This window comes from Marinobacter sp. SS8-8 (assembly GCF_030540945.1).
Classification (GTDB): domain Bacteria; phylum Pseudomonadota; class Gammaproteobacteria; order Pseudomonadales; family Oleiphilaceae; genus Marinobacter.
In genome coordinates this window covers 230,687-285,275 of record NZ_JASSVN010000002.1, presented here as the reverse complement: position 1 = coordinate 285,275, position 54,589 = coordinate 230,687, and the positions used below count along the sequence as shown (strand labels likewise).

The 54,589-nt window shown below is 57.6% G+C and carries 58 protein-coding genes and 4 pseudogenes (2 of these 62 cut by a window edge); 37 read left to right on the top strand and 25 right to left on the bottom strand.

Annotated features, from left to right (window positions below):
- The 4 genes in view from QPL96_RS03345 to QPL96_RS03330 are tightly spaced (at most 31 nt apart) and all read left to right on the top strand, a layout consistent with a single transcriptional unit that may run on beyond the window.
- On the top strand, positions 1–447 hold the 3' portion of the coding sequence (locus QPL96_RS03345; protein WP_303285553.1) for an SDR family oxidoreductase. Its footprint begins 375 nt before the window's first position; only the last 447 of its 822 coding nucleotides appear in the window; its start codon lies off the left edge, out of view; its stop codon occupies positions 445–447.
- A 31-nt stretch (positions 448–478) separates the two neighbouring features.
- Positions 479–1,543 (top strand): phosphotransferase family protein, encoded by a 1,065-nt coding sequence (locus tag QPL96_RS03340; protein ID WP_303285551.1) that lies wholly within the window; start codon positions 479–481, stop codon positions 1,541–1,543.
- Positions 1,543–2,232, top strand: coding sequence for a histidine phosphatase family protein (locus tag QPL96_RS03335; RefSeq protein WP_303285550.1), 690 nt, complete (start codon positions 1,543–1,545; stop codon positions 2,230–2,232). The genes QPL96_RS03340 and QPL96_RS03335 overlap by 1 nt, the downstream gene beginning before the upstream one ends.
- 17 nt (positions 2,233–2,249) lie before the next feature.
- Complete coding sequence (locus QPL96_RS03330; RefSeq protein ID WP_303285548.1) at positions 2,250–3,020, top strand: SDR family oxidoreductase; 771 nt, start codon at positions 2,250–2,252, stop codon at positions 3,018–3,020.
- Between the two features lie 198 nt (positions 3,021–3,218).
- Here the strand turns inward: QPL96_RS03330 and dacB are convergent, their stop codons facing one another.
- Positions 3,219–4,676, bottom strand: coding sequence for a D-alanyl-D-alanine carboxypeptidase/D-alanyl-D-alanine-endopeptidase (gene dacB / locus QPL96_RS03325; protein ID WP_303285680.1), 1,458 nt, complete (start codon positions 4,674–4,676; stop codon positions 3,219–3,221).
- 374 nt (positions 4,677–5,050) lie between these two features.
- Between dacB and QPL96_RS03320 the strand changes: the two genes are divergently transcribed.
- The 3 genes from QPL96_RS03320 (at position 5,051) to QPL96_RS03310 (ending at position 7,625) form a co-directional block, all read left to right on the top strand.
- Positions 5,051–5,821 carry a glutathione S-transferase N-terminal domain-containing protein gene (locus QPL96_RS03320; protein WP_303285546.1) on the top strand — a complete coding sequence of 257 codons (771 nt, stop codon included), beginning with the start codon at positions 5,051–5,053 and terminating at the stop codon, positions 5,819–5,821.
- Positions 5,822–6,015: 194 nt separating this feature from the next.
- Positions 6,016–6,951: an aldo/keto reductase gene (locus QPL96_RS03315; RefSeq protein ID WP_303285545.1), complete on the top strand. Its 936-nt coding sequence runs from the start codon at positions 6,016–6,018 to the stop codon at positions 6,949–6,951.
- A complete protein-coding gene (locus QPL96_RS03310; protein ID WP_303285544.1) occupies positions 6,948–7,625 on the top strand; it encodes a DUF6064 family protein in 678 nt (225 codons plus the stop codon). The genes QPL96_RS03315 and QPL96_RS03310 overlap by 4 nt, the downstream gene beginning before the upstream one ends.
- Here QPL96_RS03310 and dkgB read toward each other — a convergent pair.
- Entirely contained in the window at positions 7,594–8,403 is an 810-nt protein-coding gene (gene dkgB, locus QPL96_RS03305; protein WP_303285543.1) for a 2,5-didehydrogluconate reductase DkgB, read from the bottom strand. The two genes, QPL96_RS03310 and dkgB, sit on opposite strands and share 32 nt — an antisense overlap.
- 119 nt (positions 8,404–8,522) lie before the next feature.
- Between dkgB and QPL96_RS03300 the strand changes: the two genes are divergently transcribed.
- Positions 8,523–8,936 carry a GFA family protein gene (locus tag QPL96_RS03300; RefSeq protein WP_339751224.1) on the top strand — a complete coding sequence of 138 codons (414 nt, stop codon included), beginning with the start codon at positions 8,523–8,525 and terminating at the stop codon, positions 8,934–8,936.
- Here QPL96_RS03300 and QPL96_RS03295 read toward each other — a convergent pair.
- Positions 8,930–10,051: a PQQ-dependent sugar dehydrogenase gene (locus tag QPL96_RS03295; RefSeq protein WP_303285541.1), complete on the bottom strand. Its 1,122-nt coding sequence runs from the start codon at positions 10,049–10,051 to the stop codon at positions 8,930–8,932. The two genes, QPL96_RS03300 and QPL96_RS03295, sit on opposite strands and share 7 nt — an antisense overlap.
- Positions 10,052–10,425: 374 nt before the next feature.
- A complete protein-coding gene (locus tag QPL96_RS03290; protein WP_303285540.1) occupies positions 10,426–10,662 on the bottom strand; it encodes a hypothetical protein in 237 nt (78 codons plus the stop codon).
- Between the two features lie 747 nt (positions 10,663–11,409).
- Between QPL96_RS03290 and QPL96_RS19440 the strand changes: the two are divergent.
- A pseudogene (locus tag QPL96_RS19440) lies at positions 11,410–12,438 on the top strand (diguanylate cyclase); the annotation flags it as partial.
- A gap of 36 nt (positions 12,439–12,474) precedes the next feature.
- Positions 12,475–13,260, top strand: a complete 786-nt coding sequence (locus QPL96_RS03280; protein WP_303285679.1) for a bifunctional diguanylate cyclase/phosphodiesterase — start codon at positions 12,475–12,477, stop codon at positions 13,258–13,260.
- A gap of 178 nt (positions 13,261–13,438) precedes the next feature.
- Here the strand turns inward: QPL96_RS03280 and QPL96_RS03275 are convergent, their stop codons facing one another.
- On the bottom strand, positions 13,439–13,615 hold the full coding sequence (locus tag QPL96_RS03275; RefSeq protein WP_303285539.1) for a DUF2897 family protein: 177 nt from the start codon (positions 13,613–13,615) through the stop codon (positions 13,439–13,441).
- An 85-nt stretch (positions 13,616–13,700) separates the two neighbouring features.
- On the opposite strand from QPL96_RS03275, the gene QPL96_RS03270 reads away from it, so the two are divergent.
- On the top strand, positions 13,701–14,369 hold the full coding sequence (locus tag QPL96_RS03270; RefSeq protein WP_303285538.1) for a DNA-3-methyladenine glycosylase I: 669 nt from the start codon (positions 13,701–13,703) through the stop codon (positions 14,367–14,369).
- Positions 14,370–14,384: 15 nt separating this feature from the next.
- On the opposite strand, the gene QPL96_RS03265 is transcribed toward QPL96_RS03270, so the two are convergent.
- Positions 14,385–15,224, bottom strand: a complete 840-nt coding sequence (locus QPL96_RS03265; RefSeq protein WP_303285537.1) for a zinc-dependent peptidase — start codon at positions 15,222–15,224, stop codon at positions 14,385–14,387.
- A gap of 200 nt (positions 15,225–15,424) precedes the next feature.
- Here QPL96_RS03265 and QPL96_RS03260 point away from each other — a divergent pair, with 200 nt between their 5' ends.
- Together QPL96_RS03260 and QPL96_RS03255 are read left to right on the top strand one after the other, a co-directional pair.
- Positions 15,425–16,486, top strand: coding sequence for a GGDEF domain-containing protein (locus QPL96_RS03260; protein WP_303285536.1), 1,062 nt, complete (start codon positions 15,425–15,427; stop codon positions 16,484–16,486).
- A 92-nt stretch (positions 16,487–16,578) separates the two neighbouring features.
- Entirely contained in the window at positions 16,579–16,989 is a 411-nt protein-coding gene (locus tag QPL96_RS03255) for a MaoC family dehydratase (protein ID WP_368388897.1), read from the top strand.
- Positions 16,990–17,002: 13 nt separating this feature from the next.
- Here the strand turns inward: QPL96_RS03255 and QPL96_RS03250 are convergent, their stop codons facing one another.
- The 3 genes from QPL96_RS03250 to QPL96_RS03240 form a co-directional block, all read right to left on the bottom strand.
- A complete protein-coding gene (locus QPL96_RS03250; RefSeq protein WP_303285534.1) occupies positions 17,003–17,857 on the bottom strand; it encodes a PA4780 family RIO1-like protein kinase in 855 nt (284 codons plus the stop codon).
- A 16-nt stretch (positions 17,858–17,873) separates the two neighbouring features.
- Positions 17,874–19,256: a sodium-dependent transporter gene (locus tag QPL96_RS03245; protein ID WP_303285533.1), complete on the bottom strand. Its 1,383-nt coding sequence runs from the start codon at positions 19,254–19,256 to the stop codon at positions 17,874–17,876.
- A gap of 235 nt (positions 19,257–19,491) precedes the next feature.
- Positions 19,492–19,698, bottom strand: a complete 207-nt coding sequence (locus tag QPL96_RS03240; RefSeq protein ID WP_008176018.1) for a cold-shock protein — start codon at positions 19,696–19,698, stop codon at positions 19,492–19,494.
- Positions 19,699–20,054: 356 nt separating this feature from the next.
- Here QPL96_RS03240 and QPL96_RS03235 point away from each other — a divergent pair, with 356 nt between their 5' ends.
- On the top strand, positions 20,055–20,900 hold the full coding sequence (locus tag QPL96_RS03235; protein ID WP_303285677.1) for a crotonase/enoyl-CoA hydratase family protein: 846 nt from the start codon (positions 20,055–20,057) through the stop codon (positions 20,898–20,900).
- Positions 20,901–21,521: a CPBP family intramembrane glutamic endopeptidase gene (locus tag QPL96_RS03230; protein ID WP_303285532.1), complete on the top strand. Its 621-nt coding sequence runs from the start codon at positions 20,901–20,903 to the stop codon at positions 21,519–21,521.
- Here the strand turns inward: QPL96_RS03230 and QPL96_RS03225 are convergent.
- From QPL96_RS03225 to QPL96_RS03210, 4 genes and pseudogenes are all read right to left on the bottom strand, one after another.
- Positions 21,512–21,640, bottom strand: a complete 129-nt coding sequence (locus tag QPL96_RS03225) for a hypothetical protein (RefSeq protein WP_303285530.1) — start codon at positions 21,638–21,640, stop codon at positions 21,512–21,514. The two genes, QPL96_RS03230 and QPL96_RS03225, sit on opposite strands and share 10 nt — an antisense overlap.
- A gap of 17 nt (positions 21,641–21,657) precedes the next feature.
- The gene (locus tag QPL96_RS03220) at positions 21,658–21,876 is read right to left on the bottom strand and encodes a hypothetical protein (protein ID WP_303285529.1); all 219 of its coding nucleotides are present in this window, start codon (positions 21,874–21,876) and stop codon (positions 21,658–21,660) included.
- A 50-nt stretch (positions 21,877–21,926) separates the two neighbouring features.
- On the bottom strand, positions 21,927–22,166 hold the full coding sequence (locus QPL96_RS03215) for a hypothetical protein (protein ID WP_303285528.1): 240 nt from the start codon (positions 22,164–22,166) through the stop codon (positions 21,927–21,929).
- A 26-nt stretch (positions 22,167–22,192) separates the two neighbouring features.
- Positions 22,193–22,594: pseudogene (locus QPL96_RS03210) on the bottom strand (DJ-1/PfpI family protein); the annotation flags it as partial.
- Positions 22,595–22,789: 195 nt separating this feature from the next.
- Between QPL96_RS03210 and arfB the strand changes: the two are divergent.
- Entirely contained in the window at positions 22,790–23,203 is a 414-nt protein-coding gene (gene arfB, locus QPL96_RS03205; RefSeq protein WP_117619868.1) for an alternative ribosome rescue aminoacyl-tRNA hydrolase ArfB, read from the top strand.
- Here the strand turns inward: arfB and QPL96_RS03200 are convergent.
- Positions 23,194–24,270, bottom strand: coding sequence for an alpha/beta hydrolase (locus QPL96_RS03200; RefSeq protein ID WP_303285527.1), 1,077 nt, complete (start codon positions 24,268–24,270; stop codon positions 23,194–23,196). The two genes, arfB and QPL96_RS03200, sit on opposite strands and share 10 nt — an antisense overlap.
- A 273-nt stretch (positions 24,271–24,543) precedes the next feature.
- On the opposite strand from QPL96_RS03200, the gene QPL96_RS03195 reads away from it, so the two are divergent.
- The 5 genes from QPL96_RS03195 to QPL96_RS03175 all read left to right on the top strand — a co-directional run bounded on the left by QPL96_RS03195 (position 24,544) and on the right by QPL96_RS03175 (position 27,790).
- On the top strand, positions 24,544–24,660 hold the full coding sequence (locus QPL96_RS03195) for a DUF2007 domain-containing protein (protein ID WP_303285526.1): 117 nt from the start codon (positions 24,544–24,546) through the stop codon (positions 24,658–24,660).
- A 66-nt stretch (positions 24,661–24,726) separates the two neighbouring features.
- Entirely contained in the window at positions 24,727–25,419 is a 693-nt protein-coding gene (locus tag QPL96_RS03190) for an SDR family oxidoreductase (RefSeq protein ID WP_303285525.1), read from the top strand.
- 6 nt (positions 25,420–25,425) lie between these two features.
- The gene (gene thpR, locus QPL96_RS03185) at positions 25,426–25,968 is read left to right on the top strand and encodes an RNA 2',3'-cyclic phosphodiesterase (RefSeq protein WP_303285524.1); all 543 of its coding nucleotides are present in this window, start codon (positions 25,426–25,428) and stop codon (positions 25,966–25,968) included.
- 71 nt (positions 25,969–26,039) lie between these two features.
- On the top strand, positions 26,040–27,608 hold the full coding sequence (locus QPL96_RS03180; RefSeq protein WP_303285523.1) for a bifunctional GNAT family N-acetyltransferase/carbon-nitrogen hydrolase family protein: 1,569 nt from the start codon (positions 26,040–26,042) through the stop codon (positions 27,606–27,608).
- Positions 27,609–27,664: 56 nt separating this feature from the next.
- The gene (locus tag QPL96_RS03175) at positions 27,665–27,790 is read left to right on the top strand and encodes a hypothetical protein (RefSeq protein ID WP_303285522.1); all 126 of its coding nucleotides are present in this window, start codon (positions 27,665–27,667) and stop codon (positions 27,788–27,790) included.
- A gap of 27 nt (positions 27,791–27,817) precedes the next feature.
- On the opposite strand, the gene rluF is transcribed toward QPL96_RS03175, so the two are convergent.
- Complete coding sequence (gene rluF / locus QPL96_RS03170; protein ID WP_303285521.1) at positions 27,818–28,738, bottom strand: 23S rRNA pseudouridine(2604) synthase RluF; 921 nt, start codon at positions 28,736–28,738, stop codon at positions 27,818–27,820.
- Positions 28,739–28,874: 136 nt separating this feature from the next.
- On the opposite strand from rluF, the gene QPL96_RS03165 reads away from it, so the two are divergent.
- Genes QPL96_RS03165 through QPL96_RS03155 form a run of 3 tightly spaced genes read left to right on the top strand, consistent with a single transcriptional unit; the run spans position 28,875 to position 30,948 of the window.
- Positions 28,875–29,270 carry a hypothetical protein gene (locus QPL96_RS03165; RefSeq protein ID WP_303285519.1) on the top strand — a complete coding sequence of 132 codons (396 nt, stop codon included), beginning with the start codon at positions 28,875–28,877 and terminating at the stop codon, positions 29,268–29,270.
- Between the two features lie 48 nt (positions 29,271–29,318).
- Positions 29,319–30,305, top strand: a complete 987-nt coding sequence (locus tag QPL96_RS03160; RefSeq protein WP_303285517.1) for a GTP-binding protein — start codon at positions 29,319–29,321, stop codon at positions 30,303–30,305.
- Positions 30,306–30,309: 4 nt separating this feature from the next.
- Positions 30,310–30,948 (top strand): class I SAM-dependent methyltransferase, encoded by a 639-nt coding sequence (locus QPL96_RS03155; protein ID WP_303285516.1) that lies wholly within the window; start codon positions 30,310–30,312, stop codon positions 30,946–30,948.
- Here QPL96_RS03155 and QPL96_RS03150 read toward each other — a convergent pair.
- The 3 genes from QPL96_RS03150 to QPL96_RS03140 all read right to left on the bottom strand — a co-directional run bounded on the left by QPL96_RS03150 (position 30,945) and on the right by QPL96_RS03140 (position 33,896).
- Complete coding sequence (locus tag QPL96_RS03150; RefSeq protein WP_303285515.1) at positions 30,945–31,949, bottom strand: PA2778 family cysteine peptidase; 1,005 nt, start codon at positions 31,947–31,949, stop codon at positions 30,945–30,947. The genes QPL96_RS03155 and QPL96_RS03150 overlap by 4 nt on opposite strands.
- 9 nt (positions 31,950–31,958) lie before the next feature.
- The gene (locus QPL96_RS03145) at positions 31,959–32,318 is read right to left on the bottom strand and encodes a PA2779 family protein (protein ID WP_227539564.1); all 360 of its coding nucleotides are present in this window, start codon (positions 32,316–32,318) and stop codon (positions 31,959–31,961) included.
- Between the two features lie 132 nt (positions 32,319–32,450).
- Positions 32,451–33,896, bottom strand: a complete 1,446-nt coding sequence (locus QPL96_RS03140) for a phospholipase D family protein (protein ID WP_303285513.1) — start codon at positions 33,894–33,896, stop codon at positions 32,451–32,453.
- Positions 33,897–34,055: 159 nt separating this feature from the next.
- Between QPL96_RS03140 and QPL96_RS03135 the strand changes: the two genes are divergently transcribed.
- From QPL96_RS03135 to QPL96_RS03125, 3 genes are read left to right on the top strand one after another with little or no spacing between them, the layout of a single operon-like run.
- Complete coding sequence (locus tag QPL96_RS03135) at positions 34,056–35,708, top strand: serine/threonine-protein kinase (RefSeq protein WP_303285511.1); 1,653 nt, start codon at positions 34,056–34,058, stop codon at positions 35,706–35,708.
- Complete coding sequence (locus tag QPL96_RS03130) at positions 35,705–36,460, top strand: protein phosphatase 2C domain-containing protein (protein ID WP_303285509.1); 756 nt, start codon at positions 35,705–35,707, stop codon at positions 36,458–36,460. The genes QPL96_RS03135 and QPL96_RS03130 overlap by 4 nt, the downstream gene beginning before the upstream one ends.
- 10 nt (positions 36,461–36,470) lie before the next feature.
- Positions 36,471–36,821: an FHA domain-containing protein gene (locus tag QPL96_RS03125; protein ID WP_303285508.1), complete on the top strand. Its 351-nt coding sequence runs from the start codon at positions 36,471–36,473 to the stop codon at positions 36,819–36,821.
- Between the two features lie 21 nt (positions 36,822–36,842).
- Here QPL96_RS03125 and QPL96_RS03120 read toward each other — a convergent pair whose 3' ends face one another.
- From QPL96_RS03120 to QPL96_RS03105, 4 genes are all read right to left on the bottom strand, one after another.
- Complete coding sequence (locus QPL96_RS03120) at positions 36,843–37,607, bottom strand: glutamine amidotransferase (protein WP_303285507.1); 765 nt, start codon at positions 37,605–37,607, stop codon at positions 36,843–36,845.
- A gap of 16 nt (positions 37,608–37,623) precedes the next feature.
- Positions 37,624–38,349, bottom strand: coding sequence for a YebC/PmpR family DNA-binding transcriptional regulator (locus tag QPL96_RS03115; protein ID WP_303285505.1), 726 nt, complete (start codon positions 38,347–38,349; stop codon positions 37,624–37,626).
- A gap of 309 nt (positions 38,350–38,658) precedes the next feature.
- Positions 38,659–39,087, bottom strand: a complete 429-nt coding sequence (locus QPL96_RS03110; RefSeq protein ID WP_303285503.1) for an SRPBCC family protein — start codon at positions 39,085–39,087, stop codon at positions 38,659–38,661.
- 103 nt (positions 39,088–39,190) lie between these two features.
- The gene (locus QPL96_RS03105; RefSeq protein WP_303285500.1) at positions 39,191–40,066 is read right to left on the bottom strand and encodes an AraC family transcriptional regulator; all 876 of its coding nucleotides are present in this window, start codon (positions 40,064–40,066) and stop codon (positions 39,191–39,193) included.
- A gap of 162 nt (positions 40,067–40,228) precedes the next feature.
- Between QPL96_RS03105 and QPL96_RS03100 the strand changes: the two genes are divergently transcribed.
- From QPL96_RS03100 to QPL96_RS03075, 6 genes are all read left to right on the top strand, one after another.
- A complete protein-coding gene (locus QPL96_RS03100; protein WP_303285499.1) occupies positions 40,229–41,722 on the top strand; it encodes a CoA-acylating methylmalonate-semialdehyde dehydrogenase in 1,494 nt (497 codons plus the stop codon).
- A gap of 99 nt (positions 41,723–41,821) precedes the next feature.
- A complete protein-coding gene (locus tag QPL96_RS03095; RefSeq protein WP_303285498.1) occupies positions 41,822–42,988 on the top strand; it encodes an acyl-CoA dehydrogenase family protein in 1,167 nt (388 codons plus the stop codon).
- A gap of 61 nt (positions 42,989–43,049) precedes the next feature.
- Positions 43,050–43,829: an enoyl-CoA hydratase gene (locus QPL96_RS03090; protein ID WP_303285497.1), complete on the top strand. Its 780-nt coding sequence runs from the start codon at positions 43,050–43,052 to the stop codon at positions 43,827–43,829.
- 35 nt (positions 43,830–43,864) lie between these two features.
- On the top strand, positions 43,865–44,938 hold the full coding sequence (locus QPL96_RS03085; RefSeq protein WP_303285496.1) for an enoyl-CoA hydratase/isomerase family protein: 1,074 nt from the start codon (positions 43,865–43,867) through the stop codon (positions 44,936–44,938).
- 164 nt (positions 44,939–45,102) lie between these two features.
- A complete protein-coding gene (gene mmsB / locus QPL96_RS03080) occupies positions 45,103–45,990 on the top strand; it encodes a 3-hydroxyisobutyrate dehydrogenase (protein WP_303285494.1) in 888 nt (295 codons plus the stop codon).
- A 202-nt stretch (positions 45,991–46,192) separates the two neighbouring features.
- Positions 46,193–47,464: a mechanosensitive ion channel family protein gene (locus tag QPL96_RS03075; protein WP_303285493.1), complete on the top strand. Its 1,272-nt coding sequence runs from the start codon at positions 46,193–46,195 to the stop codon at positions 47,462–47,464.
- Positions 47,465–47,551: 87 nt separating this feature from the next.
- On the opposite strand, the pseudogene QPL96_RS03070 reads toward QPL96_RS03075, so the two are convergent.
- A pseudogene (locus tag QPL96_RS03070) lies at positions 47,552–47,705 on the bottom strand (prepilin-type N-terminal cleavage/methylation domain-containing protein); the annotation flags it as partial.
- Between the two features lie 431 nt (positions 47,706–48,136).
- Here QPL96_RS03070 and QPL96_RS03065 point away from each other — a divergent pair.
- Complete coding sequence (locus tag QPL96_RS03065) at positions 48,137–48,862, top strand: TorF family putative porin (protein ID WP_303285492.1); 726 nt, start codon at positions 48,137–48,139, stop codon at positions 48,860–48,862.
- Positions 48,863–49,047: 185 nt separating this feature from the next.
- Here the strand turns inward: QPL96_RS03065 and QPL96_RS03060 are convergent, their stop codons facing one another.
- On the bottom strand, positions 49,048–50,040 hold the full coding sequence (locus tag QPL96_RS03060) for an MBL fold metallo-hydrolase (RefSeq protein ID WP_303285491.1): 993 nt from the start codon (positions 50,038–50,040) through the stop codon (positions 49,048–49,050).
- 323 nt (positions 50,041–50,363) lie between these two features.
- On the opposite strand from QPL96_RS03060, the gene QPL96_RS03055 reads away from it, so the two are divergent.
- Positions 50,364–50,792 carry a DUF4399 domain-containing protein gene (locus QPL96_RS03055; protein ID WP_303285490.1) on the top strand — a complete coding sequence of 143 codons (429 nt, stop codon included), beginning with the start codon at positions 50,364–50,366 and terminating at the stop codon, positions 50,790–50,792.
- Between the two features lie 123 nt (positions 50,793–50,915).
- Here the strand turns inward: QPL96_RS03055 and QPL96_RS03050 are convergent, their stop codons facing one another.
- Entirely contained in the window at positions 50,916–52,826 is a 1,911-nt protein-coding gene (locus QPL96_RS03050; protein ID WP_303285489.1) for a 3-oxoacyl-[acyl-carrier-protein] synthase III C-terminal domain-containing protein, read from the bottom strand.
- A gap of 854 nt (positions 52,827–53,680) precedes the next feature.
- Here QPL96_RS03050 and QPL96_RS03045 point away from each other — a divergent pair.
- A pseudogene (locus QPL96_RS03045) lies at positions 53,681–53,875 on the top strand (transposase domain-containing protein); the annotation flags it as partial.
- Positions 53,876–53,984: 109 nt separating this feature from the next.
- Positions 53,985–54,589, top strand: the 5' portion of a protein-coding gene (locus tag QPL96_RS03040) for a hypothetical protein (protein WP_303285488.1). The gene runs 7 nt beyond the window's last position; only the first 605 of its 612 coding nucleotides appear in the window; its start codon is at positions 53,985–53,987; its stop codon lies beyond the right edge, outside the window.

The following is a 54,589-nucleotide window of genomic DNA, read 5'->3' as shown; positions in this document are numbered from 1 at the left end:
AAGAAGCAGGGTTCCGGCACATTTGTGAATATCGCCTCCATGGCGGGCCTGATGCTGGCACCGCTGATGGATAGCTACAACGTTTCCAAGGCCGGGGTTATTGCGCTGTCTGAGACCCTGAGCCAGGAGCTGCGGGACGACGGCATCCATGTAAGCTGTGTCTGCCCGGCGTTTTTCCAGACCAATCTGGCCAGCAGCATGCGCTCGGACCTTCCCGGAATTCAGCAAAATGTGAACAAACTGATGAAGCGTTCCAGTATTACCGCTGGGGATGTGGCTGAGGACGTTGTAAGGTCAGTGCAAGACAAGAGCTTCTGGGTGCTGCCCCACGCCAAAGAGCGCCGCATGTGGATGCTCAAACGCCATGCGCCATGGGCATTTGACTGGCTGATGCATCAGGAAAGCAAGCGCTGGATGAGCAAGATGGGCGGTAAGGCCAAGGCCTGAACCCAACACATGAACAAGAGGAGAGCCCTGAATGACCCAGATTGATGAGGCGATGGATATCCGTGAAGGCGAAGAGCTGGATATAGCCGCCGTAGACCGGTTCATGAAACAGGCCATTCCTGAGCTCGCAGGCGAGCCGGACATTCGCCAGTACCCAGGCGGTGCCTCTAACCTGACCTACCAGGTGGATTACGGCGACCATTCCTACGTTCTCCGTCGGCCCCCGTTCGGCAAGATCGCCAAATCGGCCCACGATATGCTGCGTGAGGCGAAGGTGATGCAGGCTCTGAAGCCGGTCTATCCTTACGTGCCCGACATCATCGCCATCTGTGATGATCACGACGTTCTGGGTTGCGATTTCTATGTGATGGAACGCCTGAAGGGCATCATCCTGCGCCAGGATTTTCCGAAGGGTTTTGAGCTCAGTGAGGCGGACACCCGCAAGCTCTGCCTGAACGTGATTGACAAGCTGGTGGACCTGCATCGGGTGGATGCCGGGGCGGCGGGCCTGGACAAGCTGGGCAGGGGGGCAGGTTACGTACAGCGGCAGATCGGCGGCTGGAGTGATCGCTTCCGCAAGGCCCGCACGGAGGATGTGGGTGATTTTGAGGCGGTGATGAGCTGGCTCAACGACAAGATGCCGGAGGACATTGCCCAGGTGGTGATCCACAACGATTTTCGCTTTGACAACGTGGTGCTGAACCCGGACAACCCGTTTGAAGTGATTGGCGTCCTGGACTGGGAAATGGCCACCATCGGCGACCCGTTGATGGACCTGGGAAACAGCCTGGCCTATTGGGTCGAGGCGGACGATGAGGGCCCGTTCCAGATGCTGCGCCGGCAGCCGACCCATCGCCCGGGTATGCTGACCCGCCGGGAAGTGGTGGATTACTACATGGAGCAGTCCGGTTTCAAAGCCGATAACTTCGATTTTTACGAGATCTATGGCCTGTTCCGCCTGGCGGTGATCATCCAGCAAATTTACTACCGTTTCTATCATGGCCAGACCCGGGACAAGCGGTTTGCGGCCTTTGGCCATGCCGCCAATTATCTGGAGACCCGCTGCCAGCGACTGATCGCGGAGCGCTCCCTGTAATGGCAACGATCTATCTGGTGCGCCACGGCCAGGCCAGTTTCGGGAAAGAGAACTACGACCAGCTGTCTGCCACAGGCTGGGAACAGGGCCGGGTGCTTGGCCGCTGGTTTGCCGGAAAGGTCGAGCCTGTGGCGGTTTTTGGTGGCGATCTGGAACGACATCGTGAAACGGTCGAGGCCATCGCGACGGGATACGGTCCCGGGTTGCCGGATATGCAGGTGGTACCGGGTTTCAACGAATTCGACCACATCACGGTAGTGGCCCGTTACCGCCCGGAATGGAGTGACCGTGCGGTGATGGCGAGGGATCTCAAGGCCTTCCCGAAGCCGGCCAGAGCCTTCCAGGAGGCCTTCGTGCAGGCAGTGCGCCGCTGGGTATCCGGCGAATTCGACCATGAGTATGGCGAGATCTGGCCGGATTTCAAGGCACGGGTTCTGGTCGCATTCGAGGAGATGATCGATTACGCCGATGGCGGCGATGTGCTGGTGGCAACCTCTGCTGGTCCGATTTCGGTAATTGCCCAGCACCTGCTCGGGCTGGACGATGCCAAAGCGCTGGGGCTGAACGAGGTAATCGCCAACACCAGCACCACGCGGGTCCTGTACTCAGGCCCCCGGCGCAGCCTGGCCGTGTTTAACAACTACAGTCACCTGGAAGCGGACAACCCCGCCCTGGTGACATTCCGATAGTGAATCGAGGTGAACGAATGAGCAGCAAGAACCTGTTTGACCTGACGGGCAAGGTTGCCCTGATTACCGGCGCCAGTCGTGGCATCGGCGAGAATATCGCTCGCACCCTGGCTGATTATGGTGCCCACGTGATCGTTAGCAGCCGGAAGATTGACGGCTGCGAAGCGGTCGCCGCCAGCATCCGGGATGCTGGCGGCAGCGCCGAAGCCCACGCCTGCCATATCGGTGAAATGGATCAGATCGAAAGCATCTGGGGCCATATCGAGCAGACCCATGGCAAGCTGGACATCCTGGTTAACAATGCGGCGGCGAATCCCTATTTCGGGCCTGTGGAGGACACCGACCTCGGTGCGTTCAATAAGACCGTGGATGTGAATATCCGGGGCTACTTTTTCATGTGTGCCCGTGGTGCCCAGATGATGAAGAAAGCCGGTGGCGGCTCCATCGTGAACGTGGCCTCGGTGAACGGTGTGAACCCGGGGCACTTCCAGGGCATTTACTCAGTGACCAAGGCGGCCGTGATTTCCATGACCAAATCCTTTGCCATGGAACTGGGACAGCAAAAGATCCGCGTTAACGCGCTGTTGCCGGGTCTCACCGATACCAGGTTTGCCAGCGCCCTGACAACGAACGAGGCCATCAAGAAACAGGCCATGGCCCACATCCCCATGAAGCGGGTAGCCGACCCGAATGAAATGGCGGGTACGGTGCTGTATCTGGTTTCTGATGCCTCAAGCTACACCACCGGTGCCTGCATCAATGCGGACGGCGGCTACCTGACGGTCTAGCGTAGCACCGGGGTCAGATGAAAGCTTTCATCTGACCCCTCCTTCACTCATCTGCATCTTTAGTTGCTCAAATGATTCAGGGGCAGAATTAACGGATGCGGGAGGAAGTTCGGCCATTGCTCCAGCTGAAGTGGATCCCTAGGGCAATGGCATCTACACAGCCATTGCCAGAGATAATGACGACTGATGGAGCGGATTTTATTGAATGCTGGTTTTCGAAGCGCCCGAAGCCGCGTGTGAAATTGCTGTTCCCGTTGGCGGTCTGAAGTGCAGTGAGTACAGAATCCGGTCCAGCACCGCCTGGCCGTTCCAGGCCGGGTCGTTATTGACCATACCTACCACCGCCCAGGTGGTGTTGTTGGCGTCGCGGGTAAAGCCGGCAATGGATCTTACGTTTTCGAGATACCCGGTTTTGATTCGTCCTTCGCCATCCATGCCGGTATTGCGAAGCCGGTGCACCATGGTTCCGTCCATGGCAATAATGGGCATGGAAGCCATCAGGTCTGCCGAGTAGGCGCTGTTCCAGGCGTGTTGCAGTATCTGGGCGCCCTGGCGGGCGGTGATGCGGCCGTGCCGGGTGAGCCCGGCACCATTGTCGATCACCATGCCTGCGGTATTAATGCCTTTGCCTTCCAGCCAGTCATAGACTACCCGAATGCCGGCAACGCGGTCATCGTTTTCATCTTCCATGCGGTTTTCGGCGCCAATGGTGAGCAGCAGTTGACGTGCCATGACGTTGCTGCTCCATTTGTTGATATCCCTCACCATGGTCACCAGGTCAGGCGAGGTGGTTTTCATCACCAGCCGTGCATCTTCCGGTGTAACGCCATTGAGGTTGCTGCCGGAAACTACGACCCCCAGGTCAGCCAGCAACGAACGAATCAATGAGGCGCTGTACTGTTCATGGGGCAACAATGACAGGTAGGTGGCGGTCCGGCAGCCCTGGGGCAGTTCGCCGGTCACCCGGACAGTCACCCGATGGTCTTCATGAATAATGGGCTCCCACTCGAAACTTCTTCGCGATGGGCAGGGCCCTTCCTCCATGGCAACCACTCGGTTGTCGATGAGGACTTCGCCGAGTGAAGGCGTACTCCAGGCCTGGGTGCCACGTTCATCGGCACGCACCTGGAAGTGCATCAGGTTCAGGTTTGTCAGGTAGGCAGAAGGTTCCACCAGGAAGGGTGCGTGGCGATTGTCGCCGTTGTCTTCAAAGGACGGAAAGCCGCCATCCACTTCAAAGTAGGTGCCATCCAGAATCAGGTTTCCATCGATCCTGATGATCCCCATGCTGCGTAGCTCGCCCAGTGTTGTCCAGAGCCGTTCGATAGTGAGTTTGGGGTCGCCGCCAAAGCGGACATAAAGATTGCCTTGGAGGGTGTCGCCCACCATGACGCCGTCAGTCAGGAAATCCGTATCCCAGTGGTGATTGGGGCCCAGGATTTCCAGCGCCGCGAAGGTTGTCACCAGTTTCATGATGGAACCCGGGCTCATGAGCGTATCGGCATTGATGTACTGATTGATGCCAGGGCCGTTCAGCGGAATGGCGGCCATGCTCATGGCGTCTTCATTGTGCAGGGACTGGACTGCATAATCCTTGAGTTGGCTCGCCCAGAGACGATTGCCGGAGAAATCGGCATCATCGTTTCCCGAGGCCATAGCGGCAGGCGTCGCCGCCAAGACACAGGCTGCCATGGACGCCAGCACAGAGCGTCTGAATTCAGGACACATTTTTTCCGTACTTCCAGAGCGTCTCATACCCGCGGCTACCATGATCGCCATCCAATGAGTTCTTATAAACCAACAATAGCCCATCCTGGCCGGTTGTACTATGCAGAAAAGCTCTACATGACGTTAAAAAATAGCAGTAGTGTCGTTGTTTGTATTGAACTTTTGTGACGCCATGTAAGCGCCCTTGTGAATCATGGGGTTAGGTTAATAAAAATTAATAAGCTCCGGGAAGTCGCCCGGGAGCCAATGGAAAATCGTCAGATTGCGTGATAATGGCGTGGTCTCCAACAGAAGGTTTGTTTATGTCAAATATGCTGTCTCACAATGTCCATGTGCTGGGCTCGGTTGCCACGTCTTCGCTGACCGCCTGGCGCGGGTGCCTGGTGGTAAAAAACGTGCCTCAGCCGGAAAAGCCGATCACGCTGTACGACATGGAGGGCTGCCCCTACTGCCGCCGTGTCCGTGAAGTTCTGACTGCCTTGAATCTGGATGTCGACATCCGGCCTTGCCCGAAAGGCGGCTCGGTATTCCGGGCCCAGGCGGAAGCGCTGGGAGGCCGGCAACAGTTTCCGTTGCTGGCGGACCAGAATACGGGCACGGTGATGTATGAGTCTGAGGACATCATCGAGTATCTGTTCCGGCAGTATGCCGGCCAGCCGGTGCCGACCTACTACCGTGGCCGGGTCTGGCAACCGGTTGTGGGCTCGGTGGCCTCTGTAGCCAGCGCCATGAGGGGGCTTCGGGTCAGCCCCGGGAAGCGACCGGAGCAACCACTGCACCTTTGGAGCTTTGAGGGCAGCCCGTTTTCGCGTCTGGTGCGTGAGCGGCTGTGTGAACTGGAAATTCCCTATACCCTGCACAACCTGGGCAAGGAGCACTGGACGGAGATCGGGCCGGCGAAGCAACGCATCAAGCCGGGGCCCTATACGCCGATTCCCGGTGGCAAGCGGGATGCGTTTTTCCAGGTACACAAGCGGGTTCAGGTGCCTTATCTTGAAGATCCCAACACCGGGGAAGGCCTGTTCGAGTCTGCCCGCATTCTGAAATATCTGGACGCCCACTACGGGAACTGAGCTGCGTCGAAGACTGTCAGCTCTGGAGTGGTCGCATGGGCGGGTCATCCCTTTGCCAGACACGCCGTAAATACTTCCATGTAGGCTCGGTCGGGCCATCCCTGGCCCTCCACGGTCTGTCAAAGGGATGACCCGCCCACGCTTAGGCACCCTGTGCTATTCGCGCGGAAATTCTTTGCGGCGGGAGCGGAGACATGACTGACTGGTTCAGTAGACGACAATTCCTCATCAGTGCGGGTCTTGCCGGGCTCGCTTTGACATCTCCGTTGCTGTTCGCAAACGCTTCGAAAGCGCCATCTTCATCTCCCATCATGCGCCGGATTCCCGGCACGGACGAATCCATCCCTGCGATTGGTATGGGCACCTGGATCACCTTCAACGTTGGTGGCGACGAGCAACTGGTCGCGCAACGCACTGAAGTTCTCAAAACCTTTTTCGAACTCGGCGGCACGGTTGTCGATGGCTCGCCGATGTACGGCAGCGCAGCGGATGTTATGGGTGAAGCGTTGGATGCTCTGGACGCCCATGACCGGATTTTCGCAGCGACCAAGATCTGGACCGGCGATGAATCGGAAACCCGGCAGGAGGCGGCCCGTTCGAGCAGGCGCTGGGGTATTGATCGATTCGACCTGTTGCAGGTGCACAACCTGCTGGGTTGGCAGGGGCATCTTGAAACCCTGAAGCAGATGAAGGCGGAGGGAAAGGTTCGGTACATCGGAATCACCACGTCCCACGGTCGCCGGCATCGGGAGTTTGCGCGGATTATGGAGCGGGAACCGCTGGATTTTGTGCAGCTGACTTATAACGTTCTGGATCGGGAGGTTGAGGACCGGTTGCTGCCGCTGGCCGAGGAGCGGGGAATCGGGGTGATCGTTAACCGGCCGTTCCGGGGCGGTTCGCTGTTTCGTCGATTCCAGTCGGAGCCTTTGCCCGATTGGGCCGGGGAGGCCGGTGTTGGCAACTGGGCGGAGTTTTTCCTCAAGTACATCATTTCCCACCCAGCGGTGACCTGTGCCATTCCGGCGACCAGTAAGGTCGGGCACATGAAGGAAAACATGGGGGCGCTGTATGGCAAATTGCCTGATGCCGATCTGCGCCAGCGGATGGTGGATTACGTGAGGTCGCTGTGAGTGGTGCAGACTGGCTGAGCTATTCGCTGCAGGATTTCGTGATGTTCGGGCCGCAGGTTTTTCTGCGGCTGTTTGTCCGGATCAACCAGGATCTCTGGCCCTGGCAAGTGCTGGCGGTGGTTGTCGCTATTGGCATTCCTGTGCTGCTTTTCAGACCGAGACAGGAGGCGCGGCGTTTGGCTGTCGGGCTCATGGCGGTGGCCTGGGCAGCCAGTGGTTACGGATTTCTGGTGGGCTATTTCGGCCCCATTTACTGGCCAGCAGCGTGGTTTGGCTGGGCCTTTGTCGCCCAGGGGGGGCTGCTTGCCGCCGCGATGTTTTTCGGTGGCGTTCATGGCTACAGGCTACCTTCTGACCGGTTCGTCGTTCTCTGGCTGATTGCGGTGTGTGGTTTGCCATGGTGGGTCGTGGCGGAGTCTGGCCAGTGGCAGGCGGTCGCGCTGTTTGGCGTCGCTCCCGGCACTACCGCAGCGGCCGGTGCCCTCGTTGTTGCACTGATGACCGGGCCCTGGCGTTGGTTTTACCTGCCTGTGACGGTGCTGTGGAGTCTGTTCAGCGCAGCCATCTTCTGGGTACTGCAAACCTGGTGGTTGCTCGTCACTCCTTTGGCTGCGCTGTTGCTGCTTGGCGCCGGATTCTGGCTCAGTCCCAGGCCGGAGCAAAACCTGGATTAGCGATACGCTCGTTGCGGTCCAGGGCATCAATGGCCCGAATTTCCTCGTCACTCAACTCAATGTTCAACGCCTCCAGGTTAGCTTTCTGGTGCGCCGGGCGTGTGGATGATGGAATGGGCACAACGCCTCTGGATGCCACCCAGGCAATCACTATTTGGGCCGGGGTCAGGTTTCGTTCGCCGGCAATACGTTGCAGGGTTTCGTCTTCCATGACCTTGCCGACGGCTAATGGCATGTAGCCGGTCACAGTAATGCCGAGCTTTTGCGCATGCTCCACAACCTTACGGTTGGCCAGGAAGGGGTGGACTTCCACCTGGTTGGTAAAGATGGCGGCGTCGCCGAGAATCTCTTTCGCCTCGTCCATCTGGGCGCAGGTGAAGTTGGAAATGCCGATATGCTCCGCCAGACCTTCCCGCTGGGCATCCCTGAGGGCGCCAAGATACTCTTTCATCGGTACTTCATCGCCCGGTGATGGCCAGTGAATAAGCGCCAGGTCGGCATGGTCGGTTTTCAGCCGCGCGAGACTGTCGTGCAGGCTGTTGATCAGGTCGCTGGCGTGCAGCTGGTCATGCCAGATCTTGGTGGTGACAAAAATCTCGCGGCGCGGAATACCGCTGGAAGTGATGCCATCGCCCACTTCCGCCTCGTTGCCGTACATCTGGGCGGTATCAATATGGCGGTAGCCCAGGGACAGGGCGCTTTTTACGGCGTCCCGGGCTTCGTTGCCCCTGAGCCGGAAGGTTCCCATGCCGATCTTCGGAAGTGTGCTGAATGACATACTGTCCTCCTTTGCGAAACGTGTGTGTCTAACTTGGTGCCGGCACGCTGGTTCTTCAAGTAGCCCCCGGGTATCATCGGCCCCTGATTTCTGTGAACCACGATCCTGAGGGCCCGACCATGTACACCGGCCATTGCCTCTGTGGCGACATCCGATTTGAGTACGATGGCCGCCTCGGCCCCGTTGCCTTGTGCCACTGCAGTCAGTGTCGGCGGGCACATGGAAGCGCGTTTTCAGCCAGTGCACCGGTGCAGAAGGTGCGGTTCCGGTTCGTATCCGGCGAAGACAGGATTACCGAGTTCGAATCACGCCCCGGCAAGTTCCGGGGCTTCTGCAGCCGCTGCGGTAGTCAGCTATACAGCCGCGTTGATGCCATTCCCGGAATTCTCCGCCTGAGGGTCGGGTGGATCAACGAGCCCCTGGGCAAGGGCCCGGCCCAGCATGTTTTTGTCGGCTCAAAATCCGACTGGTTCGAGATTACCGACGAGCTGCCACAGTTCGAGAAGACCGAACGAACCAACGATCCTCACTGAACCGGAACCATCCGGTAAACTTTGCCCCGCGGCGAGTCTGTCAGCAACCACAGGGCACCGTCCGGCCCCATGCGCACATCGCGGATCCGTTCGCCAAGGCCGGTTAGCAGATCTTCTTCCTCGGTCACGTTGCCATTCTGAATGCGCAGGCGCACCAGTTTGCGCATCTTGAGTGCCCCGATAAACAGATCCCCCTGCCATTCTGGAAACAGATCGCCGGTGTAAAACGCCATGCCAGACGGCGCAATGGATGGATCCCAGTAGTGCAGTGGCTGGGCCATGCCTTCCTTGCTGGTTTCGCTGGTGATGGGCAGGCCCGAGTAGTCGATGCCGAAAGTGATTGTCGGCCAGCCGTAGTCAGTCCCTGCCCGGATGATGTTGATTTCATCACCACCCCGGGGGCCATGCTCATGGCTCCAGATATCGCCCGTTTCCGGGTGGATGGCCATACCCTGGATATTGCGGTTGCCGGTTGTATAAAAGGTATCGTTAACACCGCTGGTGTCGAGGAAGGGATTGTCCGGTGCGGGGCCGCCATCGGTTGTAATCCGGTGAACGCCTCCGGCATCGTCAGCGTTTTCCTGGGCCCGGTCCATATCTCCGCGATCACCTACGGCCACATAGAGATTGCCATCCCAGTCAAATTCCATGCGACCGGCAAAGTGTCGGCCGCCGTTGGAGCGGGGCAGAGCTTCGAATATCACTTCAACGTCGGTAAGGCGATCACCACTCAACCGCGCACGAGCCACGCGGGTGGTCATACCGTCCCGGTTTCGGTGGGCGTAGCTCAGGAATAGCATCTGATTCTGCTCGAAGTCCGGGTGCAGAATCACGTCCAGCAGACCCCCCTGGCCGGATACGACGAGCTCTGGCACCCCGCTGATGGGGGCATTCACCAACGAGCCGTTCCGGATCATCCGCAGCCGTCCCTCCCGTTCGGTCACCAGCATGGAACCGTCCGGCAAAAACGCCAGACTCCAGGGGTGTTCGAGATTTTGTGCCACGGTCTCCAGCCGGAAATCTGTTTTATCGGAGGAAAAGTCCTGGCTCGCCATGCTGGCAACGGCGATCAGAAATAAGCTTCCTGTCAGGACCAGCTGTTTAAAGGTTCCCATCGAACCCTCCGTTCCTATCGGTGCCATTAGAACATTCAGAGTAGCAGTTGAGGCGGGCTTCGCCGAGGCGCGGTCCCATCATCAAGAGTATAGGGTTCCCGATAAATTACGGATCATTGATCGACTGTTGCAAATAATAATTATTCGCATTAAAGTGAAGTCAGGTTGGTTTATTTCAAACGGGAGAAAAGGGAATGGCACCTGAACAGGAAATGATTGAAGGCTTGAAACTGGCGGCAGGCGCCGGTGTGCTTATCGGCGTGGTTGCTATTGGCCTGGCGATGTCGTCCGCTTTTGGGGCATGAGCGCGGCGAGCCGTTCTTTGCGATGCACACCGCAGGTGACGCGATAGCCGCCTTCCTGCAGCAGGTGTTTCAGGCAACACCCCCGGCGTTGGGGGGTTGTCGTGGCCTGCTTACCGAACACGGTCGGAATCCAGTCGATGAAATGGTTTGTGTCGTTCTGAAACCCTTCAAGCCAGCCTTGCGCTGGAAGTAAAAGGCACCCCAGATGATCAGGGGAATGGGCGTGACTGCCAGCAGGGCAATCAACGGGGAGAGCACGAAGAATACCGCCTCCACCGCCCCCACGGTCACTGCCACCTGGATCATGCGTTGGCGCCACTGTCGAGGAATCGTTCAAGCCGGTTCACGTCGTCGTTCACAGTGGCCACTAACTGACCAGGGCTGCGAAGCCTCCTTGTGGTTGCAGTCTGGATTTGCGGTTCCATTATCTGGCTCAGTACCGACATCACGTTTTTGGGCAAGCTCCTGTTGTAACGGTCGTCTTTCAGCCTTTTACCACTAATCCCAGCGTTCAGGGATCATCACGACGGTTTGGGAGCTGGATATAAAAACAGTAATACGGTTTGCGTTTTCTTTCGTACTCTGTTGTAACGTTGTCGGTTCGTCTCCTGTATTCTGGAACTGCTTTTGACGATTCTCAAGAAAAACCTCTGGACACTCTTTTTCCTGATACTCCTCGGTGGTTTGGTGCTTCTTGGCACCATTCTGTTTTTCCGCTGGCAGGCCATTGTTTCGGAAGAGGAGCATTATCACGGTGCCCGTGCTGAACTGGTGGGGCAATCGGTTGACAGCATTCTGCGAACACAGGAGCTTGTGCTGGATGTTATTGGCCGGGAATTGCTCAACCAGGATGCTGTGCTGTCTGGAAGCCGGAAAATACCGTTACTGGACAGAATTCTCGCTGCTAATCCGGTTCTTGTGGGGTTCGGTCTTGCACGGCCGGATGGCACTTTGGTGCGTGTGAGCAGCAACCTTGATCTTGCCAGCCTGCCGAACCTGCGCACGAACCCCAAGACCCGCGACACTTTTATCCGTGCGCTATCGTCCGGGTCGATGGTATTGGGGCGGACCTATTTTGTCGATGCATTGGGTTCCTGGGTCATACCGATTCGCAAGGCGATACGGTCCGAAACCGGCGACGTGGTAGCCGTAATGACAGCAGGCCTCCGGCTTGGCGACGGGGATACGGTTTTCGACGAAACCCTGCATGACAGCTCCCACGACAGGGTTATCCTGCTCAGGGAAGTCGACGGCTACGTTCAGTTCGTCTCAGGCGAGGGTGTTGGTCCGGAGCAATACTGGAAGGTTCAGGAGTCGATGATTCGGCGACAGCAGAATCGTGACGGGTTTGAGCGGCACCTTGGTCGCAGTGCTGAAGACGTGATGGCGAACAAAGACACGGCGGTCGTCCGAACACGCCGGGCAGGGAAGGATTACCTTGCCGCGGCTATCTTCAACCCCCGCTACCAGCTGTGGGCGGTGTCGGAAACCCAATTTGTCCCGATGTACCAGGCATTCTCTGCGTCCCTCGCGCAATACCTTCTGGTGTTCCTGGCCGTTATCCTTGTTTTCTATAAGTGGTTCCGGGTTATTGACACGGCTGAAGGGAAACGGCGACAGGAACTCTACTATCTTTCCCGGCATGATGATCTGACCGGGCTCTCTAACCGCAACGGCCTGCTGGGCCGGCTTGATGCTCTGTTGCCGGGTAAGAAACCTTTCTGCCTGGTGGTGATCAATATTGATAACTTCAAAGGCATCAACGACCGGTTCGGCCTCGAATACGGTGATGAAACCCTGCTGGAGTTCAGCCGCTGACTCGCCGGTCTGGTAGAGAGTCGTGACGATCTTGCGCGGCTTGGTGGTGACGAGTTCGCGATTGTAACCCCGAATGCGGACCTTGCCGCGGTTGAAGCGGCCTGTGTCTCTCTTGTCGGTGACCTGTCCCGAACCGTTGAAGTGGGCCGGCTGAGGTTGCAAGTGACCGCAAGTATCGGGGTGGCGGTTTTCCCGGATCATGGGGAGTCTCCGAGTAAATTGATTCGAAGTGCTCACCTTGCGTTGTATGAAGCAAAACAGAGGCGAAACGACGTCTGCATCTATCGTACGGAAATGGAGATGGTCTATCTGCGTCGACTGTCGGTGGAGCAACGCCTCAGGCATGGCCTGGCGTCAGACACGCTTTACATGATGTATCAGCCCCAGGTGGATGAGACGCAAAAAACGGTTGGTCTGGAAGCCCTGGTACGTTGGCAGGATGAGGAGCTTGGTATTGTCTCTCCTGCCGAGTTTGTTGAGGTTGCTGAGAAAAGTGGCCTGATGGTGCCTTTGGGGCGGTTCGTTGTGGAAACCAGCATGCACGAGTACAGTATTCTGCGGGAGGCCGCCGGGCGTTCTCTGGATCTGGCCATTAACATTTCCGTGATCCAGTTCCGCCAGCCAAAGTTCGTTGAGTCGGTACTTGAGGCCCTGAAGGTTCACAATATATCGCCACGGGAGCTGGTGCTGGAGATCACGGAAAGCCTGTTTATGGACGACTTTGAGCCGGTGCTGACTACTATCGAACGGTTGCGTGGGCATGGGGTCCGGATTTCGATGGACGATTTCGGCACGGGCTACTCGTCGTTGAGCCTTCTGCGCAAGCTTCCGCTGGACGAGCTCAAGATCGACAAGAGCTTTGTGGACAACATCCTGGAAGACGAAAGAGCTGCGAACATGATCCGCAGTATCGTCGCTATCGCCAAGAGCTATAACATGGAGCTTGTTGCGGAGGGTGTCGAGGAGGAAGCCCAGGCCCAGGCCCTGACCCGAATGGGCTGCCGCCGCTTTCAGGGCTATTACTTTAGTCGGCCTAAGCGGCTCGACAAGCTGAAAGCCGATCTGGCTCTGGAGATCGGAGTATGAGTGTTCACTGCGACCATCGGTCGCAGTGAACGGCTTGGCAACCGATGGGTGTGGGCTATATGAGCGTTTCAAACACCGGCGGCAGCGATTAAAAACAAAGGCATGGACCATTCCAGCGGTGGAATGGAGCGTGGCGGGGACTGAGGATATTATTTGGCGGAGCCCGGCACTGGCCTGGCTACCACTCTTTGTCTTCCGCGCTCTCCTCAGCCTCGATTTCCGCTTTGCGGGCCTGCATTTTCTTCATTTTCTCGTCGGAGATTTTCATGCTGTGGGCGCTGTTGCGCAGTATCATCATACTGCCCACGATCAGCGCCAGTGCGAGAAACAGAATGACCCACCCTATCGTTGGCATGTGCGTGGCTCCCTGATTGATCCGGTTTCCTTTATAGTGAACCACGCCATGCCATACCGACAACCAGATATCCGGAAACTGCTTGATGTCTTTCTCCCGAATCCACGACCAGGCGATCAATCACAAGGGCGGAGCAGATGCCTTGAATGCCCTGCTGCCTCCTGTCGCCGGGCGCGACGAACTGGAGGCCAGAGGCGATGACCGCTATCTGGCCGAGCTGACCCGCTGTATCTTCAAGGCCGGCTTCGTCTGGCGGGTGATCGAGAACAAATGGCCGGATTTCGAGGCGGCTTTTGAGGGGTTTGTGCCCCTGTACTGGCAGCAGGTGCCGCCGGAAGTATTGGAAACCCTCGCCCGGGATCAGCGAGTTGTCCGGAACTTGCAGAAGATCCTTACCGTGCCAGAGAACGCCCGGATGATCGTGGACGTGGCCCGGGACCATGGCAGTTTCGGACGGTTTCTGGCGCAGTGGCCATCGGAGGATCAGGTGGGTCTGTTGCTCTGGCTGAAGCGCAACGGCGCTCGCCTTGGCGGAAATACCGCCCAGTATTTTCTTCGCCGTGTCGGCTGGGACGGCTTTATTCTCTCGTCGGACGTGATTGCCGGCTTACGCAGGGAAGCGTTGCTGGATGCGGGTCCGGGCAGCAAAAAGGCGCTTGTTCAGGCGCAGCAGGCCTTCAACGCCTGGCATCGTGAAACCGGGCTGCCCTACAGCCACTTATCCCGGATTCTGGCGTGTTCTGTCGGTGAGTAAGATGAACGGGCGGACTTAACGCGTTTCAGGCTGTTCCGAAAAATTTACCGGATCCAACCGGTAATACCCCCGCAGGGCCATGTAAACTTCCGGTTGCTCTTTCTTCAGGTGGTCCGGTTGCTGAAAAAAGGCTTCGGTCAGCACCGCGAAGAACTCGGCCGGCTCGGTTGCGCCGTAAGGATCGAGCCAGGGTTTGTGATGATGCTCCAGGGAGTGCCTGAGGTCCTGATAGGCTTCTGTCATTGTATGCTGCCAGTGTCTGGCTTGCTCTCCACCCAGGGGTGGCGCACCATCGGCGGTGCCGTCCAGATAATCCAGCTGGTGGGCAAATTCGTGGAGGATGACGTTGTGACTGCTGTGCAGGTTGCCGGCAGCCTGTTCGCATTCCTTCCAGGCCAGCACGACCTGGCCCCGGCTCGACGCTTCGCCAGCCCTTATTTCATTGCTTTCGCTGACCACCATGCCATCGCTTTCGATATGTCGCACACGGTACGCATCCGGGTAAACCAGAATGCTGCGGATATCATCAAAATCCGAGTAGGAGCGGGCGAGTACCAGCAGGCAGGCGTGGCCGGCGATGGTCAGTTTTACCGTGTCATCCACGTCGAAACCATCGCAGCCATAGAAGTCCTTCTCGGCAAGAAAGAGCTGTACCCGCTGTTCCAGTGCCTGCTTGAGGTGCCCGGGAAGTTTTCGGTAGAGCGGCACCCGGGATTCCAACTGCCGGCGCCAGATTTTCGGAAACGGTTCCTTAAGCTCCCGCTCTCTTCGCCATGTTTGGTAAAAGAACAGGAAGAAAACCGCGGCCGCTATCAGGGCCACAGCGACGACTGCAAATACGAGTGCTGCTGACATGCTGCTCCCAGCGACCGTTTGAATGAGCGAACGGGTATCTTACCGAAAAATTGCAACTGCCAGCAGGTCCGCTCCGTGCTTCATGGTGTTTTTTCAGCCTGGCAATACGACGAAATAATGTTCCGTTGTTCGCATTTCCATTACACAAGGTTCCGGATTTCAGGGTAAACTTGTGTCACATTCAGGGAATTCTGCATTCTATGGAAAGCTTCAATGCCACAGCGACCTATGAGCCGGCACGAGAGCGCCGGCCACAGTTCTGGCGCCTGGCCATGCGGTGTGCCCAGATAGCCGGTGCGGTCGACGTTATCTTTTTCTTTCTTTTCCATGCCCTGGGGTCACCGATTCTTGCGTGGGTGAATGTGGTCAGCGTGGCCATGTATTTGGGCGCCTATTACGCGCTCAAATACCACAGGAATAAAATCGCAGTGGTATTGATCTGGGCGGAAGTGCTGATACATGCGGCGCTCGGCATCATCCTGATCGGCTGGGAGAGCGGTTTTCATTATTACCTGCTGATGTTCATACCGGCGATCTGTGTTTCAGCACCGCGGATGTGGGCCGTCTATGCCCTGCTGGGGCTCTGGGGCTACTACGTCGCCCTGGATGTTCTGATGTGGTTTATCGAACCGTTACAGCCTATCAACCAGACTGCCTTGCATATCGTCCATCTGTTCAATCTGAGCGTGGTTTTCGCCATGTTCAGCTATCTTTCCTCCTATTACCTGAGGATGGTGGTGTCCGCCCAGCGCAAACTGCGTGAGATGGCAACGACGGATTCACTGACCGGTCTCTCCAACCGCTGCCACATGGCTTACCTGGCTGAAAAAGAGCTGGCCCGGTTCCAGCGCAGTGGCCATCCGGTGGGTTTCCTTTTGTTGGATGTGGATCACTTCAAGTCCATCAATGATGCCTACGGCCATGAAGCCGGTGACAGGGTGCTGGTCTGCGTTGCCGGTGTCATCCGAAAGGAGTTGCGGGCACAGGATCTGATCGGGCGATGGGGTGGTGAGGAGTTCCTTGCCATTCTGCCGGATACCGATTCCGAAAAGGCCCGGGCAAGCGCGGAACGGGTGCGAAACGCCTTTTTGGCAAAGGACTGGAAAGCAATCACCGGAGGTGATGTTGAAGTTACGATCAGCATCGGGGTGAGCGAGCTTCGTGCCGGTGAAGACCTGAGTGCCGCCGTCAGTCGCGCCGATAGGGCGCTTTACCGGGGTAAAAGCAGCGGCCGGAACAGGGTGGAACTGGACACCGTTTGAATAACCGCCAGGGGTGAAAACGAGGAGTTGAAGGCATGTCCCACATCCGGAAAAAATCGATCAGTGGCTTGATGTCAGGTGACACTTTCACTGTGACACGCACATTTACCGAGGAAGACACCCGGGTTTTTGGTGACATCAGTCGCGACCACAATCCGGTTCATTACGATGACCGTTTTGCGGAATCGAAGAATCTCAAGGCCAAAATCTGCCACGGCCTGCTTGTCGGCGGCATGATCACGGAAGTGGGTGGGCAGATCGGGTGGCTGGCGTCCGGCATGAATTTCCGTTTCCGCTGGCCCGTCTATTTCGGTGATACCATTACCTGCGTATTCACCCTTACTGAAGTGGATGAACGGAACCGTGCCCGGGCCGAGGCGGTGCTGTCGAACCAGCATGGCGAAACGGTGATCGAAGCCTGGTTGACGGGCGTGTTGCCCGGGCCTGAGGAGCAGGCAGTCATGTCAGCGATGCTTCGCGAGCAGGAATCAGTGTCCCGATAATAGCCAGTCGTTCTCAGTCTTCCTCGGCATCCTTCATCCGTTCCTGCCGTTCCCATTCTTCTTCCTTGGCGGCGTCGATAATTTCCATCAGTTCATCGACATCGGCCGCTGTGTCATCATGCTGGAAGCGGCCGGTGAGTTTGCTGTCAGGGTGAAGGTCCCCGGACTCATAGAGCGCCCAGATCTCCTTGCCATAATCGGTGGTCAGCAGTTCCGGTGCGAAGCGGCCAAAATACCGGCGCATATTGTCGACATCGCGCTCAAGCATCCGCTCGGCATTGTTGTTGCCGGAGGCATTGACTGCCTGGGGCAGATCAATGATGACCGGTCCGTCGGGGTCGACCAGAACGTTGAACTCAGACAGATCGCCATGGATAAGCCCGGCGCCCAGCATTCGGACCACCTCCCGGATAACCTGGCCGTGAAAGTCCCGGGCCTGCTCGGGAGAAAGGGTAATGTCACCCAACCGCGGTGCGGCCTTGCCATCTTCGTCGGCCACCAGTTCCATCAGCAGCACCCCGTCCACAAAGCCCAGTGGCTCCGGAACCCGGATACCGGCGGCAGCCAGGCGGTAAAGGGCATCGACCTCGGCATTGAGCCAGGCCTCTTCCTGTTCTTTCTGGCCATATTTCGTTTTCTTGCTCATCGCCCGGGCCCGCCGGCTGTTCCGAACCTTTCGGCCTTCCTGATATTCCACTGCCTGCCTGAAGCTTCGCTTTGAGGCTTCCTTGAATACCTTGGCGCAGCGTATCTGGTCGCCGCAACGCACCACATACACCTGAGCCTCCTTGCCGCTCATGAGCTGGTAAAGGACTTCGTCCACCATGCCGTCATCAACAAGGGGTTGTAATCTTTTCGGTACTTTCATAAAACCTTTCAGACTCCTAGATCAGGTTGTAAAGGAACACCATGACGATACCGGCGGGTGTCAGGTACCGGAGCACGAACATGAATGCTTTGTAAGTGCTGCCTTCCAGGCCGATATCCGCTTGCAGACCTTGCCGCTTCATGGCCCAGCCCGCGAACAGGGCAATCGCGAGTCCACCCAGGGGCATCATCAGGTTGGAGACCAGGAAATCAAGGAGGTCGAATACGGTCTTGCCTTCAAAGAACGTGATGAAGCCCAGCGGGTGCAGGTCTTCCCATACGTTGAAGGACAACACGGTACCAATGCCGGTAAACCAGATCGCCAGCCCGCCAGCAAGCGCGCTTTTCGCCCGGCTGACTCCTTGATGTTCTTCCAGCCATTCCACCACCGGCTCCAGCATGGAAATGGCGGAGGTAATGGCAGCCACCAACAAAAGGGCGAAGAAGATGGTGCCGAACAGGGCGCCGCCACTCATCTGGCCGAACGCCAGCGGCAGGGTCACGAAGATCAGGCCGGGGCCTGTGCCTGGCTCCAGGCCGTTGGCGAACACCAGCGGAAAGATAGCGAGCCCGGCCAGTAGCGCAACACTGGTGTCTAGCACGGCGATGGTCATGGCGGTTCTGGCAATGTTAACGCTCTTGGGAAGGTAGGAGCCATAAGCCATGAGTACGCCAATACCAATACTGAGAGTGAACGCGGCATGGCCGAGGGCTGTCAGAATGCCGGCTGTGGTCAGCTTGCTGAAATCCGGGGCGAACATGAAGCTCACGGCCTGGCCAAAGCTGCCGCTGTTCATGGCATAGATGACCATCGCAACCAGCAGCACAAACAGCAGTGGCATCAGCATGTTCACGGCTTTTTCGAGCCCTGAACGAATGCCCCGGCCAACGATAAACACAACGATCACCATGAACACGGAGTGCCACAGCAGCAGTTCCCGGGGGCTTGCCAGCAGCCCGCCGAACTGGCTGCCAATGGCTCCGGCGTCTGCGCCGGTAAACAGCCCGGCGGCGGCCTTGCCGATATAAACAAGAGCCCAGCCGCCGATCACGGAATAGAAAGACAGTACCAGGAATGAGGCGATAACGCCGTTCCAGCCGATTACTCTCCAGCCCCTGGCGGCCCCTTCGGTCTCGGTCAGGGTGCGCATGGTCGCTACCGGGCTCTGGCCGCCCCGGCGACCGATCATGGTCTCGGCGATCAGTACCGGCAGGCCAATCAGGAAGATGCAGGCAAGGTAGATCAAAACAAAGGCGCCGCCGCCGTTTTCACCCGTGATATATGGAAACTTCCAGATGTTTCCCAGGCCGACTGCCGAGCCGGCAGCGGCGAGGATGAAAACCATCCGTGAAGACCAGAGGTTGTTGGCCTGCTGGTGTGGTCGGGTATTTTGACTCATTCTTCTCTCCGGCTACGTGTTTCCGTGTGCTCAAGGGTTTCCGGCATGACGGCAAAGTCTATCTGCAGCGTTTGTGGGTTGGGGTACGGATATTCGCGAATAGTCAGGCTGGCGCAGGGAAAGTCCTTGCGGGCATGATACCTGATAAACGAAAAAAGGCAGCCGAAGCTGCCTTTTTCTAAACGTGTCGTCTGTTATATACAGAGCATCTCTTTACAGAGCATCTCTTTACAGCTTACAGCGCAACAACGTTTTCCGCCTGGGGGCCTTTCTGGCCCTGGGTAACGGTAAACTCGACCTGCTGGCCTTCAGCCAGAGTCTTGAAACCGCCGCCCTGAATAGCGCTGTAGTGAACAAAAACGTCCGGGCCGCTTTCGCGAGTGATAAAGCCAAAACCTTTTGCTTCGTTGAAAAACTTAACGTTACCGGTAACTGTAGACATAATATACTTTCCTGAATTCAATCATTTAATGTGCCGTCAGGTCATCTTTGTGATGCCTGATCGGCGGTATGCGGAAACAAAAAACTGGCGTGATCAAAAACAGGACGTGCTACTTGTTACAACTCAGAGCGGTCTTATTGATGAAATGCTTTGCTAAATCTTTCCAACGAGGCGCACTGTACTCCTTCTGCCGGGAAATGCAAAGCTATTTCTTGTAGACATAAACCGGGGTGTCGGATTTTCCGGTGGAAGGTTCCGAGGACGGTGAATTCCATACCAGGCCTTTTCGGGTTAACTTGTGGTTTTCATCTTCGCCATAATACGAAATTTACATAAGGAGTATCGCCTTGTCTGAGCTGTCCAGCTACAAGAGTTTTTTGATCGAGGTTAAAGACCACATTGCCCATGTCCAGTTCAGCCGCCCCGAGGCCCTGAACACCATGAACAAGGCGTTCTGGCTTGAGTTGCCCCGCTGCATGCAGGACATCGAAGCCAACACCGACGCCCGTGTCATTGTCATCTCCTCCACCGGCAAGCACTTCTCGGCCGGCATGGATCTGGGGGTGTTCAGCGACCCCAAAGCCGTGCCCATGAACGGCGACCCCGGCCGGATGGCGGAAAACCTGCGCAGGGTGGTGTTGCAACTGCAGGACACCCTGACCTCCCTTGAGAAAATCCGCCTTCCCGTGCTGGCGGCCATCCACGGTGGCTGTATTGGCGGCGCCCTTGATCTGGTCTGTGCCGCTGACAGTCGGTACTGCACCGAAGACGCCTATTTTACCATCAAGGAAACCGAGCTGGGTATGACAGCCGATGTCGGCACTCTCCAGCGCCTGCCAAAACTGATGCCGGAAGGTGTGGTTCGCGAACTGGCCTACACCGGACGCAGGTTTTCTGCCAGTGAGGCGAAGAACCTGGGCTTTGTGAATTCCGTGCACGCCGACCAGGAATCCATGATTGAAGCGGTCATGGCTATTGCCGGGCAGATTGCCGCCAATTCCCCCCTGGCCGTTACCGGGTGCAAGGAAATGCTTAACTACAGCCGTGACCACAGTGTGGAAGACAGCCTGAAGTACATGGCCACCTGGCAGGCCGGCATGTTCCGCCCGACGGACATGATGAAATCCTTCCAGGCCAAAGCCCAGAAGCAGGCGCCGCAGTACGACGCCCTGTTTCCGGTGAAGCCCTTGTTTGAGCAGTAAATGACTCTGGGAAAACGACGAAAATCCGGTATTTCCGCCAATGCCGCCCTGTTATTCCAGAGCGGCATTGGCGTATTCGGGTTGCTTGCCATACTGGTTTTCGGGATTCCGGTACTGCTCCTTGGCCCGGGCCTGTGGCCGAGCATTTTCTACGGGGCTCTCGGCGCGAACGCAACCTATGCCGTGTTGCTACTGCTTATGCGGGTGCCAGGGTTGTTCCCGGGGGACCTCGAACGCCAGATGCAGGGGTTGTATGACTTTGCATCAACCTATTCCCCGGCTGTGCTGATCCTGCTGTCCGTGTTGGCCGGTATTGGTGAGGAGTTGCTGTTCCGGGGCGCGATCCAGGGCTGGCTGATGGCGCATACCGATGCGGTGACCTCGGTGCTGGCGGCATCGGTGTTATTCGGGCTGGTGCACTATGTATCGTTCACCTATTTTCTCGTCGCAACCGGCCTGGGGCTGATACTGGGTGCGGCCTATGTGTTTTCCGAGAGCCTGGCACTGGTTATGGTCTGGCACGCTGTCTACGACATGATTGCCCTGTTTTGCCTGCTTAGGTTTCCGCGCTGGTTTGGCGTTACCATCGTGGACCCCGGCCAGAATTGCCATCACGAGTGATCGACATCTTCCCCGCCAGCACTGTCAAAGCTGGCCAGCATCCGTTTGGTCAGCACAATCCGTTTTCGCAGCATGCCGATCTGTCGGGCGATTAATCCGTGGTCTTCTTCGGTGTCCATTTGCCTGAGTTGGCGGATCAGCGGGAGTCGAAAGTTCCAGCCGTTTGCAGGGCCTTTGTCAGGCGGTCTATTACGCCGCCGCCGTGGCGCCAGAAGTGCCAGTATAGCTGCACTTCCAGGGTTTGTTCCGGGGCGATGCTCACCAGTCGCCCCGCATCAATTTCCGGGCGCGCCTGCATCTCCGGAATCATCCCGTAGCCCGTGCCGGCCAGTGCCAGTTTTACAAAACCTTCCAAAGCAAAACAGTATGGCCAGAGTTAGCGCCCAGGGAACCGGTGGTCGCGGTTCAGTGTGTGGATTTGTTGACCACATCCGGAACAACGGGTTCGTTACGTTTCGCGTTTAGAATGCGGTCTGCATCGAGGGAGGCTATAGGCACCCGGGTATCCCTCGGAACGTCGCCACTTAACTGGAGCTCCAGATACCGAAGGGCGCATACCCGCAGGAACGAAGTGAAGTTGCCGAGGTCGTGGCCCGCATCAATGGACTCGTGGTAAAGGCGCGTGATCATCTGGGGCAGGTTCATGCCGTCCCTTTCGGCCAGCTCTGCCTGCGGCCCTCAAGCACTCCCGCTGCCGCAAGCAACTGGGCACCGTGGCAGATTGCCGCCACCGGCTTGTCGGTGTTGAAGAAGTGGCGAACAAGATTCAGCACGTCCCTGTTCAGGCGCAGGTATTCCGGTGCGCGGCCGCCTGGAACCACAGGGGCATCATAATTCGCGGGATCCAGCCCTTCGAAGTCCGCATTCCGGGCAAATCGGTGGCCGGGTTTCTCCGTGTAGGTCTGGTCACCCTCGAAATCATGGATTGCCGTAGCGACCGTGTCCCCGGCTTTCTTGTCGGGGCAAACGGCATGAACTGTGTGGCCAACGGCCTGCAGTGCCTGGAACGGCACCATGGTTTCGTAGTCTTCGGTGAAATCACCGGTAATCATCAGAATTTTCTTCCCGCCCATGGCTGTCTCCTTGTGATTGTCTTGCCGGGTCTGGAAACATTAGCAGCGGTGATGCAGAAGCGGGTATTAAAGGACTACTACAGTCTTCACGTCTCCCGAATCAGATCCGGTGAGTCATGCCTTGGATTATTCACTTCCGCACGTTCGAATCCCGGTTTTCAAGCCCGCTTGTCCGGGATTTGTTAACCTTGGCAGATGCTGAAACTATCCAATGCTGTTGAACTTGCTGACTGGGAAATCGAAATAACCCAGATCCGTGCCCAGGGTGCCGGTGGCCAGAACGTGAATAAAGTGGCTTCCGCAGTGCACCTGCGCTTTGATATTCCGCACTCCACCTTGCCGCCTTTTTACAAGGAACGGCTGATGTCGCTTAATGACCAGCGAATCAGCAAGGAAGGCGTACTGATTATCAAGGCGCAATCCTTTCGTACCCTGGAATTGAATAAGGAGGACGCCCTTGAGCGTCTCAAGGAACTGATCCAGCAAGCGGTGAAACCCCAAAAGGCCCGGCGGCCAACCAGACCGACTCGCTCCTCCCAGCGCAAGCGCGTCGACAAGAAAACCAAGAAGGGCAAAACCAAGGCGCTTCGCGGAAAAGTTCAGGTTTGACCTTCCGGGTGCATCCTGCTGCCTGATTCAACCTGCTCCAGAAATGACTTGATGTCCTGAAACGCCTCTTCCGCCTCGGGAAGCAGAGGCACGAAGATCTGCCATACGTGCACCATCCCGGGCCAGGTGTGCAGGGTGACTGGTGAGCCTGCAGCCTGTGCCTTGGAAGCGTAACGTCGGGCGTTATCCAGCAGCATTTCAGTATCACTGGCCTGAATCAGGGTTGGTGGCAGATCTCTCAGGTCGCCCCGCAGTGGTGAGGCCACAGGGCTGGCCGGAGAGACCCGAAACGCGGCCAGGGTGGCCCACCAGATCACCGGCAGGGGGATTTTCGATAATCCGCCAAACGCCGGCCCCAGCAAGGGATCGGTCTCGATGTTGTTGCGATTGCTCGGTGCCGTCAGGGTCAGGTCGGTTGAGGGCGAGAAGGTAATCGCGGCATCCGCCTGCCTTAGCCCGTTATCCCGTATCCAGGCGATCAGCCCCAGGGTGTGGCTGCCGCCGGCGGAGTCCCCGGCCACTACCATGAAACCGGCAGATTCGGGGCCCTCCGGACCATGTTTCAGAAGCCAGGTGTAGGCCTCCCGGCAGTCCCGGACACCATCCATGAAGCGGTTTTCCGGCATCAGCCGGTAGTCCAGGGCAAATACCGCCGCTCGGGTTATCTGTGACAAGCGGTCGGTAATCGCCCGGTGGCTTCGGGGACTGCCGGCGGCCCAGGCTCCGCCATGGATGTACAGAATCCGGCGGCGGGTATCGCAGCCGGGGGCAATGACCCACTCACCGCGGGGAGACTCGCAGTGGCGGAATTCGGACGCCAACTCCAGCCCCTGGCTGAGTTCGTCCATGTGTTTGCGCAGGGCCATCAGCCGGGCCTTGCCGCGAAGGCCCTTCGATGATTGCCCCAGTTCGCGAATGCGCCCCAGAACCTCCCGGTTTGCATTGCTGGGCTTGCCATCCCGGACCGGGTAGTCGTCCTGGTCCAGGTGAGATAGATCCTCAAGGCGGAACAGCAGCAGGGTTGCGGCGACAATAAACACAATGATGGCAAGGATAATCCAGAGCATGGTCAGTCCCTCGCAGCCTGTCGGACTTAAGGCTGATCTACTGTGCCGGTGGGAAAGCGGCTCAAATTTCCCGGATTTTTCGTTACATAGAACCACTATGCGCCTCAAAATCCAAAAAATTTGCGCTCGCTTTCCCACCTTGCTCGTGACGATCACTTAAGTCCGACAGGCTGCTAGGTTATTGGCCCCGCCAGAGGGGGCGAACTATGCTTGAGATAATACTCGCAGATTTGTCCCGGTTCTGCCCGGAACGGTCACAGAAGGAGTCGTGTGTTGCAAATTGCCTATCGGGCGCGAGACATTACCGAAGCTCACATTGTGGCTGGCCTGTTGGAAGCCAACGGCATTGAGGCCTTTGTCGGCGGCCATTGCCTCCATCAAATCTACTGAATGATCGGGCTGGCGCCTGCCGGCGTAGCCCCTCCCAAACGGTTCAAACGACAGGAGAAGAAAGTTATGGCAGTTCGACCTGTAATGCTGATCACCGGCGCTTCATCGGGCATAGGTGCAGAAACAGCCCGTGCGGCGGCGAAACAGGGGTATCGCCTGGTATTGGCGGCCCGCTCCGAAGAAAAACTGAAAGGTCTGCAGCAGGAGCTTGGTGGCGAGGCACAAGTGCTAACGGTGCAATGCGACGTGCAAAGTGGCGACGAACAGAAGAGTATGGTCGATCAGGCCCTTAAGACTTTCGGTCGCATTGATGCCGTTTTCGCCAACGCAGGTCGTGGTGGTGAACCCGGAGGATTCAGTAAGGCCGATCCGGAGGTCTGGAAGGATATGATCCTGACCAATATCTACGGGGTCGGCCTGACCCTTCAGCACTGCCTGCCGGCGCTGCGGGAAACCAAGGGACACCTGCTGCTGACCGGCTCTGCGGCCGGTCGTGTCACGATTCCCGGTTCCATGTACAGTGCCACCAAATGGGCGGTTTCCGCCATCGGCTACGGCGTTCGTGAGGAGCTTCGCGGCTCTGGCATCCGGGTTACACTCATTGAGCCTGGCATGGTGGACACGCCGTTTTTTGATGAGCCACCGGCTCACGCCCTGAAGCCGGAGGACATTGCCAGCGCCGTGATGTACGCCGTGGCGCAACCGGACCATGTAGATGTGAACGAAATCCTGGTCAGGCCAACGCCCAAGGTCGAGTAATCGGGAATGCCCCGGCTTTTTTTTGGGCTGGAGATCCCCGTTGAAATCAAAGATCGCTTGCTGAATGTCAGGGCGGCGGTCTCAGGTGCCAAATGGCAAAGCGCTGAGCAGTTGCACCTCACCCTGTTGTTTCTGGGGCATGTGAACGAGGAACGTATTGCAGCCGTGTGCGATGAGGCGGGTCAGATTCAAATGGACCCCTTCGGGCTGGAGGTGGCCGGAACTGGCTGCTTCGGGCAGCTCCAAAGGCCGCGAAACCTATGGGCCGGGGTGCAGCCAGCGGCCCCGGTTGCCGAGCTCCATGAGACGCTGAAAGTACGGATGGATAATCTCGGATTCGTGACGGAGAGCAGGGCATTTCGTCCCCACATTACGCTGGCCAGGTTTAAACGGCGGCCCGGGTCTGTCGGGAACTTGCTGGCGCAGCATGGTCAATCGGTTTTCGGGCAGTTTCCGGTTAACCAGTTCGCGCTGTTTGAAAGCAGGCAAGGCCCCGGTGGTTCCGTTTACACTGTGATCGAACGCTTCCTCCTGCCGGGCTCCGATTAACCGATTTCCCTTGACGAAATCCTGTCACGTCACCAAAGATGAGGGCAAATCAACGCCTTTCCGAGGTGTCTATGTGCCCGCCATTTTCCGACCCGGATCAGCGCCTGTACGTCCGCAATGCCACGCTGGCGGATATTCCCGGAATCATTGAGCTCAGTCGCCGTGTCTACGAAGGCACCGGTATGTATGGTTACACCAAGGGCCCGCTGACCGGTCAGATCAATACCTTCCCGGACGGCCAGTTCGTTGCCATGCTGGGTGATACTGTAGTGGGTTACTGCGCCACGTTCCGCATTGCCGAAGAAGTGGCACTGATGCCCCATGACTGGACCTCCATAACCGGCAATGGTTACGCCTCACGACATGATCCCGAGGGTGATTGGCTGTACGGCATGGAAGTGTGTGTTGATCCGGAGTGTCGTGGCTATCGCATCGGCGAGCGGCTGTACAACGAGCGCAAGCAATTGTGCCAGGCTTTGAACCTGCAGGGTGTGGTATTTGCCGGACGCCTGCCAAGCCTGCGCCAGCGCCTGAAAAAGTTCGGCAGTGTTGAGGCCTACGTCGAGGCCATCAGGGGCAAGGAGCAGAAGGACCCGGTGCTGTCCTTTCAGCTCCATCAGGGCTTCGAGGTGCACGACATCATTCCCCATTATCTGGACGCCGATCACGATTCCATGGGCTACGGCATTCATCTGGTCTGGCGTAACCCGAAAGTACCGCAGATCGAAAACAGCGAGCGGCGCAAACGTTATGGCCACCGAATGCGGGATACAGTGCGTATTGGCACGGTTCAGTACCAGCAACGGCCGGTGGGATCATTTGACGAGTTCAGCGAGATTGTCCGTTATTTCGTCGATGTTGTATCCACCTACAAGGGCGATTTTGTGGTGTTTCCGGAGCTGTTTACTCTCCAGTTGCTATCAATTGAGGCCCGCAAGGGCAGCCCGGCGGAAACCTTCGCGGCGGTCACCCATTACGCGGAGCGTTACCGGGAGCTGATGCGGGACCTGGCCCTGCGGTACAACATCAACATTGTGGCCGGCTCCACTCCGGTGCGAGAGGAAGACGGAGCCATTCGGAACCTGGCCCATGTGTTCCTCAGGGATGGCCAGGTGTTCACCCAGCCCAAGATTCACCCGACCCCGAACGAGGCTTTCTGGTGGAACGTGCAGGGCGGCAACCGGGTCAACGCCATCGAGACCGACTGCGGTACCATCGGAGTTCTGGTCTGTTATGACGTGGAGTTTCCGGAACTGACCCGCCATCTGGTGGATCAGGGCGTTCATATCATCTTTGTGCCCTTCTGTACCGACGAACGCCAGAGCTACCTTAGGGTGCGTTACTGTTGTCAGGCCCGGGCAGTGGAAAACCAGGTGTACGTGGTGATGTCCGGTAACGTTGGCAACCTGCCCAAGGTGCCGAATATGGAAATCCAGTATGGCCAGAGCTGTATTCTTACCCCCTGTGATTTTCCGTTTGCCCGGGACGGTATCGCCGCAGACACGGAACCCAATGTTGAAACAGTGGCGTTCGCCGATCTCCGGCCGGAGGTGCTGATCACGGCCCGCAACAGTGGCACCGTGAAAAATCTCCAGGATCGTCGTCACGACCTGTACAGCGTGACCTGGCGTGGTGAGTAGCCCGAGTAGACAGGAGTGTCGTTTTGTACGCTGAAGGGTCTGGAAAGCCGAGCCTCATGATCCGACGGGTCCGTCTGGTCGGCTGGGTCGCGTTGGCTTTGCTGGTCGTTGCCGGGAAGCAGGCCATCAAAAAACGCCGGATAGCCAGTATCCAGGTTAATGGCAAGTGGGTGAAAAAGTAGTCTTGCGCTCTGAGTGCCGGGCCAGAACTACCGTTTAACACTCTTTTGCCGGGGTTTTCCGGCTTTGGGGCGTTTGCCCGACGCAGGCTTCCTGCCGGGGGCGGGCCTACCTTTCGGCCCCGGCCTTTGGGAACCGCCGGGCCCACCCGGTTTGGCTTTGGGACGATGCTTTGGCTTTGCAGCAGGCTTCTTTTTCGCAGGTTTTCCGGGCTGGGGCGGGGCCTCTGAGGAGGAGTCCCGGATGGCATCAAACAGTCCGGCCAGTTCTTTCTCCGTCAGATTGCGCCACTGGCCCACAGCCAGCCCCTTCAGGCTGACGTTCATGATCCGGATGCGCTCCAGCTTGGTTACCTCATAACCGAAGTGTTCGCACATGCGGCGAATCTGGCGGTTGAGGCCCTGAACCAGGGTAATGCGGAAGACGAACCGGGATTCACTGGACACCTTGCACTTTTGTGTGACAGTTCCCAGGATCGGCACCCCGTTGGCCATACCCTCAACGAGCCCCCGGGTCACCGGCTTGTCGACCGTAACCAGGTATTCCTTTTCATGGTTGTTTCCGGCGCGCAGAATCTTGTTGACCAGGTCACCATTGCTGGTCATGAAGATCAGGCCCTGGGAGTCCTTGTCCAGCCGCCCGATCGGGAAGATACGTTCGCTGTGGCCGACAAACCTCTGGACGTTGTGTTTCTCGGCGCTGTCGGTGGTGCTGACGATGCCCACAGGCTTGTTCAGGGCAATAAAGACCAGATCTTCTTCAGCGCGCGGTTCGATCACCTGGCCATTGACCTTGACCGTATCCCCGGGCAGCACCTGATCCCCTACAGTGGCACGCTTGCCGTTGATGTAGACGTTGCCCTGCTCAATATAGCGATCAGCCTCTCTGCGGGAACACAGGCCGCTTTCGCTGATGTATTTGTTGAGTCGGGTGGAATTACCAGTGGTCATCGATTGTCCGGTTGCCAGTGAGAGTGTTGGGAATCATATCAGGCTGGAACACCAGTCGCAGCAGGGGTGGTTCTTTCACAGCGTCTCTGCCATTCTTTGCAGCGCTGCCCATAAATCCAACAAATTCAGAGCCGCCATGGAAAAGACACGCATAACCATTGTTGCTGTAACCTGCATTGCCCTGTTCTTCCTGGCCAACTACCTGTTCCGCTACCTGATCGGATTTACGGGGTTGGTTGCCTCCCTGGTGATTGCAGCCCTGATTGCGGTCTACATGAGCTTTTCAGTGGCGCGCACCCTGGAGCGGCTGCCTATGGCGGAAGAGCGTTCAAGGGCTCTGTGGATATATGGCGGTTTTCTGGGTGCGCTGTTTCTTGCTTTCGGCGCCTGGATGTTTCTTGATGTCGGGATGGATGCAGTCACTCTCGCCACTCTGTTTCTTCACTATCTGCCTTACCCGGCACTTGCCTATGTGCTGCTGTCGGATAAGGCGGTCGGCGTTTTCCTGAAGCAGGATCGTCCCGGCGGCTGAAATGTTATAATATAACGATTACACTCTGACTGGAGCCGGACCGGTACTATGAAGCAACCCATTCCCACCAGCCTTATCCTCGGTTTTCTGGGTGTTGGTAAAACCACCGCCATTCTGGAACTTCTGAAAAACAAACCGGAGGACGAAGTCTGGGCCGTACTGGTCAACGAGTTTGGTGAGGTGGGCATTGATGGCGCCCTGCTGCAGACGGAAGGCGCCTTCATAAAGGAAATTCCCGGAGGGTGCATGTGCTGTGTTGCCGGATTGCCGATGCAGATCGGCCTAAACCAGCTGATCCACAAGGCCAGGCCGGAGCGGTTGCTGATCGAGCCAACCGGGCTCGGTCATCCCTCCCAGATTCTGGAAACCCTGGCCAGTGAGCACTATCGGGATGTTCTCGCCATGGGGCCGGTGATTTGCCTGGTGGACCCCCGCAGGCTCGAAGAGCCGAAAGTGCTCGGCAACGTGCAGTTCCGGGATCAGGTTGCCGCAGCCGATATTCTGGTTGCCAACAAGACCGATCTTTGTACGCCAGGGCAACTGACCCATTTTGACGAGTGGGCCGCGCAACTGGAACCCGGAAAGCGGGCTGCCCATCACACACGGTTCGGACAGTTGGCACCGGAATGGCTGGATGGCCAATCGGATGCTCTGCCGGTGACCAACCCGGGCGCTCACCATCACCACCATAACAAGACGGCAGCGTCAGCGCCGTCGATCAATGATGAACCCTGGCAGCAGTCTGTTAATGAAGGGCAGGGGTATTTCAGTGTCGGCTGGCGAATTCATTCTGAACTGATACTGGATGAGAATGCCTTGCTGGCTTTGGCAATGGGTTCCGGTTTTGCGCGATTCAAGGCGGTGGTGAACACTCCCGAGGGGTGGAGAGCGATTAACGTCGCTGACGGCGCGCTTTCGGTTGTCCAAGGCGAGCCACAAGCATTCAGCCGGGCGGAGGTGATTGCCTCAGAACCGCTTGATGCACGGGAGCTGGATGCTCAGGTACGCGCAGCGGCCGGGCTTGATCCGAGGTAGTGGCATGAGCCTTTGTCCGGTTTGTGAGCAGGGCAGCCTTGCGGGATTCCGGGTGGTGAAGACCCAGCGATATCTCCGCTGCCCGGTATGCGAAGCAACGGTAATGGACGAGCCGTGCCGGCTTTCTCCCGATCAGGAGCGGGATATCTACCAACTGCATGATAACGATCCGTCTGATCCGGGCTATCGTAAATTTCTGTCAAAGCTCGCAGGCCCGCTGCTGGAGCGCCTGCCACCGGGCGCCACCGGGCTGGACTTCGGCTGTGGGCCTGGTCCGGCACTGGCAAAGATGCTGGAGGCTGAAGGCATGGTGGTGAGTCTTTATGATCCTTACTTTTACCCCTCGCAAACAGCCTTGTCCCGTACCTATGACTTCATAACCTGTACCGAGGTGGTGGAGCATCTGTACGAGCCAGCGGAGGTGTTCCGGCAACTCGATCAATTGCTCAAACCGGGTGGCTGGCTGGGGGTGATGACCTGTTTCCAGACCGACGACGACCGGTTCGACAACTGGCATTATCGCCGCGACCCCACCCATGTTGTGTTCTACCGTGAGTCCACCCTGGCATTGCTGGCTGAAAAATTTGGCTGGGTTATGGAGATCCCGAGAAAGGACGTGGTGCTTTTCAGGAAGGCACACTAGGAGTCCCGGGGACACTCCAGTAATTTCGGGCAGTTTTTCGGCGTTGTTGCCGGGTTTGAATGGAGTAACACCGAACTGCCAAAGCGTTCCGGTGCCAGAGCAGCGGCGCAGCGGGCGGCCTCAGTGGCCGCTGCCGGACAACCTGTCTCTTTCAGGGCGAAGGCCAGGTTGTTCCAGCCTTCGGCGAATTCCGGGAAACGGTTAACCGTGCGGAGGAAGTGCCCTGTCGCCTCGGCCTGCCTGCCCAGTTGCCAGGCCAGATTGCCTCTGGCCATGATGGCGGCTGGTTGGTCAGGCCAGGTGGTTTCCGCAGTCTTGTACGCAATTGCCGCGGCGGTGGTTCGCCCGGTTGTCTCCAGGTCGTGGGCTGACTGGAGAAACCGCAGTGGTTTTGCGGTTGCCGGAACCTGATCGGGAGGCAGCATTACCACGGACCAGTTGCCGGCCCGCCCCCAGGTGTTGGTAAACACTTCCAGGGCCACGCGCTGGCGTTCGCGGGTATCGGTATGAAGAATCAGATCCCTTCGCTCCGCGTCGTAACCGATCACAACCGCGAAGTGCCACTGGGGCCACCAGTCAAATCTCAGATTCTGCAGAACCAGCACCGGGTTACCCGCCGCCAGTTCTGTCAGCATGCTCTCAAGCTCGCCGTCCAGCGGATAGACCAGCATCCCGTGGGACCGCGCACCAGCGACCATCTCAACCTGCAGGGAACCTTCCCGGCCGGGGATGTAAACCAGGTCTTTGAGAACTTCCGGATCGGTCGTAAGACCCTGGCTGTTCAGCGTCATGGCCAGTGAGGCCGGACCGCATTGGTACTTTTCCTGAGGAAAAAACGGGACATCCTCCAGAATCACCTGGTCTGGCAGAGAAGGGCGGTCTGTTCCGGTGTCCGGGCCCGGCCATTTCGGGGCGCTGGCGCAACCGGCCAGGAGGCCGACCAGTAAAAACAGGGTCAGCCTGACTGACGCGGCCCTCTCCCGTTGCAAAATGACTGCCACGGACCGACGCTATCGGATGCAGTTCACGAATGGGAAGATGTTAGTGGCGCACAACATATCGGTGATAATGAAGACCAGCAGAAACAGTACAATAATGCCAACCACACCCTGACCCGCAGGGGCTTCGGCAAGCTGACGTTCAAAATCCGCCAGTTCCGCCGGCGTGAGGTTCTGAATACGTTCCTTGACCTGGTCCTGGCTTACGCCCAGATCTGCCAGTTTGTCCTGGACTTCCTGATTCTCAAGCATATCGATCAGCTGTTGTCTGTCCAGCTGGACCTGTTGTTCGCCAATCATCTCGCCGGTTCCTACCATCCCGGCGGATGCGGTGGCCGACCAGACAGAGCCAAGGGCCATCATCATGGCCATGAAAAAAGAAACATACCTCAGATGCTTGCGAATTCCTGACATGGTTCACTCCTGTTTGTTGGCTACTTCAAGTTTCCGTTCAGGCCAATGCAGTATAGCTGACCGGGTGAGCATGGGGCTTGTCCCTCATGTTCAGAAGGTCGACAGGCCGGTCGCTTCCATAATCCGGTAACGCCAGTAGCGCAGCGTTGATTCGTCGGCCCAGCGCTCATAAGGCAGGCTCATAACCGGCTCGTCGCCGGGGCCTTTGTGCCATTGCTGGTCGAAGAACGCTCTTGCCTTCATGGCAACCGAGGACTGGACCGCAACCGAGATCCAGACGTCGGTTTCCAGGTTCAGGTCATCCAGGTTGCGGCGGGTGAAATTGGCAGACCCAAGCAATATCCCGGTTATCCCACTCTCCTTCGCCAACATCAACAGCTTACTGTGGCATTGCTCACCCCGGGTATTACACCAACGTACAGGAATACCTGCCCGGACCAGTTCCATGGCCACCTGCCGGTTGGGGATGCCACTTTTCTGAAGACCAAAGGCCTCGTTGTTGGCATCAAGCAAAATCCGAAGCTGTGCGCCACGTTCCGAGGCCCTGATCAGCGCCCCGACAATCCGCCGGTGTGACAGGTAGAACATCGCCAGATCCAGCTGGTCTCCGTCCGCGGCCCCGCGAATCATTTCCAAAGCCTGGTCGAGTATGGCCGATTCGGTCAGTACCGCCACTTTGTCCTTTTTACCTTCTCCGGATTCAGGCGCTTCTTCAACCCGGCTGATCCAGTCATCAAGGGATTCTGTGTCGGCACCAGACATGGCCAGCACTGCCCGTTCACTTCGCAGCACATCGGCCACGGCGGGCCCTTTGAAGCTCAGCCCGACGTTACTGTGGCGGCTGCTGCCATCGTGCGGGTTAGCTGAGGTTACAAGCGCTCTCAACGAACCGGCTTGATCCACCACCACAATCTTGCGATGGTTGGCCTTGAAGTTCAGCAGCGAAAGGTAGCTTCGAACCGTGACTGGCTTGTTGCCAAGGACATTGTCCAGCCAGCCCCCGTCCGGATTGTTACCGAACCACTGGCAACAAAGCCGCCAGATTGCAGACCAGGTTGGGTTGCTGTCCCTGAGCGGACGTAAAGCGGTTTCAACAACGGGAATGCCTGCTTCACGCAAGGCTTCGAACCAGGGAGAGGCTGTACCGCCATACATGGTGTTCAGTGGATCGGATATAACGATCACAGACAGCCCCGGATTTTCCGACTTCCGGGCCAGCAGAGCTTCGGTCAGTTGCTGTGCCAGGGGGCGATGAGCGACGCCTTTCGGTTTGGTGCTGTTGAACAGGAACATATCGACAAGAATGAACTCTTCGGCCTGCCCGATCAGCCGGAATACCTCGTTGAAGATTTCGTGGTCTTTCTCTTCGCGACCGTCCGCGTAGTGACGGGTGACATCGGTCAGCAGGACAGGATCTTCCAGCGGCAGAACTTCACCCCGATAACTGATACCCTGAGGCAGGGATTTGTGGGTGTGGTAGAGCCCGATTCCAGCCAGCACGAGCAGTAACAGGGTGAAAAGCAACTTCAGTGTCATACCGGTAATTCCATCATCCCTGGGTGATAAGACGAAATTAACATACGTGACCTTCCTCCCAGGTAAACAAACACTTACAAAAAACACCTCTGTCGTTGTATCGCGCGACACCAACGCTTTCTAAACTAGGCAGATCAGTCATTTATAACAAAGTTGCCTGTGAACGCCATCATTTCATTCATGCCGCGCTTGTTCAGTCTGCGGGCCGTTGTTCTTTTGGCTGCCGTGGTGTTTGCCCTGGCTGGAGACCAGCTGGCGCTTGTTGGCTGGGCCGATAGGGTGCTGTTCAGTATTCTCGGAGTGCCAGAGGGTGCCAGCCCCACCACCATTGTGTCACAGGACAGTCTTCATAAAGCACTGGCTGACCGGGGGCTGGTGGAACCTCTGTGGGCTGATATTGCGGTTACCGCAGGGCTGGCCGTTACGGCACTCTTTCTGACGCTTGCTGTCCCGGTGATGGGTGCTGCCGTTTCCCTGCCTGTCACTCTGCTGCTTGGCGGTTCCCTGGTGGTTTTGCAGGCGGCCCTGATGTTCTACCGAAGTGCCTGGGTGCCTCTGGGCGAAGTGCTGACCTTGTTGGTGGTCGGTTTTGTGGTGATGCTGTTCTGGCTTCAGCCCCACAACCGCATTCGCACCCTGACCGACAATGTCCGTGAAGCCCGCCTCAGGCTGGCCAGGCTGTTTCTGCAACAGGGGCATACCGACGATGCCCTTGAGGCACTCAATCACTGCCCGCCCTGCGCCGGGGCTCTGGAGCTGCGTTACGACATCGCCATTCAGCAGGAGCGCAAACGTCAGTACGAGAAGGCCGTAACCACCTACCGCAGTATTCTGGAGCGCAAGAAGAATTTCCGGGATACCGCCGCCCGCCTGGTGGCACTGGAGAAATTGTCGCCGGATGCCTCAATGATGCAAACCGGCAGCTTCGACAACACCCGCACCCTATTAATGCCGGAACCCTCGGTGAGTCGACCGACTCTCGGGCGTTATGAAATCGAGCGGGAGATCGGCCGGGGTGCCATGGGTGTGGTTTACCTTGGCAAGGATCCGAAAATTGCCCGAACTGTCGCCATCAAGACCCTGAGCTACCAGGCGTTTGATGACGGTCAGCTTCAGGACCTCAAGGAACGTTTCTTCCGGGAGGCCGAAGCGGCCGGTCGTCTGAGTCACCCGGCCATCGTAACGGTGTATGATGTTGGAGAGGAGGCAGACCTTGCCTATATTGCCATGGATTACGCCAGGGGCCGGCCGCTCAGTGAATTCGGCAAGCCCGGGAGGTTGCTGCCGTTGCCCGGGGTGCTGGACATTATTGCCCGGGTTGCAGATACCCTGGCCTATGCCCATAGCCAGAAAATCGTCCACCGTGACATCAAGCCGGGGAACATCATTTTTAACCCTGATACCGGCGACATAAAGATTACCGACTTTGGCATCGCCAAAATTTCCGACGGCTCGCGGACCCGCACCGGCGTTGTCATGGGTAGCCCGCTCTACATGTCACCGGAGCAATTGAAAGGCCAGAAGATAACCGGTGCCTCCGATATCTACAGCCTGGGCGTGACCCTGTACAAGCTGGTGAGCGGCGAAACGCCCTATCAGGGCGATACCCTCGCCAACCTGACTTACCAGATCCTCAACAAGCGCCCGCGCAGCGTCCGGGAGTTCAATGCCGAGTTGCCCAATGGGGTGGTTCGGTTGATCAACAAGGCCATCCAGCGCGAGCCGGATAAACGCTTTGCCAGCGCCGCCACCATGGCCGAGGCCGTGCGGCGCCTGGCGGTGCGAGAAGCGGGCCAGGAGGTGTCCCGATGAGGTATCGCATTGCAGGCCAGAGTCACCGGGGTGCAGTCAGGAAATCGAACCAGGATGTGGTGGACTGGCGGGTAAACGATTCCGGTGATCAGGCGCTGCTGGTGGTTGCCGACGGTATGGGCGGCTATCAGGGAGGCGAGATTGCCAGTCGCCTCGCGGTTGACGCTGTTGTGGAATCCCTTGAGCCGGAAATCTCCGGGCCGTCGTCCGGCAAAACCGTCAGCTCAGTCAGGGAAAGCCTGGAGCGTGCTTTCGCACTGGCCAATGAACGCATACTGAGCCGGCGCGCCGAGGATGCAAAGCTCGAAAAAATGGGCACAACCCTGGTTGTGGCCTGGGTAACCGGCGACAGGGCACACATTGCCCATATCGGAGATTCCCGCTGTTACGCTCTGCAAGGAAGACAGGCGGTCTGTCTGACCCGGGACGATACCGTGGTCCAGAGCATGCTGGAGGATGGCAGCATTACCGAGGCCGACGTTCCCAATGTACCTTTTCGGAATGTGCTCACCCGGGCGGTGGGTGCCGTTGAGCAGGTGCAGCCCAGTTACCGGGTTGAGTCTTTGGAAAAGGGTGATGTGCTGTTGCTGTGTTCCGACGGGTTGACCCATTTTGTCCCGGAAGCACGGTGGCTTGAGATTTTGAGGGAAAGTGACGGCATGGAGCGCAGGGCGCAGGCAATGATTGACGCCGGCCTCGCAAACGAGGCTGGTGACAACGTATCTGTGGTATTACTGACGTTGGAGTATTGAGGAACCTGACATGGCTTCGCTTTCGCAACTGGTGGACAACGTGGTGGTCAACAGCTTTGAGCTCGGGCAGCCGGAAACCCGCCTTGGCCGCCGACCGGATAATGACATCCGGATTGATGAAATCTCGGTGAGTGGCCGGCACGCCCTGATTGAAGCTGCACCCAATGCCTATCTCGAAGGCACCGTGGATTACTACATCACCGACAGCAACAGCACCAATGGCACCTTTGTGAACGAACTGCGGATTGAGGGCCGGCAGCGGCTGAACAGTCACGATAGGGTGCGTATCGGCTGGAATGAGTTCCGCTTTATAGATGAAGAAGAGCAGGCGATGGAAAAGACGGCCTATATCCTCGACTGACGGAAAATGCCGTCCCGGATATTACCGGGCTCGTTCTATGGCAAGCCCTGAAAAACGAGGGAGAAGCGAGGACGCGTCCGGAGCGGGTTTCACACCGGCAATCAGTGCTTCCGCATCAAGCCCTTCCCGGCTCAGGTCCGGCGCCTGTACTTCCAGGTAGGCTCTCATGACGGTATCCGTAAACTCTGGATGGAACTGCACGCCCCAGGCGCAGGGGCCGATTCTGAACGCCTGGTTGGGCTCGAAACCGTTGCGTCCCAGCAACACCGCGCCGGCGGGCAAGCGCAGTACCGACTGCCGGTGCGTCAACTGGGCCGGGAAAATCGCCGGCAGTCCCCGGAACAGGGTGTCTGAGCTGGCTTCGGGAAGCAGTTCAACCGCATGGGTGCCGGTCTCCCGGCCCTTCGGGTGATATCCCACTTCGCCGCCCAAGGCATGGGCCAGCAGCTGATGCCCGTAGCAGACTCCAAGTACCGGGATTTCAGCGGCAACCGCTCGTGCCAGCCAGGCCCCGGTATTTTCGCTCCAATTGGCCCGGTCGCTGACCATGGCGGGGGAGCCTGTCACCACAATGCCATCCCAGTCTTCAGGGCTTCCGGGTAGCTCGCCGGCTTCCACGTGGGTGACAGTGATATCGAGTTCCGGTGACAGTCCGCGCAGGAACCAGTCGTCGAAATCACCGAATTGGGCCAGGAGGCCAGGGTAGGTACTGCCTGTTTTCAGGATCACCACTCGCGCCTTGCGGTTCGGGGAAGGGTTCTGCTGCACGGTGCTGTTTTCCTGCATGGCATGAGCCTCTGGCTTACTGGTCCGGCAGCTCGGCGTTGTGGAACACATTCTGCACATCGTCCAGTTCGTTCAGCATATCCAGAAATTTCTCGAACATGGGGATGTCATCGCCTTCCACCGGTGAGGTGGTCTTGGGCAGGAACTGGATTTCGTCCACCTCAAAGTCGATGCCTTCGATCACGTCTACCAAAGCCTGACGCGCCTTGGCATATTCCGTGTTTGGTGTAAAAACCGTAATCAGGCCGTCCTCGTTTTCAATGTCGGTCACGTCGACGTCCGCTTCCATCAGCGCTTCCAGGATGGCTTCCTCATCATCGCTCTTGAACGCAAAAATGGCGCTGTGATCAAACATGTGGGCAACGGTGCCCGGGGTACCGATCTTACACTTGGTCTTGGTGAAGGCCAGGCGCACGTCGCCGAAGGTGCGGTTAGGGTTGTCGGTCAGGCAGTCTACGATCACCATGCAGTTGCCCGGTCCGTAGCCCTCATAGCGCGCAGGAGAGTAGTCTTCACCGGCGCCTCCCCGGGCTTTGTCAATGGCCTTCTCGATCACGTGGGAGGGTACCTGGTCTTTCTTTGCACGGTCGATCAGCCCGCGCAGGGACAGGTTGGCCTGCGGATCGGGGCCTCCGGACTTGGCGCTCATGTAAATTTCGCGTCCGTACTTACTGTAGACCTTGGTTTTTGCTGCAGCCGTCTTGGCCATGGACTCTTTGCGGTTCTGGTAGGCTCTGCCCATTTGCGCTGCCTCTTGGTTTTCTGGAAAAGGCCGGATTTTACTCAACATTGCTGGCTGGTGACAGGGTTATTTGGCTTTGTCCGGTCGCTCAGCCTTCGGCATGGGCGCTACTTTCGGTGCGGGAGGAAGACTAATGTAACGGGACATGAATCCGGTCCGGCGGAGCGTCCTGTTGCAGGCGATTACACGTAATCGATCCAGGAGTCTGCGCGATTTTTGCCGCGCAGACTCCTGGCGGCGATAGTTATCCCGGGCCGTCAGTGCAATATCACTGATATTCCTCTGGTAGCGATTTGCTCATGCCCGCATTCAGGACAGTAGTGGCACCCGTTTGATCCCGCGGCGAATGCGCTGTTCAAGGGCCTTGCTCACCACTTTTCCGGTAAATGGCACAATGTCTTCAAAAGAGATGCTGTAGTTTACCCGGGTCCTGCCTTCCGATGTGTCTTCAAACCGGATTCGTCCCAGATGATTCCGGATCGGGCTCATGCTGGTGATGGTGTACTCAATCAGCGAATCCGGTTCGAAATTGGTGACGGTTTCTTCCAGGCCGACCGGCCCGATGCCAATCTTGCGGACCGAACCGATGCCGTTCGGATCGGCCTGGTGGCTGTCCCTGATGCGTTTGGCCGGTGCTCCCAGAAGCTTGCCAAAACGATGGTGATCGGCAAACAGGGCAAACACCTTTCTTCGGGGAATGTCGAAGGTTTCGTCAATTTCTATCCTGTACATGGCCATGGGCTCACTCTTTCTATCCACTTATCAGCCAAGACTAACTCTTTGGCTACTGCAACAAAAGTCGTAGCAGGCGGCAGGTTTCAATCTGGCCTGGAGTGCCCGGTCAGTGCCGGGCGGTATGGCGGTAATCCCGGGGTGATTGGCCCATGACTTTTTTGAAAAGCCGGGAAAAATAATAGGTGTCGTCGTAGCCCAGGCGCCGGCTGATGTCGGCAAAGCTCAGGCTGCTGGTGTCCAGCATCTGGCAGGCCCGTTCCACTTTCAGGTGCAGGAAATGCCGGATCGGAGAAGTGCCGGTCTGCTCCCGGTAGCGGGTGGCGAAATGGGCCGGAGACAGGCCGGCGAGATCCGCAAGCTGCTCCAGGCTGATGCGCTCATCCAGGTGCTCCCGCATATAGTTGTGGATGGTGTCCAGTTCCGCCTGCCGCTCGTGACCGGTCTCATCTGCGTTGATCGGGACTGCTGCCATTAGTTGCCGGAGCCGGTTGGCGGCGTGGATAAGCCCGCGAGCCCGGAAACCGGTCTGGCGTACCGATAGCAGGCCGTTAAAGTCCACCAGCAGACGTGGCTGGCGCCCCAGGTGGCGAATGCGGGTTGGGCCGTCAAACCCCATGTAATTGCGGAAATCCTCCGCCAGCGGCCCTGTGTAATGAACCCAGTGAATGGTCCAGGGGTTGTCCGGGTCCGCGGTGTAGCGGTGACCGGCTCCGGCCGGCAGAAGCAGCAGGTCACCGGCTTCCACGGTATAGGGCTGTCCCTGAATATTCAGGAACGCCTTGCCTTCGGTGCAGTAAATCAAAAGATTGTCGCGATGATGTTCCCGGTGCATGTGATGGCCCACAGCCCGCCGGTAATGGCCGAAGGCCAGGGGGTATAGATCCCGGGTCAGTGGGTGGCTGGCCAGGAGCCGGATGATTGGCTCAGGTACCACGTATCGAATGCTGTCTTTGGGCACCGGCCACTGCGAGGTTTGGGTCATGTCTGGTGTCGCCCGGGTTTTCTTTATCCAAAGATAGTCCATTACGGGCGAAATTTAGTCAATCACCCTGTTGCCGTACCCGTGCTAGTCTTTGGTTAGACGTGGCCGGGACCCAACGAGTTTCGGCTGGCTTCCCGCACAACAACAAACAGGGATATCAACATGAAAAATGTACCGCTGTATCTCGCAGGTGAGTTCGTCCAGAGCAACACCAGTGACTGGATTGACGTCACCGACCCCGCGACCAACGAAGTGATCGCCAGGGCTCCTTGCACCACAGGTGCGGAAATGCGCAAGGCCATCGAAAGCGCCGGCGAAATGTTCAAGACCTGGAAGGAAGTGCCTGTCTCCGAGCGCGCCCGGGTTATGCTGCGTTATCAGGCTCTGCTGAAAGAGCATCACGATGAAATTGCCGAAATCCTGTCCCAGGAAACCGGCAAGACCTTTGATGACGCCAAGGGCGATGTCTGGCGTGGTATCGAAGTGGTTGAACACGCCGCCAACGTCGCCTCCCTGATGATGGGCGAGACTGTTGAAAACGTAGCCCGTGAAGTGGACACCCACTCCTGGATTCAGCCGCTGGGCGTGTGCGCCGGTATTACCCCGTTTAATTTCCCGGCCATGATTCCGCTGTGGATGTTCCCGATGGCGATTGCCTGTGGTAACACCTTCATCCTGAAGCCGTCCGAACAGGATCCACTGACTCCCATGCGCCTTGCTGTGCTGTTTGAAGAAGCCGGCGCACCCAAGGGTGTTCTGCAGGTGGTTCACGGCGGCAAGGAACAGGTGGATGTCCTGCTGACTGATCCCGCCATCAGGGCCGTTTCCTTTGTGGGTTCTGTTCCCGTGGGCCGTTACATCTACGAAACCGGTACCCGCCACATGAAGCGTGTTCAGAGCTTCGCCGGCGCCAAGAATCACATGGTGATCCTGCCGGATGCTGACAAGCAGCAGGTACTCAACGCCCTGGTGGGCGCTTCTGTCGGCGCGGCGGGCCAGCGCTGCATGGCGATTTCCGTGGCCGTCTTCGTGGGCGAAGCCCAGCAGTGGATTCCGGAACTGAAGGAAGCCATGGCCAAGGTTCGTCCCGGTGCCTGGAATGACGCCGGCGCCAGCTATGGTCCAGTGATTTCCGGCAAGGCGAAAGACCGTATCGAATCCCTTATTGCCACCGGCGAGGCTCAGGGTGCCAACCTGCTGCTGGATGGCCGTGGTTGCACGGTAGACGGATTGCCGGATGGCAACTGGGTTGGCCCGACACTGTTTTCCGGTGTAACCACCGAAATGGACATCTATAACGAAGAAATCTTTGGCCCGGTGCTGTGCTGCGTGGAAACAGACACGCTTGGAGATGCTATCGAACTGGTGAACAAGAGCCCATACGGTAACGGTGTTTCCATCTTCACCAGCTCCGGTGGTGCTGCACGTCGGTTCCAGCACGAGATCGATGTAGGTCAGGTGGGTGTGAACATCCCCATTCCGGTGCCCCTGCCGTTCTTCTCGTTCACCGGTTGGAAGGGCTCCTTCTATGGCGATCAGCATGCCTACGGCAAACAGGCGGTTCGCTTCTACACCGAAACCAAAACGGTTACCTCCCGCTGGTTCTCCAGTGAGGCGACGAGCTCGGAAGCCAACTTCTCTATCCAGTTGCGTTAATTGCGTTGAAGGTGGGGTTCTTTGGGCCGGAATCCGTTTCCGGCCCCTTGTTTATTGCCCCCTTTCAATGCCAATCCTCTTTTTTTCTGGAGCGTAACGATGGACTTTAACCTCACTGAAGACCAGCAGGCGTTTCGCGAGGCGGCCCGAGCGTTTGCAGAGAAAGCCATGGCGCCGTACGCGGCAAAGTGGGACGACGGACATATCTTTCCGACGGATGTGCTCAAAGAAGCCGGAGAGATGGGCTTTATGGGCATGTACACCCCGGAAGCCCTTGGTGGCATGGGCCTGTCACGGCTGGACACCTCCGTTATCGTGGAAGAACTCGCCGCTGCCTGCCCCTCAACGGCTGCGTTTATCACCATCCACAATATGGCGACCTGGATGGTTGCCAGCTTCGCCTCGGATGACCTCAAACAGGAAATTGTGCCAAAACTGGCCAGCGGCGAATGGCTGGCGTCCTACTGCCTGACTGAACCGGGTGCCGGCTCGGATGCTGCCAGCCTTCGTACCAAGGCAGTCCGGGACGGCGACCACTATGTGATTAACGGCAGCAAGGTATTTATCTCCGGTGCCGGCGCCACCGACATCCTGGTGCTCATGGCCCGAACCGGGGCGCCGGATTCGGGTTACAAAGGCATTTCCACCTTCGTGATTCCTGCAGATGCCGATGGCGTTTCCTACGGCAAGAACGAGGAGAAAATGGGGTGGCACAGCCAGCCAACCCGGATGATCAGCCTCGAGAGCGTGCGCATCCCGGCCAGCAACCGTGTGGGCGAGGAAGGCGACGGTTTTGCAATTGCCATGAAAGGCCTGGATGGCGGGCGCCTGAACATCGCCACCTGTTCCCTCGGCGGTGCCCAGGCCGCCCTGCTGCGGGCCCGTAATTACATGCACGAGCGCGAACAGTTCGGCAAACCGCTGGCGGCGTTTCAGGCCCTGCAGTTCAAACTGGCCGACATGGCCACCAATCTGGTCGCAGCACGGCAGATGGTTCGCCTGGGTGCTTTCAAACTCGATAACACCGATCCGGAAGCAACACTGCATTGTGCCATGGCCAAACGCTTCGCCACCGACGCCTGCTTTGAGGTGGTCAACGAGGCCCTGCAACTGCATGGCGGTTATGGCTATATTAGGGAATACCCGCTGGAGCGTTACCTGCGTGACCTGCGAGTGCATCAGATCCTGGAAGGCACCAACGAAATCATGCGGCTGATTGTCGCCCGCCGTCTGCTCGAGGACGGCGTGGCCGAAGCTATTCAATAGGCATAAAGACGGGGTCAGATGAAAAGTTCATCTGACCCCATTTTCAGAAGGGGAGAATAAAATGAGCGATCTGATTCAGCTCGAAAAACGCGGACACATTGCAATACTGACCATCAACAACCCCCCGGCCAACACCTGGACCCGGGATTCCCTGATTGCCCTGATGGACACGGTTCGTGAGCTCAACGAAGACCGAAACATCTTTGCCCTGGTAATGACCGGGCAGGGCGAGAAATTTTTCTCCGCCGGTGCGGATCTGAAAACCTTCGCCGACGGTGACAAGGCCCGGGCCAATGAAATGGGCCAGCTGTTTGGTGAGGCGTTTGCGACCCTCAGCCGATTCCGGGGTGTGTCGGTCGCGGCGGTCAATGGCTATGCCATGGGTGGCGGCCTTGAGTGCGCCATGGCCTGCGATATCCGTATTGCCGAGGAGCATGCCCAGATGGCCTTGCCGGAAGCGTCTGTAGGCCTGCTGCCTTGTGCCGGTGGTACCCAGAACCTGCCCTGGCTGGTGGGTGAAGGTTGGGCTAAACGCATGATCCTGTGTGGAGAGCGCGTAAATGCGGATACCGCCCTGAGAATCGGCCTGGTAGAGGAGGTGGTGCCCTCCGGCAAGGGGCTCGAAAAGGCCCTGGCGCTGGCGGAAATGGCCTGCAAACAGAGCCCGTCTTCCACTGCCCGCTGCAAGACCCTGGTGATGAGCGCCCGCGACGGTCGCAGCCATGACGACGGCTGGCGTATGGAACGGGAACTGTTTGTTGAGCTGTTCTCCACCGAAGACCAGAAAGAAGGCGTGAATGCGTTTCTCGACAAACGCAAGCCGGAATGGAAAAACCGCTGAGGCCGGCACCCTGAACGCTGGCTCAAGGATCTGTTATGAGTGATCACCCCATTATCTTTGAAGAGTGGAAAACAGGCTGCGGCGCGCTGATTGCCGTGGCCAGGCTGAACATGCCGAAGACGCTGAACTCGCTGTCCCTGGAGATGATTCGCCTGCTGACACCACAGCTGAAGCGGTGGGCAGAGGATCCGGCCATTCAGGCAGTCTGGCTTGAAGCTGAAGGCGATAGGGCGTTCTGTGCCGGTGGCGACATTGTCGCCCTGTATCGCAGTATGACCGAGCCCCAGGCTGCCAGCGAAGGTGAAGCGTTCTTCACCGAGGAATATGAGCTGGATCACCTGATCCATACCTTCCCGAAGCCCATCGTTTGCTGGGGCCATGGCATTGTGATGGGGGGCGGTATGGGCATCATGCAAGGCGCGTCCCACCGGGTAGTGACTGAAGGCTCGAAACTCGCCATGCCGGAAATCAGTATTGGCCTCTATCCGGATGTTGCCGCTGGCTGGTTCCTGAACCGCACCCCCGGCCGTACCGGGCTGTTCCTGGGCCTGACCGGTACTCGCCTCAACGGCGCGGACGCCCTGTTTACCGGCCTGGCGGATCGGTTTATCCGGCACGATCTGAAAGCGGAGGTGGTAGCAGAACTGTGCAAACGCAACTGGCAGGACGAGGAAGCCCACGCCGTGGTCGGTAGTGTGCTCCGGCAGTTTGAGCGCCAGAGTGGCGACGCCATACCGGAATCGCCGGTGCGTACCCATTTTGATGAGATTAACCGGGTTACGGATGCCGATTCCCTGGAAACGACCGTCAGCCAGTTGAAAGAACTGTCCGGTGGCGACGGATGGGTGGCGAAAGCGACCCGTTCCCTTGCCGGCGCCTCACCGACCTCCCTGGCCCTGGTCTGGCGCCACCTGCACGGCTGCAAACACGACAGCCTGAAAGAGGTGCTCGATAAGGAACTGGCGCTTTCCCGGAAATGCCTGACAAAAGGGGAATTTGCAGAGGGTATCCGTGCGCTTCTGATCGATAAGGACCAGCAGCCGCGTTGGCGCTATGCATCCCTTGCCGAGATGGACAGTGCCTGGATCGACGACTTTGTTACCCGGTAGCAGGCCTGTTGTCGGATTACGCTGCGCTGACCCGAGCTGTGGGAAACTGGCGCTGAATGTAGGTCGATAAGCAAAGCCGTAATCCGACAAACGTTGGCAAGAGAGCTCAGGGCTGCCGATAGGGCAAGTCCTACGAATCAAACACAAGAATAAGGGGAAAAGACATGGCAATAATTACCTTCATTGGCCTTGGCAACATGGGCGGCCCCATGGCCAGCAACCTCGTTAAAGCGGGCCACGACGTCACTGTGTTCGATCTTTCGAAAGATGCCGTTGCCGCCCTGGTGTCCGAAGGCGCAAAAACTGCCGACACCGCCCACGAAGCGGCCAATGGCGCCGAGTGTGTCATCACCATGCTACCCGCCGGGCAACATGTGGAAGCCGTATACCTGGGGGACGATGGTCTGCTGGCCAATCTGCCGGCCGGTACCCTGGTGATCGATTCCTCCACCATCGCGCCGGAAACAGCCCGTGGTGTGGCCGAGGCCGCAAAAGCGAAGGATATTCCGTTCCTGGATGCACCGGTTTCCGGCGGGGTAGGCGGTGCCAAGGCAGGCGCGCTGACGTTTATCTGCGGCGGTGCGGAAGAGACCTTCAACAAGGCAAAGCCCATCCTGGAAGCCATGGGCAAGAACATCTTCCACGCCGGTGAGCATGGTTCCGGCCAGGTCGCCAAGATCTGCAACAACATGCTGCTGGCGATCCTGATGGCCGGCACCAGTGAAGCACTGGCTCTGGGCGTGAAGAACGGCCTCGATCCGGCGGTACTGTCTGAAATCATGAAGCAGAGCTCCGGCGGCAACTGGGCCTTGAACGTCTATAACCCCTGGCCGGGTGTAATGGAAGGTGTGCCGGCATCCCGCGGCTATGAGGGCGGCTTCCTGGTAAACCTGATGAACAAGGATCTGGGCCTGGCTTTCGACAACGCGGTGAAGAACCACGCGGCGATCCCCATGGGCTCGCTGGCCCGCAACCTGTTTGAGCTCCATGCCGGGCAGGGCAATGGCACGCTGGACTTTTCCAGCATCCAGCGGCTTTACAAACCCGAGTAATGTGAAATCGGGGTCAGATGAAAATGGGGTCAGATGAAAAGTTCATCTGACCCCATTTTCATCTGACCCCATGTTCGCGAGGCCCAATCACCCCTGTAACGGAAACTCGAGACAGAGTTATTTTTGGGGTCCTATACTGTAAAGAGGCTGAATGCTGCCAAGTGCGGCCAGTTACTGAATTCTCGTTGCTCGGGAGTTGTCGATGGTGGAAAACTGGCAGGATTTGCTGGTGGCCATGCAGGAACTAAGCCTGCTGGATGTCATCCCGCAGGCTGCGGTTCTGGTGTTTGCGGGGATGGCCGCGTTTTATTTGCATCATCTCATTGCCCGGCTTACCGCTGTCGATTCCAAGGGCATGCGACACTTTACGCAACGCACCATTCAGCGCCTTGCCTTTCCAATCTCAATGCTGCTGGTGGTTCTGCTGGGTCGCGCGTCACTCGCCGCGCTGAATCAGGCCCATTGGGCCCTGGATCTGGCTGTCCCGCTGCTGATCTCGTTCGCCCTCATTCGCATCCTGGTTTATATGTTGCGCAAGGGGATGCGAAGCGGACCCTTGGTCAAGGCTTCGGAAAATATAATCAGTACTCTCATCTGGCTGGTGGTGGGTCTGCATCTCGTGGGCTTGCTACCCGGATTGCTTGAGGCCATGGATAGCCTGGCCATCTCCGTGGGCGACCTGCGCATATCCCTGTTGGCGGTCATCAAGCTACTCCTGCTGATGGGCCTTTTGTTAGTGGTTGCCGTATGGCTCTCGGGCATTATTGATCGGCGACTGTCCCGGTTGCCGTATCTGAGCCCTGGCGCGGCCGTGGGTTTTTCCAAAGTCAGCAAGCTGGTGCTGATCACCATCGCTGTACTGTCGGTTCTTAACCTGGTCGGTATTGATCTCACGGCGCTCGCGGTGTTCGGCGGTGCCCTGGGTGTTGGCCTGGGCTTCGGCCTGCAGCGTATTGCCAGCAATTTCATCAGCGGTTTTATTCTTGTGTTCGACCGCTCGATTCGCCCCGGTGATGTGGTCAGTGTCGGTGAGAAGTTCGGCTGGGTGGTCGCACTGCATGCCCGCTACGTGGTGGTGCGCAACCGCGACGGCGTGGATACGCTCATTCCCAACGAAAACCTTATTACCACTGAGGTGATTAACTGGTCTTATTCGGACCCCAACGTACGCCTGAAGATCCCGGTTTCGGTAAGCTACAGTGATGACGTGGAGCTTGCCATGGCCATCATGTTGGAGATCGCCCGGGAGCACCCCCGGGTGATTTCGGAGCCGGAGCCAGTGTGCCGGTTAACGGAGTTCGGCGACAACGGCATTCATCTGGAAGCGCGGGTCTGGGTCGCAGACCCGGAAGCAGGTTTCGGTAGTGTACGCTCTGACATCAATCTGGAGATCTGGCGCCGATTCAAGCAAGAAGGCATCACCATCCCATTCCCGCAACAAGACCTTTACATCAAGGAAATGCCAGAGAAGTAATCATGGGAAAGCCGGGACAGAACTATTTAATCTAATCGCCCTTTCGATTTGTGCGGTATATCGTTTGAGTTGCAGTGTGCCGAATTCCTCAAGGGTGGCAATGCGGGCGTCAGAGCCGAGATCCGCAAAGCGTGGCAAGGCAAAGGCGGCGAGAACCCCCAGAATGACAATAACTACGACCAACCAACTCAATCAAAGTAAAGCCCTGTGTGGGTGCATTTACCGCCGGGTTGTGGCACAGGCTGCTCTGCCTGAGATCGACCAATGCTGTGCTCCCTTGGATTGTTGAGTCACGATGAGGCTGTTGAAAACCGGAACAGATCTGGTTCTGTGCATTCTCTCTCGGATCACAGCCAATGCGAGCGACTACCGACGCTTGGGCCGAATAAACGCCTCAGTCAATATACGCAAATCTTGCCTCAAAGTGTCCGAAAAAAGGGTCGACGAATCCACCTGCATGGCCTTGGGCTTATCATAAGGGGCGCCGCACTAAAACAGATCCCCGTTGCGCAATTATGGTGCGCCTAGATTGAGCCTGAATAATGCAGGCCCCGATAAAATAATTCAAGTTATTGTAAAATAAACAAATTAATGATTGGTACAATTTATGCTTTTTGCTAGTACTGTGCTTTTGAGCGACATGTTTCTTTTCACCAATTAGAGAGTTCATCCATGACCAATCATAAATCCATCAAAGCAACGGTACTGGGCACTGCGGCGGCAGCATCATTTTTACTCAGCGGCGCGGCATCGGCCGAAGTAACGGCGAATGTTAGCGCACTCTCCAACTATATCTTCCGCGGTACGACGTATTCAGGAGACAGTGCCGTTGTCCAGGGTGGTATCGACTGGGGCCACGACTCCGGTATTTATGCCGGTACCTGGGCCTCCACACTGGGTGATGCGGGTCTCGGTGGTGGTGAGGTGGATTTCTATGCCGGTTTCGCCGGCGAGGCGGGCGCTCTCGGTTATGATCTGGGCGTGCTGACCTACCAGTACACCTCATTTCCAAATACCAATTACACAGAGGCTTATGTTTCCGGAACCTACGGCGTGATCACGGTTGGCCTGAACTACACGATTGATGCCGGTTCCGCCAACAAAGATAAGGCGTTTGACGAGGGTGATATCTATTTCTTCGGCAGCGCGGATTTTACCGCGGGTGCCGTGGATATCAGTCTCTATGCCGGTCGTTATGACTACACCAATGACGGCAAGTACGGTAACGGTGATATCAGCTACAACCATGTTGGCGCCAGTATCAGCAAGGATGGCTTCAGCTTTGCCATTGACAAGAGCGATGTCGAACCAACCAATAGTGCAGTGGGTGGTTTATCGCCCAATATGGATGCCGTTCGCTTCACGGTGGGCTATGGTCTTGATTTCGACCTGATGTAAGGGGCTTGACGGCAGTATTCATCCTTATAAAAGATGGCCGTCCCCGACTGAGTGGGGGCGGCGTTAGTGACGACTAATGCCATTGGGCGCAGAGGCCATCCGCCCAGCCGGCGTACTTCAAAAACCGGGGCAGATCTATTTTTCAGAATCTGGGACAGCGTTGTGTTTGACGGTTTTCCCGTTAATCACTGCCGCGACCACACTTCCCCATGCTGCATTACCCGGAAGGCCAACTCACTTATGCCCTGTCTCTCCAGCGCCAGCCGCAGTCGCCGGGGTGGCTCGTCCATGGGTTCGTCGGTCAGCACGAACGTGCCCCAGTGCATGGCTACCGACTGGCGGGCGCCAATATCCTGGTGAATCCTGACCGCCTCTTCCGGCGCCACGTGCACCGGGGCCATGAACCAGCGCGGGTCGTAGGCGCCGATGGGTAGCAGCGCCAGATCAATGGGCGCAAACAGCTCGCCAATGTCGCGAAACACCTGACCATAACCGGTATCACCGCCGAAATAGAACCGGAAGCCGTCCATTTCCAGCAGCCAGCTACACCACAGCGAGGTGTTGGTGTCGGTGGCGGTTCGTCCGCTGAAGTGTTGGGCTGGCAGGCAGAATACTTCATTTTTGCCGGCCAGGGGCGTCGATTGCCACCAGTCCAGCTCCACCAGATTGTGGATACCGCGCTTCTCGAACCAGCGTCGCAGCCCCTTGGGAATACAGAAACAGAGGTTAGCGCCAAAACGTTGGTGCAACTGGCGCACCGTTGCTTCGTCGAGATGGTCGTAGTGATTGTGGGAAATCAGTACCAGGTGGATCGGCGGCATTTCCGCCACCGTCAGGGCGGGTGGCGTGAACCGTCTCGGCCCGACCAACCGGAAAGGGCTGGCACGGTCCGACAACACCGGGTCGGTCAGTACGTTCAGACTCCGATGCTGGAACAGGAATGACGCATGCCCCAGCCAGACCAGTTGTGGCTTTGCCGGCGGGTTCATCAGCAAGTGGCCATCCGGACGCAGCAGCGTGTAGCGTTTACCCTGCGGGAAACGGCGGCCGGGGGCCAGTTGCCAGCGCAGGAAATCCCCCAGGCCATGGCGGGGCACAGGCTCCAGGTTTCGATATTTGCCCCGGTGGAAATGAGGTTCTGCGGCAAGGGCTGCCAGGCGTTCACGGTCGATGGTCATGGATCGGGCTCACTGATGATGTCGAAAAACGGGACAGATTTATTTTTTATTCTGTGACCAACGGTCGGATTTCGCCAAATCAGAATCTGGTTTTCGGTTACAGAAAAAATTTGGACATTTGACCAAGGCGTTTGATCTTGGGTTCAACATCGTGACCCCGTAATCCATAACGCCTTCACGCCTGCGCGTTTAGGCTGAAGGCGTAGTAGAAAACCGGGATCTATTTTCTGAGTGTTTGCCGGGTTGAGTCTGGTTGAAGCAGGTAACGATACTCCATTTCGCCGACTATACTGACATTTCGCGAATTTAAAGGAGAACGTGAAATGAACAAGATCGCAATCACCTTATTGTCAGCTCTGTTGATCGCGCCAGTAAACGCGTTCGCTAAGAGCGTGGTGTCAGATGCCCCGGAAAATGCCGAAGTGTATTTTGTTCAGCCAAGCGATGGCGCAACGGTTGAGGGCACCATCAAAGTCGTGTTTGGGTTGCGGAATATGGGCGTCGCGCCGGCGGGTGTCGATAAAGCGGGTACCGGCCATCACCATTTGTTGATCGATACTGAGGTGCCGTCCGATTTGAGCAAGCCGCTTCCAGCCACCGATCAAATCAAGCATTTCGGCGGAGGGCAAACAGAAACCGAGATTACGCTGCAGCCTGGCAAGCACACTTTGCAGTTGTTACTGGGCAATTATGCGCACGTGCCGCACAGTCAGCCGGTCGCCTCTGAGCAGATCACGATCACGGTTGAATAATTTAGCGCGGGGTTTAGGGGCAGACGGTTTAGGGGCAGGCAGGCACGGGTAATCATGCCCGGTTCTTTGCGCAACTCCAGAAGGCGCAACAGAAACGACTCGTCAGTTCGCTGAAACGAGAATTTATTCGTGGAACGCCTCCTTGATATCTTCAATCGAGGAATGCGCCTTCATCGACGATGGGCTCATGGCGAGGGTGGTGGTCACCTCTGGCGCGACCAACGCCGGGTCCAGCGAGAGGATGACGTAGCCACCGACGGCGCCGGCACCGAAGCCCGGAGTGAAAACCAGCGACCGTTTGCTGATCGCCCCGTCGAAGACGGCGTCGGCCAGCGCGATGGGGATGCTCGCCGCAGAGGCGTTGCCGACCTCGGCGATGTTGAAGTAAATGTCCTTGGCGTCGATTCCCTGGGGCTCGGCGATCTCTATGATCATTGTCTTGTTGGCTTGATGGGGTACGATTATGTCGATCTCAAGCCCGAGTTCGGAAAGCTCGTCCATCATTTGGTTCAGGTAGCGCTTGACCAACGCCTTGACCTCGGGGCCATAGACTGTGATGTCGTTGTCGAAATCGTGATTCGGCCAGATGATGGAGTTCACCTGACTGGCGGGGCCGCTCGCATAGGTCTGGACCACATGAATGTCACGTTCACCGTCGGACGGCGCGATCACCACGGCGGCGGCCCCGTCGCCAAAGATCATCCGCGACGGTCGGGCATTGCCGATCTTGTCCGAGAACTTCTCGGCCATGACCAGCAGGACCGGACGTTCGATCTCCCGCAGCAGGCGAGCCGCCTCGGCGACGCCATACGGGAACCCGGCGCACGCGGCGACGATGTCGGCCGAGCAATGGGTCTGCATGATGCCTAACTGGCCTGAGAGCCAGGTGGCTGTCGACGGAATCAGCCGGCTCGAGGTACAGGAGCAGAACAGCACCGCACCGATCTCCTCGGACCGGCGACCGGCATGCTTCATCGCTGCCCGCGCGGCCTCAAGGGCGATATTCTCCAGTGGTTCGGCGGTATAACGGCGCCGTTCGATGCCGGTTTTGTCGGCGATTTCCGCCGCGCTCATCGGCGACCATGAGGATGGGGAGTTCCGGACCACATCCTCGTTTGAGCAGATGACCTCACCCTTGCGGACGGCCAGCGCCTCGATCTTCGGCTGGATCGGCGCATCGTCGCCAATCACCACCGGCGGATAGGGTCTCACGGGCTCGACGGCAGGATCTGGCGTCGGCGCCTGCTTGGCACCGGTGGTACCACTCTTTTCGTGGTTGATGAAGTCGAGCACGTGGCGGTTTTTCGGATAATACAGCACGACGATGTCGTCATCCTGCATCTCTGCCAACGGCTTCAGCCTGGCCTGGCTCCGCTCCCATGGGTGCTGGTTGTGCAGCACCATCGCCCAGCGCCGGAGCGCCTCAAGTTCCGCCTGCTCGTCTGAGACATCAAGGATGTCGTCGACACTGTAGCGCGGGTGGTCGGGATTATAGTCACCGAGGGTGGTCGTCTTGGCATCGGCCGTGGCGAGCGCCTCGGCAATCGTGGCCTTGATCGGCGGGAGTGACGCTGCGAGATGGAGCTTGTTTGAGAAGCCGTCAAAGAGCATGTCGAAAAGCTCGTCCTCAGCCGCTTCGTTCCACTTCGCCGGCAGCTGCGCGTAGGTTTCGCGGACACTTGCGGACTTGGCTTCCCGCCCCTCCCAGGTTTGCAGCAGAGACACGAAGACATCGTCGCGGGTCCGCGGGACATCGCGCCAGCGCATCGGTTGCTTGTCGTACATCACCAGCGCGTAACGGTTCGCCCAGAAAAGGTGCAGGCCGATGTCGCGCAGCAGGTCATAGCGTGTTGTATAGCCTCCCGCAGCCGCCCGCTCGGCGATTTCGGTGCCAGTCGGAGCCTTCACTTCGAAGTCGCGCCGAATGATCGCCTTCAACTGGTTGAGATCGGTAATGATCGAGAAGTCGAGCTCGGTAAAGATGCTTGAGGGAAACACCAGCTTTCCATGTTTGTTCAGTCGAAACGGTTTCATGAATGCTCCTTGCAGATTCTGCCTGCGTCTCTGCCGGCCCTGGAAATCAAACTGTGCCCCGGCAATTCGCCAGTTTCTCGATGGTGGGTACTAGGCAGTATAGCTGCTATCGGCCCTGCACTGTCTTCCGGCCTGGAAATTCCGGGACAGATGTGTTTCCGTACACGGCGTCAGATCGACCCACTTGCCTCAGCGGTACTGAACCACATCGGCTTTCTATCGTTTTGGCATGTCCACCTCTCAGAGGAATGGAAGGCCTCAAAACAGCAATGTCAGAAATCTATCCATGCCCAGTGTTGCAATCGATGAACCCGGATTTCTCTGCAGTAGCGCTCCGTAAAACGCTACTCCAGAGCCCTTGGCGCCCCGCAAACGAACCGACCGTTACGATGCCTTTTCAAGCACACGCTTCGGCGCGCTCATGGCCGCCACTGTTCAACCCGATTCGCATCGAAATTCACGCTCCACACGGTGCCATCGCTATCCACGGCAACCGCAATTTCAGTCTGGCCCGGTCCATCCGATTCGATCCCAAAGGAGGTCAGATAATCGCCTCCTGCCGTGAATTTCTGGATTCGGTCGTTGTAGAAGTCGGCAACAAACAGGTTGCCTTCAGGGCCGATCTCAATGGACGTGACTGTTGCAAACCAGCCCTTGAAAGGACCAAAAATATTGAGTCCGAATGTAACCGTTCATTCCAAGACGTTCTGCCACCCCGGTAAATCTTTCCCTACAGTAACCTCACGTTTCCCGACACGAGGTTACCCCCATGAGAAAGCATCGCACCCCGGAACAATGGCGAGCCCTGGTTGATCAGCAGCGTGACAGCGGCTTATCGGCCGTTCAGTGTTGACATCGCCACCTGCAAGCTGCACGACTTGAATCCGTACACCTACCTGGTGGATGTTCTGCAACGCATCAGCCAGCATCCGGCCAGTGAGGTGGCCGGCCTGACGCCACGACTCTGGAAGCTGCGGTTCGCCGACAGCCCACTACACTCGTTAATCGACCCGCGTCACCCTATCAGACAGGCTAAGCTGCTGGAATGAACGGTTACCAAGTGGCGCCCTGAATCCCGACCACTCGATAGTATTCAACTCAGTTCAGAGCGAATCGATGATTGACGCTATAACTCATTCCCTAAATGGAGAGAAAACCATGCGTACACGTAATTTTTTGGCTATGTCGGCAACCGCCTTACTGTTGGCAGGCTGTGCCAGTTCGAATACCGATCACACGCCAGCATTGACGTCTTCGGAGTTATCGGCCTCTGACTCAGGCTTGATCAAGAACGCACTGAGTGCAGCGCCCTCCGATGTCGCTAAACACGCCACAGTAAAAACAATGGATGGCAGGGTATTACGCAAGGGCAGCAACGGCTGGGTGTGTTTTCCGGACCACGCCGCGGAACCAGGAAATAGCCCCAGATGCCTTGATCCATCCTATCAAGGCTTTATGAAGGCTTACATGCAAAAGACCAAACCCGAAACCGACCGGGTCGGCTTCGGGTATATGTTGCAAGGCGGCAAACCAGGTAGCGATACCAATCCGCGCGCCCAGGGGCCGCAGGATAAGGGCGTGTGGCAATCAGACTCGCGCCCGCCTCATATTATGGTGGTGGTGCCCGATGCCAAGGTCCTGGAAGGACTGCCAACCGATTCAGGCGGGGCTGGCCCCTGGGTTATGTGGTCCGGCACACCGTATGCCCATATCATGATTCCGCTGGCAGGGAACGGGGATTTAAGCGAGATCCGATCAAATAA

Bases quoted from the DNA above. Each gene is read 5' to 3' on its own strand.
- QPL96_RS03340 (WP_303285551.1), top strand. From the start codon at position 479: ATGACCCAGATTGATGAGGCGATGGATATCCGTGAAGGCGAAGAGCTG.
- QPL96_RS03335 (WP_303285550.1), top strand. From the start codon at position 1,543: ATGGCAACGATCTATCTGGTGCGCCACGGCCAGGCCAGTTTCGGGAAA.
- QPL96_RS03330 (WP_303285548.1), top strand. From the start codon at position 2,250: ATGAGCAGCAAGAACCTGTTTGACCTGACGGGCAAGGTTGCCCTGATT.
- dacB (WP_303285680.1), bottom strand. From the start codon at position 4,676: ATGGCCTCGGGAAACGATGATGCCGATTTCTCCGGCAATCGTCTCTGG.
- QPL96_RS03320 (WP_303285546.1), top strand. From the start codon at position 5,051: ATGTCAAATATGCTGTCTCACAATGTCCATGTGCTGGGCTCGGTTGCC.
- QPL96_RS03315 (WP_303285545.1), top strand. From the start codon at position 6,016: ATGACTGACTGGTTCAGTAGACGACAATTCCTCATCAGTGCGGGTCTT.
- dkgB (WP_303285543.1), bottom strand. From the start codon at position 8,403: ATGTCATTCAGCACACTTCCGAAGATCGGCATGGGAACCTTCCGGCTC.
- QPL96_RS03300 (WP_339751224.1), top strand. From the start codon at position 8,523: ATGTACACCGGCCATTGCCTCTGTGGCGACATCCGATTTGAGTACGAT.
- QPL96_RS03295 (WP_303285541.1), bottom strand. From the start codon at position 10,051: ATGGGAACCTTTAAACAGCTGGTCCTGACAGGAAGCTTATTTCTGATC.
- QPL96_RS03290 (WP_303285540.1), bottom strand. From the start codon at position 10,662: ATGATCCAGGTGGCAGTGACCGTGGGGGCGGTGGAGGCGGTATTCTTC.
- QPL96_RS03280 (WP_303285679.1), top strand. From the start codon at position 12,475: ATGGTCTATCTGCGTCGACTGTCGGTGGAGCAACGCCTCAGGCATGGC.
- QPL96_RS03275 (WP_303285539.1), bottom strand. From the start codon at position 13,615: ATGCCAACGATAGGGTGGGTCATTCTGTTTCTCGCACTGGCGCTGATC.
- QPL96_RS03270 (WP_303285538.1), top strand. From the start codon at position 13,701: ATGTCTTTCTCCCGAATCCACGACCAGGCGATCAATCACAAGGGCGGA.
- QPL96_RS03265 (WP_303285537.1), bottom strand. From the start codon at position 15,224: ATGTCAGCAGCACTCGTATTTGCAGTCGTCGCTGTGGCCCTGATAGCG.
- QPL96_RS03260 (WP_303285536.1), top strand. From the start codon at position 15,425: ATGGAAAGCTTCAATGCCACAGCGACCTATGAGCCGGCACGAGAGCGC.
- QPL96_RS03250 (WP_303285534.1), bottom strand. From the start codon at position 17,857: ATGAAAGTACCGAAAAGATTACAACCCCTTGTTGATGACGGCATGGTG.
- QPL96_RS03245 (WP_303285533.1), bottom strand. From the start codon at position 19,256: ATGAGTCAAAATACCCGACCACACCAGCAGGCCAACAACCTCTGGTCT.
- QPL96_RS03240 (WP_008176018.1), bottom strand. From the start codon at position 19,698: ATGTCTACAGTTACCGGTAACGTTAAGTTTTTCAACGAAGCAAAAGGT.
- QPL96_RS03230 (WP_303285532.1), top strand. From the start codon at position 20,901: ATGACTCTGGGAAAACGACGAAAATCCGGTATTTCCGCCAATGCCGCC.
- QPL96_RS03225 (WP_303285530.1), bottom strand. From the start codon at position 21,640: ATGGACACCGAAGAAGACCACGGATTAATCGCCCGACAGATCGGCATG.
- QPL96_RS03215 (WP_303285528.1), bottom strand. From the start codon at position 22,166: ATGAACCTGCCCCAGATGATCACGCGCCTTTACCACGAGTCCATTGAT.
- arfB (WP_117619868.1), top strand. From the start codon at position 22,790: ATGCTGAAACTATCCAATGCTGTTGAACTTGCTGACTGGGAAATCGAA.
- QPL96_RS03200 (WP_303285527.1), bottom strand. From the start codon at position 24,270: ATGCTCTGGATTATCCTTGCCATCATTGTGTTTATTGTCGCCGCAACC.
- QPL96_RS03190 (WP_303285525.1), top strand. From the start codon at position 24,727: ATGGCAGTTCGACCTGTAATGCTGATCACCGGCGCTTCATCGGGCATA.
- thpR (WP_303285524.1), top strand. From the start codon at position 25,426: ATGCCCCGGCTTTTTTTTGGGCTGGAGATCCCCGTTGAAATCAAAGAT.
- QPL96_RS03180 (WP_303285523.1), top strand. From the start codon at position 26,040: ATGTGCCCGCCATTTTCCGACCCGGATCAGCGCCTGTACGTCCGCAAT.
- QPL96_RS03175 (WP_303285522.1), top strand. From the start codon at position 27,665: ATGATCCGACGGGTCCGTCTGGTCGGCTGGGTCGCGTTGGCTTTGCTG.
- rluF (WP_303285521.1), bottom strand. From the start codon at position 28,738: ATGACCACTGGTAATTCCACCCGACTCAACAAATACATCAGCGAAAGC.
- QPL96_RS03165 (WP_303285519.1), top strand. From the start codon at position 28,875: ATGGAAAAGACACGCATAACCATTGTTGCTGTAACCTGCATTGCCCTG.
- QPL96_RS03160 (WP_303285517.1), top strand. From the start codon at position 29,319: ATGAAGCAACCCATTCCCACCAGCCTTATCCTCGGTTTTCTGGGTGTT.
- QPL96_RS03155 (WP_303285516.1), top strand. From the start codon at position 30,310: ATGAGCCTTTGTCCGGTTTGTGAGCAGGGCAGCCTTGCGGGATTCCGG.
- QPL96_RS03145 (WP_227539564.1), bottom strand. From the start codon at position 32,318: ATGGCCATGATGATGGCCCTTGGCTCTGTCTGGTCGGCCACCGCATCC.
- QPL96_RS03140 (WP_303285513.1), bottom strand. From the start codon at position 33,896: ATGACACTGAAGTTGCTTTTCACCCTGTTACTGCTCGTGCTGGCTGGA.
- QPL96_RS03130 (WP_303285509.1), top strand. From the start codon at position 35,705: ATGAGGTATCGCATTGCAGGCCAGAGTCACCGGGGTGCAGTCAGGAAA.
- QPL96_RS03125 (WP_303285508.1), top strand. From the start codon at position 36,471: ATGGCTTCGCTTTCGCAACTGGTGGACAACGTGGTGGTCAACAGCTTT.
- QPL96_RS03120 (WP_303285507.1), bottom strand. From the start codon at position 37,607: ATGCAGGAAAACAGCACCGTGCAGCAGAACCCTTCCCCGAACCGCAAG.
- QPL96_RS03115 (WP_303285505.1), bottom strand. From the start codon at position 38,349: ATGGGCAGAGCCTACCAGAACCGCAAAGAGTCCATGGCCAAGACGGCT.
- QPL96_RS03110 (WP_303285503.1), bottom strand. From the start codon at position 39,087: ATGGCCATGTACAGGATAGAAATTGACGAAACCTTCGACATTCCCCGA.
- QPL96_RS03105 (WP_303285500.1), bottom strand. From the start codon at position 40,066: ATGACCCAAACCTCGCAGTGGCCGGTGCCCAAAGACAGCATTCGATAC.
- QPL96_RS03100 (WP_303285499.1), top strand. From the start codon at position 40,229: ATGAAAAATGTACCGCTGTATCTCGCAGGTGAGTTCGTCCAGAGCAAC.
- QPL96_RS03095 (WP_303285498.1), top strand. From the start codon at position 41,822: ATGGACTTTAACCTCACTGAAGACCAGCAGGCGTTTCGCGAGGCGGCC.
- QPL96_RS03090 (WP_303285497.1), top strand. From the start codon at position 43,050: ATGAGCGATCTGATTCAGCTCGAAAAACGCGGACACATTGCAATACTG.
- QPL96_RS03085 (WP_303285496.1), top strand. From the start codon at position 43,865: ATGAGTGATCACCCCATTATCTTTGAAGAGTGGAAAACAGGCTGCGGC.
- mmsB (WP_303285494.1), top strand. From the start codon at position 45,103: ATGGCAATAATTACCTTCATTGGCCTTGGCAACATGGGCGGCCCCATG.
- QPL96_RS03075 (WP_303285493.1), top strand. From the start codon at position 46,193: ATGGTGGAAAACTGGCAGGATTTGCTGGTGGCCATGCAGGAACTAAGC.
- QPL96_RS03065 (WP_303285492.1), top strand. From the start codon at position 48,137: ATGACCAATCATAAATCCATCAAAGCAACGGTACTGGGCACTGCGGCG.
- QPL96_RS03060 (WP_303285491.1), bottom strand. From the start codon at position 50,040: ATGACCATCGACCGTGAACGCCTGGCAGCCCTTGCCGCAGAACCTCAT.
- QPL96_RS03055 (WP_303285490.1), top strand. From the start codon at position 50,364: ATGAACAAGATCGCAATCACCTTATTGTCAGCTCTGTTGATCGCGCCA.
- QPL96_RS03050 (WP_303285489.1), bottom strand. From the start codon at position 52,826: ATGAAACCGTTTCGACTGAACAAACATGGAAAGCTGGTGTTTCCCTCA.